Annotated in this window: 51 protein-coding genes and 3 pseudogenes (2 of these 54 only partly in view); 17 read left to right on the top strand and 37 right to left on the bottom strand. The window is 41.8% G+C overall.

Annotated features, from left to right (window positions below; genetic code table 11):
- On the top strand, positions 1 to 280 hold the 3' end of the coding sequence (locus BI198_RS08655) for a response regulator transcription factor (protein ID WP_070049191.1). Its footprint begins 395 nt before the window's first position; the window shows 280 of its 675 coding nt (coding positions 396-675); its start codon lies off the left edge, out of view; its stop codon occupies positions 278 to 280.
- Here the strand turns inward: BI198_RS08655 and BI198_RS08650 are convergent.
- The 6 genes and pseudogenes from BI198_RS08650 to BI198_RS08630 form a co-directional block, all read right to left on the bottom strand.
- Entirely contained in the window at positions 250 to 1,101 is an 852-nt protein-coding gene (locus BI198_RS08650) for a CsgG/HfaB family protein (RefSeq protein WP_201243460.1), read from the bottom strand. The genes BI198_RS08655 and BI198_RS08650 overlap by 31 nt on opposite strands.
- 1 nt (position 1,102) lies before the next feature.
- Positions 1,103 to 1,489 (bottom strand): curli assembly protein CsgF, encoded by a 387-nt coding sequence (locus tag BI198_RS08645; RefSeq protein WP_070049190.1) that lies wholly within the window; start codon positions 1,487 to 1,489, stop codon positions 1,103 to 1,105.
- Between the two features lie 16 nt (positions 1,490 to 1,505).
- Positions 1,506 to 1,883: a curli production assembly/transport protein CsgE gene (locus BI198_RS08640; RefSeq protein WP_070049189.1), complete on the bottom strand. Its 378-nt coding sequence runs from the start codon at positions 1,881 to 1,883 to the stop codon at positions 1,506 to 1,508.
- Between the two features lie 55 nt (positions 1,884 to 1,938).
- A pseudogene (locus BI198_RS16480) lies at positions 1,939 to 2,544 on the bottom strand (hypothetical protein); the annotation flags it as partial.
- Positions 2,545 to 2,898: 354 nt separating this feature from the next.
- Positions 2,899 to 3,372, bottom strand: a pseudogene (locus BI198_RS16475) (hypothetical protein); the annotation flags it as partial.
- Positions 3,373 to 3,440: 68 nt separating this feature from the next.
- Entirely contained in the window at positions 3,441 to 3,842 is a 402-nt protein-coding gene (locus tag BI198_RS08630) for a curlin subunit CsgB (RefSeq protein WP_235605291.1), read from the bottom strand.
- A 284-nt stretch (positions 3,843 to 4,126) separates the two neighbouring features.
- Between BI198_RS08630 and BI198_RS08625 the strand changes: the two genes are divergently transcribed.
- From BI198_RS08625 to BI198_RS08610, 4 genes are all read left to right on the top strand, one after another.
- Positions 4,127 to 6,607, top strand: coding sequence for a S8 family serine peptidase (locus BI198_RS08625; RefSeq protein WP_141728860.1), 2,481 nt, complete (start codon positions 4,127 to 4,129; stop codon positions 6,605 to 6,607).
- A gap of 124 nt (positions 6,608 to 6,731) precedes the next feature.
- Positions 6,732 to 7,637, top strand: a complete 906-nt coding sequence (locus BI198_RS08620) for an AAA family ATPase (RefSeq protein ID WP_070049186.1) — start codon at positions 6,732 to 6,734, stop codon at positions 7,635 to 7,637.
- An 18-nt stretch (positions 7,638 to 7,655) separates the two neighbouring features.
- Positions 7,656 to 8,621 carry a DUF58 domain-containing protein gene (locus BI198_RS08615; protein WP_083256588.1) on the top strand — a complete coding sequence of 322 codons (966 nt, stop codon included), beginning with the start codon at positions 7,656 to 7,658 and terminating at the stop codon, positions 8,619 to 8,621.
- Positions 8,612 to 10,654 carry a transglutaminase family protein gene (locus tag BI198_RS08610; RefSeq protein ID WP_070049185.1) on the top strand — a complete coding sequence of 681 codons (2,043 nt, stop codon included), beginning with the start codon at positions 8,612 to 8,614 and terminating at the stop codon, positions 10,652 to 10,654. Before BI198_RS08615 ends, BI198_RS08610 begins: the two co-directional genes overlap by 10 nt.
- Here the strand turns inward: BI198_RS08610 and BI198_RS08605 are convergent.
- The 3 genes from BI198_RS08605 to BI198_RS08595 all read right to left on the bottom strand — a co-directional run bounded on the left by BI198_RS08605 (position 10,619) and on the right by BI198_RS08595 (position 15,650).
- A complete protein-coding gene (locus tag BI198_RS08605) occupies positions 10,619 to 10,867 on the bottom strand; it encodes a TIGR02647 family protein (protein ID WP_070049184.1) in 249 nt (82 codons plus the stop codon). The two genes, BI198_RS08610 and BI198_RS08605, sit on opposite strands and share 36 nt — an antisense overlap.
- Before the next feature lie 231 nt (positions 10,868 to 11,098).
- A complete protein-coding gene (locus BI198_RS08600; RefSeq protein WP_070049183.1) occupies positions 11,099 to 14,374 on the bottom strand; it encodes a S41 family peptidase in 3,276 nt (1,091 codons plus the stop codon).
- Positions 14,375 to 14,561: 187 nt separating this feature from the next.
- Positions 14,562 to 15,650, bottom strand: a complete 1,089-nt coding sequence (locus BI198_RS08595) for a pyridoxal-phosphate-dependent aminotransferase family protein (RefSeq protein ID WP_201243616.1) — start codon at positions 15,648 to 15,650, stop codon at positions 14,562 to 14,564.
- 303 nt (positions 15,651 to 15,953) lie between these two features.
- On the opposite strand from BI198_RS08595, the gene BI198_RS08590 reads away from it, so the two are divergent.
- Positions 15,954 to 16,292 (top strand): zinc ribbon domain-containing protein YjdM, encoded by a 339-nt coding sequence (locus tag BI198_RS08590; protein ID WP_070049181.1) that lies wholly within the window; start codon positions 15,954 to 15,956, stop codon positions 16,290 to 16,292.
- 97 nt (positions 16,293 to 16,389) lie between these two features.
- On the opposite strand, the gene BI198_RS08585 is transcribed toward BI198_RS08590, so the two are convergent.
- The 6 genes from BI198_RS08585 to bioB form a co-directional block, all read right to left on the bottom strand.
- Positions 16,390 to 17,403 (bottom strand): LLM class flavin-dependent oxidoreductase, encoded by a 1,014-nt coding sequence (locus BI198_RS08585; protein WP_070049180.1) that lies wholly within the window; start codon positions 17,401 to 17,403, stop codon positions 16,390 to 16,392.
- The gene (gene htpX / locus BI198_RS08580; RefSeq protein ID WP_070049179.1) at positions 17,403 to 18,269 is read right to left on the bottom strand and encodes a protease HtpX; all 867 of its coding nucleotides are present in this window, start codon (positions 18,267 to 18,269) and stop codon (positions 17,403 to 17,405) included. Before htpX ends, BI198_RS08585 begins: the two co-directional genes overlap by 1 nt.
- Positions 18,270 to 18,563: 294 nt before the next feature.
- Entirely contained in the window at positions 18,564 to 19,343 is a 780-nt protein-coding gene (gene bioD, locus BI198_RS08575; protein WP_235605290.1) for a dethiobiotin synthase, read from the bottom strand.
- On the bottom strand, positions 19,297 to 20,163 hold the full coding sequence (gene bioC, locus BI198_RS08570; protein ID WP_083256587.1) for a malonyl-ACP O-methyltransferase BioC: 867 nt from the start codon (positions 20,161 to 20,163) through the stop codon (positions 19,297 to 19,299). Before bioC ends, bioD begins: the two co-directional genes overlap by 47 nt.
- Positions 20,147 to 21,313 carry an aminotransferase class I/II-fold pyridoxal phosphate-dependent enzyme gene (locus BI198_RS08565; RefSeq protein WP_070049177.1) on the bottom strand — a complete coding sequence of 389 codons (1,167 nt, stop codon included), beginning with the start codon at positions 21,311 to 21,313 and terminating at the stop codon, positions 20,147 to 20,149. Before BI198_RS08565 ends, bioC begins: the two co-directional genes overlap by 17 nt.
- A gap of 51 nt (positions 21,314 to 21,364) precedes the next feature.
- Positions 21,365 to 22,405 carry a biotin synthase BioB gene (gene bioB, locus BI198_RS08560; RefSeq protein ID WP_070049176.1) on the bottom strand — a complete coding sequence of 347 codons (1,041 nt, stop codon included), beginning with the start codon at positions 22,403 to 22,405 and terminating at the stop codon, positions 21,365 to 21,367.
- A gap of 106 nt (positions 22,406 to 22,511) precedes the next feature.
- Between bioB and bioA the strand changes: the two genes are divergently transcribed.
- Positions 22,512 to 23,813, top strand: coding sequence for an adenosylmethionine--8-amino-7-oxononanoate transaminase (gene bioA / locus BI198_RS08555; RefSeq protein ID WP_070049175.1), 1,302 nt, complete (start codon positions 22,512 to 22,514; stop codon positions 23,811 to 23,813).
- Between the two features lie 18 nt (positions 23,814 to 23,831).
- On the opposite strand, the gene BI198_RS08550 is transcribed toward bioA, so the two are convergent.
- A complete protein-coding gene (locus BI198_RS08550; RefSeq protein WP_070049174.1) occupies positions 23,832 to 24,203 on the bottom strand; it encodes a hypothetical protein in 372 nt (123 codons plus the stop codon).
- Positions 24,204 to 24,306: 103 nt separating this feature from the next.
- Here BI198_RS08550 and asnS point away from each other — a divergent pair, with 103 nt between their 5' ends.
- Entirely contained in the window at positions 24,307 to 25,707 is a 1,401-nt protein-coding gene (asnS, locus tag BI198_RS08545) for an asparagine--tRNA ligase (protein WP_070049173.1), read from the top strand.
- Between the two features lie 110 nt (positions 25,708 to 25,817).
- Here asnS and BI198_RS08540 read toward each other — a convergent pair whose 3' ends face one another.
- Together BI198_RS08540 and BI198_RS08535 are read right to left on the bottom strand one after the other, a co-directional pair.
- The gene (locus tag BI198_RS08540) at positions 25,818 to 26,375 is read right to left on the bottom strand and encodes an NAD(P)H nitroreductase (protein ID WP_070049172.1); all 558 of its coding nucleotides are present in this window, start codon (positions 26,373 to 26,375) and stop codon (positions 25,818 to 25,820) included.
- A 254-nt stretch (positions 26,376 to 26,629) separates the two neighbouring features.
- Positions 26,630 to 28,648: an NADPH-dependent 2,4-dienoyl-CoA reductase gene (locus BI198_RS08535; protein WP_070050782.1), complete on the bottom strand. Its 2,019-nt coding sequence runs from the start codon at positions 28,646 to 28,648 to the stop codon at positions 26,630 to 26,632.
- A gap of 193 nt (positions 28,649 to 28,841) precedes the next feature.
- Here BI198_RS08535 and sppA point away from each other — a divergent pair, with 193 nt between their 5' ends.
- Positions 28,842 to 30,719 (top strand): signal peptide peptidase SppA, encoded by a 1,878-nt coding sequence (gene sppA / locus BI198_RS08530; protein WP_070049171.1) that lies wholly within the window; start codon positions 28,842 to 28,844, stop codon positions 30,717 to 30,719.
- A 66-nt stretch (positions 30,720 to 30,785) separates the two neighbouring features.
- Positions 30,786 to 31,841 (top strand): asparaginase, encoded by a 1,056-nt coding sequence (ansA, locus tag BI198_RS08525; protein ID WP_070049170.1) that lies wholly within the window; start codon positions 30,786 to 30,788, stop codon positions 31,839 to 31,841.
- A gap of 27 nt (positions 31,842 to 31,868) precedes the next feature.
- Here the strand turns inward: ansA and BI198_RS08520 are convergent, their stop codons facing one another.
- The 3 genes from BI198_RS08520 to BI198_RS08510 all read right to left on the bottom strand — a co-directional run bounded on the left by BI198_RS08520 (position 31,869) and on the right by BI198_RS08510 (position 34,894).
- Complete coding sequence (locus tag BI198_RS08520; protein ID WP_070049169.1) at positions 31,869 to 32,972, bottom strand: serine hydrolase domain-containing protein; 1,104 nt, start codon at positions 32,970 to 32,972, stop codon at positions 31,869 to 31,871.
- A gap of 60 nt (positions 32,973 to 33,032) precedes the next feature.
- Positions 33,033 to 34,085: a cysteine synthase A gene (locus tag BI198_RS08515; RefSeq protein ID WP_070049168.1), complete on the bottom strand. Its 1,053-nt coding sequence runs from the start codon at positions 34,083 to 34,085 to the stop codon at positions 33,033 to 33,035.
- A gap of 113 nt (positions 34,086 to 34,198) precedes the next feature.
- The gene (locus BI198_RS08510) at positions 34,199 to 34,894 is read right to left on the bottom strand and encodes an SDR family oxidoreductase (RefSeq protein ID WP_070049167.1); all 696 of its coding nucleotides are present in this window, start codon (positions 34,892 to 34,894) and stop codon (positions 34,199 to 34,201) included.
- A gap of 299 nt (positions 34,895 to 35,193) precedes the next feature.
- Between BI198_RS08510 and BI198_RS08505 the strand changes: the two genes are divergently transcribed.
- A complete protein-coding gene (locus tag BI198_RS08505; RefSeq protein ID WP_070049166.1) occupies positions 35,194 to 35,739 on the top strand; it encodes a redoxin domain-containing protein in 546 nt (181 codons plus the stop codon).
- A gap of 138 nt (positions 35,740 to 35,877) precedes the next feature.
- Here the strand turns inward: BI198_RS08505 and BI198_RS08500 are convergent, their stop codons facing one another.
- Complete coding sequence (locus BI198_RS08500; protein ID WP_235605289.1) at positions 35,878 to 36,192, bottom strand: hypothetical protein; 315 nt, start codon at positions 36,190 to 36,192, stop codon at positions 35,878 to 35,880.
- Between the two features lie 556 nt (positions 36,193 to 36,748).
- On the opposite strand from BI198_RS08500, the pseudogene gltS reads away from it, so the two are divergent.
- Positions 36,749 to 37,962: pseudogene (gene gltS / locus BI198_RS08495) on the top strand (sodium/glutamate symporter).
- A gap of 142 nt (positions 37,963 to 38,104) precedes the next feature.
- Here gltS and BI198_RS08490 read toward each other — a convergent pair.
- Positions 38,105 to 38,602: an ester cyclase gene (locus BI198_RS08490; RefSeq protein ID WP_070049164.1), complete on the bottom strand. Its 498-nt coding sequence runs from the start codon at positions 38,600 to 38,602 to the stop codon at positions 38,105 to 38,107.
- A 246-nt stretch (positions 38,603 to 38,848) separates the two neighbouring features.
- On the opposite strand from BI198_RS08490, the gene BI198_RS08485 reads away from it, so the two are divergent.
- From BI198_RS08485 to BI198_RS08475, 3 genes are read left to right on the top strand one after another with little or no spacing between them, the layout of a single operon-like run.
- Complete coding sequence (locus BI198_RS08485; protein WP_070049163.1) at positions 38,849 to 39,100, top strand: superinfection immunity protein; 252 nt, start codon at positions 38,849 to 38,851, stop codon at positions 39,098 to 39,100.
- A gap of 40 nt (positions 39,101 to 39,140) precedes the next feature.
- The gene (locus tag BI198_RS08480) at positions 39,141 to 40,280 is read left to right on the top strand and encodes a sensor histidine kinase (RefSeq protein WP_070049162.1); all 1,140 of its coding nucleotides are present in this window, start codon (positions 39,141 to 39,143) and stop codon (positions 40,278 to 40,280) included.
- Positions 40,270 to 40,986 carry a LytR/AlgR family response regulator transcription factor gene (locus tag BI198_RS08475; RefSeq protein ID WP_070049161.1) on the top strand — a complete coding sequence of 239 codons (717 nt, stop codon included), beginning with the start codon at positions 40,270 to 40,272 and terminating at the stop codon, positions 40,984 to 40,986. Before BI198_RS08480 ends, BI198_RS08475 begins: the two co-directional genes overlap by 11 nt.
- 78 nt (positions 40,987 to 41,064) lie before the next feature.
- On the opposite strand, the gene BI198_RS08470 is transcribed toward BI198_RS08475, so the two are convergent.
- Together BI198_RS08470 and BI198_RS08465 are read right to left on the bottom strand one after the other, a co-directional pair.
- Positions 41,065 to 42,261, bottom strand: coding sequence for a phage tail sheath family protein (locus BI198_RS08470; RefSeq protein WP_070049160.1), 1,197 nt, complete (start codon positions 42,259 to 42,261; stop codon positions 41,065 to 41,067).
- Between the two features lie 64 nt (positions 42,262 to 42,325).
- A complete protein-coding gene (locus BI198_RS08465) occupies positions 42,326 to 42,793 on the bottom strand; it encodes a CreA family protein (protein ID WP_070049159.1) in 468 nt (155 codons plus the stop codon).
- Positions 42,794 to 43,211: 418 nt separating this feature from the next.
- Between BI198_RS08465 and BI198_RS08460 the strand changes: the two genes are divergently transcribed.
- Positions 43,212 to 43,781 carry a PEP-CTERM sorting domain-containing protein gene (locus BI198_RS08460; protein ID WP_070049158.1) on the top strand — a complete coding sequence of 190 codons (570 nt, stop codon included), beginning with the start codon at positions 43,212 to 43,214 and terminating at the stop codon, positions 43,779 to 43,781.
- Between the two features lie 148 nt (positions 43,782 to 43,929).
- Here BI198_RS08460 and BI198_RS16340 read toward each other — a convergent pair whose 3' ends face one another.
- The 3 genes from BI198_RS16340 to BI198_RS08450 form a co-directional block, all read right to left on the bottom strand.
- Positions 43,930 to 44,058 (bottom strand): hypothetical protein, encoded by a 129-nt coding sequence (locus BI198_RS16340; RefSeq protein WP_268793896.1) that lies wholly within the window; start codon positions 44,056 to 44,058, stop codon positions 43,930 to 43,932.
- 610 nt (positions 44,059 to 44,668) lie between these two features.
- Positions 44,669 to 45,160, bottom strand: a complete 492-nt coding sequence (locus BI198_RS08455) for a hypothetical protein (RefSeq protein ID WP_070049157.1) — start codon at positions 45,158 to 45,160, stop codon at positions 44,669 to 44,671.
- A 135-nt stretch (positions 45,161 to 45,295) separates the two neighbouring features.
- Positions 45,296 to 46,009: a hypothetical protein gene (locus BI198_RS08450; RefSeq protein ID WP_070049156.1), complete on the bottom strand. Its 714-nt coding sequence runs from the start codon at positions 46,007 to 46,009 to the stop codon at positions 45,296 to 45,298.
- A gap of 141 nt (positions 46,010 to 46,150) precedes the next feature.
- Here BI198_RS08450 and BI198_RS08445 point away from each other — a divergent pair, with 141 nt between their 5' ends.
- The gene (locus BI198_RS08445; protein WP_070049155.1) at positions 46,151 to 47,194 is read left to right on the top strand and encodes an IS110 family RNA-guided transposase; all 1,044 of its coding nucleotides are present in this window, start codon (positions 46,151 to 46,153) and stop codon (positions 47,192 to 47,194) included.
- Positions 47,195 to 47,667: 473 nt separating this feature from the next.
- Here the strand turns inward: BI198_RS08445 and BI198_RS08440 are convergent, their stop codons facing one another.
- The 9 genes from BI198_RS08440 to BI198_RS08400 form a co-directional block, all read right to left on the bottom strand.
- Entirely contained in the window at positions 47,668 to 49,683 is a 2,016-nt protein-coding gene (locus BI198_RS08440) for an ATP-binding protein (RefSeq protein WP_070049154.1), read from the bottom strand.
- A 148-nt stretch (positions 49,684 to 49,831) separates the two neighbouring features.
- Positions 49,832 to 50,569: a hypothetical protein gene (locus BI198_RS08435; protein ID WP_070050780.1), complete on the bottom strand. Its 738-nt coding sequence runs from the start codon at positions 50,567 to 50,569 to the stop codon at positions 49,832 to 49,834.
- 72 nt (positions 50,570 to 50,641) lie between these two features.
- Positions 50,642 to 51,202: a hypothetical protein gene (locus tag BI198_RS08430; RefSeq protein ID WP_070049153.1), complete on the bottom strand. Its 561-nt coding sequence runs from the start codon at positions 51,200 to 51,202 to the stop codon at positions 50,642 to 50,644.
- A gap of 116 nt (positions 51,203 to 51,318) precedes the next feature.
- On the bottom strand, positions 51,319 to 51,984 hold the full coding sequence (locus BI198_RS08425) for a hypothetical protein (protein WP_070049152.1): 666 nt from the start codon (positions 51,982 to 51,984) through the stop codon (positions 51,319 to 51,321).
- A 383-nt stretch (positions 51,985 to 52,367) separates the two neighbouring features.
- Positions 52,368 to 55,058, bottom strand: a complete 2,691-nt coding sequence (locus tag BI198_RS08420) for a DUF349 domain-containing protein (protein ID WP_070049151.1) — start codon at positions 55,056 to 55,058, stop codon at positions 52,368 to 52,370.
- Complete coding sequence (locus BI198_RS08415) at positions 55,048 to 55,329, bottom strand: YeaC family protein (protein WP_070049150.1); 282 nt, start codon at positions 55,327 to 55,329, stop codon at positions 55,048 to 55,050. The genes BI198_RS08420 and BI198_RS08415 overlap by 11 nt, the downstream gene beginning before the upstream one ends.
- A gap of 3 nt (positions 55,330 to 55,332) precedes the next feature.
- Positions 55,333 to 55,659, bottom strand: a complete 327-nt coding sequence (locus BI198_RS08410) for a zinc ribbon domain-containing protein (protein WP_070049149.1) — start codon at positions 55,657 to 55,659, stop codon at positions 55,333 to 55,335.
- A gap of 76 nt (positions 55,660 to 55,735) precedes the next feature.
- Positions 55,736 to 57,427 carry a penicillin binding protein PBP4B gene (pbp4b, locus tag BI198_RS08405; protein WP_070049148.1) on the bottom strand — a complete coding sequence of 564 codons (1,692 nt, stop codon included), beginning with the start codon at positions 57,425 to 57,427 and terminating at the stop codon, positions 55,736 to 55,738.
- A gap of 25 nt (positions 57,428 to 57,452) precedes the next feature.
- A protein-coding gene (locus tag BI198_RS08400; protein ID WP_070049147.1) for a M14 family metallopeptidase crosses the window boundary here: on the bottom strand, positions 57,453 to 57,671 show its final stretch. 909 nt of this gene lie beyond the right edge of the window; only the last 219 of its 1,128 coding nucleotides appear in the window; its start codon lies beyond the right edge, outside the window; its stop codon occupies positions 57,453 to 57,455.

Genomic DNA, 57,671 nt, shown 5'->3' with positions numbered 1-57,671 from the left:
GATAGACACTTTGGTACAACAGAAATTAGCACAAAATCAACAAACTTTAGTGGTGCCTAATACTAATCTGCTTACTAAACAAGAGAAGCGTATTATTCAACTGGTAGCAGAAGGTTCGCGTAATAAAGAAATTGCTGATAACTTAAATATTAGCGCCCATACGGTTAAAGCCCATTTATCGTCTATATTTCGTAAAACCAAAGCACGCAACAGAGTCGAATTACTGCGTTGCATGCAATGGCCAAAAACTCAAGAATCCGAGTTAATTAAATTAGCTTGATCATCGGCACGCCAAAACCCACGTTGTTGGCCTTGTAAAATTAATTCAACAACCGCAGCTTCCATCGCTTGTTTAACACAATATTGTACTGGTTCATTTGTCGAGTAGCCCGCTTCTGCTTCAGCTAAACGATTTAATGAAACATAGCGAAATAATCCCGCGCGTAATTCTTGCGAGAAGACTTTTTTATTGCTAGATACAGACAATAAAACTTGACCGGTATGCACATCAACCGCCCTTAAATATACACTGACTTGATCTTCTCGAAACAACTCAGAAAGGCCAATACCAAAATATTCAGCGCCAATACCACCAGTGGTTAAATTAGTTTCATAGCCAATAATACCGCCCTCAAACAAAATGCGTGATTGTTTTAAGGTTGGTAATTCGCCACTCGTTTTATTGGCGCCATGAATTTTTCGTTCGGTTAATAAGTTTTGCAAACCTTCACGCTCCAAAGGCGCAAACCAACCACTATCAAGCAATATTTGGGTTAACACTGAAGTGGCACCTTGGGTAACAGCTGTCGAAAAACTGGAGACATTAGCTTGCGGCTTATACTGCCCCGTTTGATCGCGAAAGGCATAAACAGAGACCGGTATTGCTGTTCTCGGTTTACCCTGTTGTTGCAGTTGCAACATCACTGGACTAATAGTGTCAATTTCAGCTGGGGTTAAATTAATTTCTGGTTTGGGTAGCAGTGAACAGCCATTTAATAACACAATGACACTTAGCATTAAGCCTAGTCGTTTACCTAATGTTTTAGCTAAATGTATCCGCAATGCCTTACCTGCAAGTGAACTAGAACATAGTTGTTTCATATTAGCCTCCACCAATTGATGGAATAGAAATAATGGTGACTTCGCCAGTCTTCACATTAGTAATATGCACCACAACAGCACCGTCAGTGCCGCCAGTCACTTCAACTATAAACTCACCGGTGTTATAAATTCCTTCAACTAATTCACCATCAGCAATGCGACGTGTTAACGAGTTAATAATATTGCGCTCTAAAGCGTCTTGAAATTTTTCAACAAACGATAAACCCCCTCGTTCCGCAGTATGCCTATTTTGACTTTGGGCTTTTTGCAGTAAAAAATTACCATTTAATGGGTTACCGCCAAAACTTGGGTTTATTGGCGTGTATACTAGTTCTGTTGCAGAAACTACGCCGCAACTTAATAATAATATTAGAGATATCAGCTTCATTATCTTGATTGTCCTTTTACAACTTGTCGGCTAAAGGTTGCTCGAGCATTTTGCTAGTTTGAATATTAGCCAGCTCGTTAATGCTGATTAAAATTGCTTGTTCTGCCATTTGTTTTACATCGTTATAACGGCGACCAAAATAGGTTTGATAAATCCGAGTTTGGTTCATCTCAACCCATAAAAAAGTACCCGCTTGCGGATAGACTTGTTCATAGATCACCACAGTGATGCCTTCAGTAGCAGGCATATCACGCCAATAACCAGAATAATAAAATGAGAAGTCTTTACCAAAACGAGAAATAGTACGGTCTAGCACTAAACCGCCTAATTCAATATCAGTTGCACGAACGGCAACTGAACAGCAGAGCATTAAAAGTATGCCAAGTAACTTCATAGGCTATTCCTAAAAATAGCAGCTCACTTTATTAGAAAGTGAGCTGCTAACCACTTTAGTTTTGCACTACAGTAGCGGTATTAAAGTCGCCTACTTGTGTGACAGTCATAACATTAGCAGTACCATATTGGCCGCCAAGGACTAAGTTATCATTACCTAATTGCGTAATCGACACTAAACCGCTGTCTCCAGCTACTGCAAAATAGCCGTCATCACCCGCAACCCAGTTGCCCATACCTTGTTGTAAAATATCTAAACTATTATTGCTGCCAGCTAGCAAAATATCGACTAAGTTAATATCGCCATGCTGTTCAATCGCAATGTTATTAGCATTAACCATAATGTCACTGCTGACTAATAACTCATTGCCATTGCCTGTTTGGTCAATAAACACATCGTTATCATCACCAATAATATCTATTACGGCGATATTATCATCACCAAGTTGACGCATATCTACATCGTTATTTTGGCCATCAATGGCAATACCGGTAATATTATTATCACCACGACTATTAACCTTACCGGTATTGTTAGCACCATACAGGACCACTTCACTTAAATTGTTATTACCGGTTTGACGAACTTGCACATTATGATCATCACCCACTGTGGCAAATAAAGAGCTATTTACATTGCCCCGCTGCCAAACATCAATCTGATTATTATTGCCAACCAGCCCAGTAGGTGCTGCAACTTCGTTGTTGTCGCCACGTTGTTCTATCAATACTAGGTTTTGATCACCTTGTAACGGATCGAGTAAAAACAGATTGGCATTACCCGTTTGCATAACATCCATTAGATTATTGTTGCCCAGCACATCATAAGCAATAAAAGCGTTGCTCTGGCCTTCTTGGCTAACAAAAAAACTATTGTTATTCCCCATTACACCCACAATGCCAGCAACGTTAGCATCACCATATTGTTCCGATTCAAAGTTATTTCGATCGCCAAACAGATTAAACATGCCCGATTGGTTGTCATCACCACTTTGCAGGCTATAAAAGCTATTATTGTTGCCGTTAAAACCTACCCGACTCCAGTTAGCAAAACCCTGTTGGTCAAGCGTCGCAGCATTACTATCACCGATTAGGCTAAAATAAGCTTCCTGGAAATCACCTTCTTGATAAACATCAATAGTATTACTATCACCTGTAATTAGTGCTTCGGTTATGTTGTAAAAACCATTTTGGCTAATAGCAACATTGTTATTATCGCCAGCGATGTCGGTATAAGCTACATGCCAAAAGTCAATTTGATAAGTATTAACCAGGTTGTTTTCACCTTCGATAAAATTATATGCTTCCAGCCAAACCCCATCTTGCTGTACAGCACTATCGTTTAACAAGCCGGTTTGATTAATGATGGTAAAGCCAATTTCACCACTTTGTACAACTTCTGCTGTATTACCTTCAAGGGTGCCGACTATTGATGTTTGGTTTATGATCACCTCATTGTCTTGGGCTAAAACTGGACCACTGATGATCATGGCAATGGCTAAGCCTAAAATATGTTTGCGTGGCATTACAACGTTCATAAAATTTTCCCTAATTTTTATTAGTATTGAATAATTGAAATTTCAGCACCTACACCAGATTGCTCTATAGAGAATTGCTGATTACCCCACTGTTCAAGCCGTATCAAATTGTCCTTACCACTTTGAATGATTTGAGCGGAGTTATTATTACCAAACTGGTTAATTTCAGCTTGATGACCAAAACCGCGCTGTTGCAATATTAGTTGATTTAATACCCCCTGCTGCAACAAAACGGCATAGTGACCGCTACCTGATTGAGTAACATCGGCAACATTAAAGTCACCAAGTTGAGTAACATTTACTCCGCTAGCTAATGCTTGGCGCTCAATTAATGACGTTAACTGTATTGATATATCTGCCAAAGCAGTACTTGAATACATCGCCATATTGATTAGCACTAGCCACTTAGTAACATTTAACACCGCAACTCCTTATCAAATTAGTCACAATATTAGGCTAAAGCACTAACAAAAAGCTGCAATAGCACTTATGGGCTATTTGTAAAACTTGTTATTAATATGGTTTTACAAATTAACCCTTTAAAACCAACAGCTAAGATTCGAGCTATATGAATTTAACGACTAAAGAGCTAAGCATAAAGTACTATTTGCTATAATTTATTTACTTAATATTAATATTTGTGCTATCCATAAAGACGCAACATTAAAGTATCAATATTAACAATAAATTAATTATGGGAAGCATTATGAAGCATAAAACACTGATTGCTATCGCAGTAACTGCAGCATTAGTTTCTGGCTCAACTTTAGCTAATAGCTCTGCAGAAGAATCTATTTTGGTCATGTTCAAACCTGGTGTGTCCAAACAGCAGCGTGAAAGCGTTGTGCTAAGACAAGGTGCTAGTTTGCGCCAACTGGATGCCCAAGGCCGCGATATGAAAATGCGTTATGTCGCCGATGGTCGCATTGTTAAAGTACAAGTTCCAAAAGGTGTCGACCGTGATGCATTAATTAAAAAGCTTACGGTTAACCCTTATGTTGAAATTGCAGAGCCAAACTATCCGCTTAAAGCACTAGTAACCCCTGATGATCCGCGTTTTAATGATTTATGGGCCTTACACAATACCGGTCAAAATGGCGGCACAGCTGGCGCTGATATCAAAGCCCTGGATGCATGGGACATTTCAACCGGTAGTCGTGATGTCATCATAGGTGTTATTGATACTGGTATGGATTATAACCACCCAGATCTAATAGATAATCGCTGGGTTAATTTAGGAGATTACCCTGGTAGTACTTATGGTTATTCAACTTTAAATGCTGAATTAGATCCGATGGATAGTGATACTCATGGTACTCACGTTGCGGGAACTATTGGTGCATCTGGTAATAATGGTATTGGTATTTCGGGCGTTAACTGGAGTGTGACTATTGTCCCTTGCCAATTTCTTGGTCCCGATGGTGGCAGCACCGCAGGCGCAATTGAATGTATTAACTTCTTTACCGATTTAAAGCTTAATTATGGTGTAGATGTTAAGGCAACAAATAACTCTTGGGGCGGAGGTGGCTTCTCTGAAACATTACGTGAAGCTATTCAATCAAGTAACGATGCTGGGATCTTATTTATTGCCGCAGCCGGTAATGCTGGAGTGAATGCGGATACCACGCCAATGTATCCTGCTGCATACGATTTAGACGGTATAGTCTCGGTTGCTTCAACTGATCGAAATGACCAATTATCTGTATTTTCTAGTGGTGCTTCAAACTATGGTGCGGTGTCTGTTGATTTAGGCGCACCAGGCTCGGCAATCTTATCAACAACACCAGGCAACAGTTATGCGAGTTATTCAGGTACTTCTATGGCCTCTCCGCATGTTGCTGGCGCGGCAGCATTACTGTGGTCTGTTAATCCCGATATAACGCCTTTAGAAATGAAAGCAATTTTAATGGATAGCGGTGATAGCTTAACAGCGTTAGACGGTAAAACGGTGTCAGGCAAGCGGTTAAATTTAGCCAATGCTATGGCTGATGCTGATCCTACGCCATCATTTAAGCTGAGTATTTCACCGCGTACACAACAAATAACCGCTGGCGAGAGTGCTGAATATGTCTTAAATATTGGTAATGTCGCTGACTGGATGGGACAAGTGGCATTAAGTGTTGCTGTTGACCCTGCATTCGACGGTGTTAGCTTATCTGCAACCACAGCCGAACCAGGTGATACCGTAATCTTAAATGCTGCAACAACCGCCGAGACAGCTTGGGGCAACTATAGCTTTACGGTGACAGGTACTGATATCGATACTAATGAACTAGTTAAGTCGGTCACAGCCAACCTTGAGTTACTTCCACAAGGTTTACAAGATTATGCTTATAACAATAATGAACTTGTTAATATTCCAGATGGTGATGCTTCAGGTATAACAAGTACCATTTCTGTTGACCAAAATGGCACTGTCTTTGCGACCGACGTTGGGGTTAATATTACCCATACATGGATTGGTGATTTAATTGTTAAGTTAACATCTCCACAAGGAACAGAGCATACCCTTCATAACCGCAGCGGTGGCAGTACTGACAATATTGTGCAAAACTGGCAATTAGAAACCTTTAACGGTGAACAGATGCAAGGTGATTGGACATTATTTGTTTCAGATAATGCCGGACGTGATACGGGTAGCTTAAATAGCTGGTCTTTAACATTAACGGCCTTAGCTGAAGACGTTACCCCGCCAGGTCCAGTTGCCCCTGTTGCAGACTTTAGCTTTATTGCTTCAGGTTTAAGTGTCAGCTTTAGCGATTTATCTACAGATGCCAATGACGACATTAACCTATTAAGCTGGGATTTTGGTGATGGCAATGTGTCTTTCGACACAAACCCAACCCATGTTTACAGTAATAGTGGTAGTTATACGGTAAGGTTAACCGCAAGCGATGAAAGCGGTTTATCCCATACTACGGAAAAAGTGGTTAGTGTTGCTCAAACTGCCATTGAGTTAAGCGTTAAACGATCTGTGCGTACCCGTACCGGTGCAACGATTGTTGATTTACGCTGGGTAGGTGCATCTGATAACGTCGATTTATATCGTGATGAGCAGCTTATTGATACGCTTAACAATACCGGTCGTTATCGTGATCGCTTTAATTCACAAGCATCATCTGTGACTTATAAATTATGTATTGAAGCCACTGATTTATGTTCAAATGAGCTTGTTGTTAATTTCTAAATTAGCAGTAACCTAGATAAAAGCGGCTTAGGCCGCTTTTTTTTATACTTGCACTTATATGGGTCAAGGTTACTATTAGTCTCCGAGTAAAATATCACCTTTATCAAAGCTGTAAGGAGTTCAGGTGTTAATTCAGTTGCACAAGGTCGAACAAAATTTAAATCAGGTTATTTTAGGTAAACCGCAACAGATCCGCTTGGCTTTATGCTGCTTATTAGCCCAAGGGCATTTATTATTAGAAGATTTACCCGGCATGGGCAAAACTACCCTCGCCCATGCGTTAGCTAATAGCCTAGGCCTAAGTTATCGCCGCGTGCAATTTACCAGTGATTTATTACCCGCCGACTTAACTGGTATTAATATTTATGATGCTCGGTCACATGAATTTAAGTTTCAACCTGGTCCGGTTTTTAGCCAAGTATTATTAGCGGATGAAATTAATCGCGCCAGTCCTAAAACGCAAAGTGCGTTACTAGAGGCGATGGAAGAAAAACAAGTGTCTATTGATGGTGTAACTCGGCCACTACCACAACCCTTTTTTGTTATCGCCACCCAAAATCCATTGTTTCATGCCGGGACGTCAGCGTTACCTGAATCGCAGTTAGATCGTTTTATGTTTAGGTTATCCTTAGGTTTTCCAGACCGCGCATCAGAGCACCAGTTACTCAAACAAGAAAGTACTGCGCCTTTAACTAAGCTGGTTGAACAATTAACGGTTGACCAAGTGCGTACATTGCAACAGCAAGTAACTCAGGTTACCGCGGCAGATGCGCTAATAGATTACTTATTATCCTTAGTTGCCGCTAGCCGACAACGTACCGATTTACATCCTTTATCACCGCGCGCTTCAAAAGCCATTTTACGCGCAGCCAAAGCTTATGCATTTATCAATAATCGCAGTTATGTCAGTGCAGATGATATCCAGCAAGTCTTCCCGTATATTGCCGAGCATAGATTAAACCCTAGCTCAGACGCGAGACAATTAGTGTTAAGCCAGCAACTATTACAACAAACACCATGCTTAATTTAATACTGTGCTGAGCGTAACGTGCTGAATTTAAAAAAGCGGCTATACCCGCACTATTGGACTTGGTTAAGTCGGTGGTTAGATAAACGCCAACCCGCCGCGACGAGTATTACGCTAAGCCAGCGTATTATTTTTATTTTACCCACACGCTATGGCATCTGGTTTAGCTTGCTCTGTGTATTGCTGTATTTATTGGGCACTAATTATCAAAATAACTTAATTTTATTAGTCTGCTATTTATTATTAAGTATTTGGTTAGTCAGTATTGTGCTGACATTTCGTAACCTCAATGGCTTAAGCCTAAGTTGCAGTAGCAATAATGAGGGTTATGCTGATCAAGATTTGGCCATTAATATCAGCACTGTCTCGCAAAGCCCGCGTTATATGCTGAAATTCCAGTTTATTAACCAACCTCATAACCTAGCGTATAGTGTCATCAAACCAACATTAGACACAGCGTTAAGCTTAAATATTGCCGGCAAAAGCCGTGGCCATTATCCCTTACCGCGATTAAAAGTCAGCAGTAGTTATCCTTTTGGCTTATGGCGCAGTTGGAGTTATATCGCTTTAAAACAACAGTATTGGGTCTATCCTAGTCCACTAAAAACCAGCAGTACTCATTTTGGTCAAAACAAAACGGTCCAACCGCATTTAGATACTGAAATTAGCCAGCAATTACGCCAATACCAAACCGGTGATAGTTTAAACTTGATTTTATGGAAGCGTTTAGCACGCGACAGCACTAGGCCCATAGTGCGATTACGTGAGCCTATTCAACAATATGATCCTAGCTGGGTAACCATTGCTGATTTAAGTGGTGCTGCGCTAGAGCAAGCATTAAGTTACGGCTGTGAAAAACTGCTAGCCTTAGAAGCGGATAAGCAGTTTTATGGTTTAAAAACGTCTAAAGTGACTTATCCACCCAGTCAGGGCGCATTACACTTACAGCGTTGCTTACAACATTTGGCGTTATATCCATGCAAGTAGCCACAATACAGTCCATTCAGTTCAAGCAAGCTATTGGCTTTAGTAGTCTGTTATTCACTCTGACCCTTTTATTACACAGTGCTTTACCTCTGTGGTTTATATTGGTCATTTGTAGCAGTTTAGGTTTATATTTACTGCAGGCTTACAAGGCTAAAGCTGTTGCCGCAAATACCAAGTATGTTGGTAATAAAGAGAGTGGCTCGCAAGTAAATGTTTGGCATGTAAGTGTACTGCAAGTCAATATTGTTGCGGCGTTAATATTAGTCGGCTTACTGGTAAATATTCGTCAAGCCGGCGTATTAAACTTAATGCTGCAAATACTATTATTAGCGGTTAATTGTCGTTTGTGGTTATTGCAAAAAGCAGCAGAGCGCCAGCAATTGGTTTGGGTGCAATACTTTTTATTAGCTAGCGGCTTTATTTTGCATCAGTCAATGCTAATGGCACTGCTTATTTTTGGCTTAATAGGGCTAAATTTATACTTGCATTACCATTTGTTTGCGCCAGCACATACCCGGATACCACAACGTGCCTTAATACAAAGCGTGGTCATTATTATTCCACTGTGGCTAGCCTGTTTTGTGCTGTTTCCAAGGCTAGCACCATTTTGGCAAATTCCTAATATAAATATGGCCACCACAGGGCTTGGTGACAGCATTGATCCGGGCAGTATTGAGCAATTAGTGCAAAACGACAGTGTGGCGTTTCGGGTTGAGTTTAGCCAAGCACCCCCGCCACAACAGCAACTGTATTGGCGGGCTAAGATATATGAACAATTTGATGGCCGCAGTTGGCATGTCGACGAAGTGAAAAACAGCTCTAATAAGGCTAAACAACCCGCTGCAAATATAGATACGTTAAGTAATCCAAATGAAGTTACCGATCTAATACGCTATAAGGTCATTGCCGAGCCTAGTCAGCAAAGAAGCTTATTCTCGTTAGCTAATCCGGTTCAAAGCCAAGGCCCAGTTCAAATCCAGCAAGCTGGCTTAGTGCAAGCTAACACTATTGTCAGCCAACGTTTACCTTATCAGCTAGCCAGTATTGAGCAGCCCATCGGTTTGATCTCAGCAGCAGAGCGAGATCGCAACTTAACTCTGGCTAATGGCAATGCAGCCAGTAAAGCCTTTGCTCAGCAGTTATTTGCTAATGCGCCTACTCCAGATGCTTTTGTTAAGGCAGTCGCTAATCATTTTAATCAACAAGCCTATTTTTATAGCCTAACGCCACCTCGATTAGGCAAAGATAGTATTGACCAATTTTTATTTGAGACCAAAACCGGATTTTGCAGTCATTATGCTTCAGCTGCCGCTTTTATGTTACGCAGCGTGGGTATTCCAGCACGCGTAGTCGGTGGTTATCAGGGCGGTAATTGGTATGCCGAACAAAACTACTTACAAGTCACCCAGCGTGAAGCTCATGCGTGGGTGGAATATTTAGTTGATCAACATTGGTATAAGTTTGATCCCACAGCAGCTGTCGCGCCCGAGCGTGTGTTACAAGATTTAAATGCCGCATTAAACGACGAGCAGCGGTTAATGTTACAATCTGGTTGGCAACAAATAAGCTGGCTAAGTGACCTGCGGCAGCAATTTCGCCATATCGATTATTACTGGTCAGTATGGGTGCTGGGTTTTGATACTAGCCAACAATTAGACATTTGGCGCACGTTAAAACGCTATGCTTGGCATTTACTGGTAGGGTTAGGCTTTATTCTGGCGATTTTGGTTTTAAGCTGGCTATATTTACAACAGAAAAAACGGCGACTTAACGTCCCTGCTGCCACGCTATTAATACAACAGTACGTACCCAGCTTGTGGCAGAATAAAACCCCATCAAGTTCGGTAAGTGGTTATTTACAGCAGCTTAGTCGAAATTACCCTAAGCATGCAGAATTGTTGAATAGCCTAATAGCACTGTACGATCAGGCTTTATATCAGCAAGATACTGCGGCGCTAGCTGCTTTACATCAGTTACTGCGCCGCGAGAAGACCCGGTTACGCCGTTTCTTTAGAATGGTCCAAAATGCGTAGTGCGGATTGAATATGTTCGGCACAACTCATACCTAACTCGGTTAAATAACCACCATCAGGTTGATTAACTAAGCCTTTTTCGAACAAGCGTTGTATGGCCTGTTTAGTTTGTGCATCAGCATTTTGATGCACTTTTAAACCTTCCATTGTGCTATCAAGATTATAGCGGGCTAAAATACGAACTTCTGCAGTTAAATCAGGTGTTATTGACATAATGACATCCCCGTTTAGTGTGACTACTCACCATAGACCGCATTAAACATAAAGAAAAGCTTTAGTATGACTTATTGCTAAATAAACTCATTAACACACTGTTAAACAAAGAAGTAACTCTATATAAATCATAAACAAAAGCCCAGTCATAAGACTGGGCTTTTTATCCAATTTAACGCTTAAACGAGCATAAATGGCTGTATAAATATAACTTTATAGTAAAAATAAATATTATAAAGCTTTAACATCCACAGCAATACCGCTTGTTGGCAGCGTTGCTTTAAGCGGGGTTATGGGTTGTTGAAATAGCTGCTTATTTAAATAGTCTAGCGCATGTTGCAACTGCGCATCTTCACCGTTAAAGGTAGCATAAGGTAAGTTGTCTACTTCTACGTCAGGGCTAACACCATAGCCTTCAATGATCCAACTACCATCCATTGCATACTGCGCGGTTTCAGCCACCCTCGCCATACCATTATCACTTAAACGATTGCGGCCAGATAACCAGACGCCCGCCCCTGCGGTTCGCTTACCCACTAATGGAGCTAAGCCTAAGCTTTTGACACCCGCTGCAAAGGTTTCGCCATCTGAGTAGGTTAGTTGATCTGTAAGCACCACTAAATGACCACGAAAAGTTTGTTGCATGTTGGTATAAGCCGCTCCCTGCGTAGGTTGCCAAAAAGCCCATGCTTTACGTAATAGTTTTTCAATAATCCAGCTATCAATGTTACCGCCGCGATTACGTCTAACGTCGATGATTAAGCCTTTTTTATCATAATTAGCATAAAATTCACGAGCAAAATTCGATACGTCGCCGCTGCCCATTGCATACAAATGTAAATAACCAAACTCATTATTACTTTGCTCTGTTACTTTTTGTTGGTTATGCCACACCCAATCTTGATAACGTAACCGGCTATCTTGACCTGCGGGAACAACCACCGTTTGCCATTGCTTTTTACCACGCTGCACATTCAGTAATACTTGTTTACCGGCTTGATTACGCAACTGTTGAATTAAGTCAGCTTCGGTATTAACTGGCGTGCCATTTACGGCGGTTATAATATCGCCTTCGCTAATATCAACCCCCGGTTTAGCTAATGGCGATAGCATGGCTAACACTTCCGGATCAGAACGATAAATTTGTTCTACTTTAAGCCCAGATTTTTGCGCCACAAAACGGGCGCCTAAACTAGCGACTTTAGGTTGGGTATCAGTTTGACGATACTCGCCACCACGCACTTGGGAATGTAGGGCATTTAACTCGCCCATCATTTGCGCAAACACATCATCTAATTCATAACGGTCTGTAACTCGCGCCAGCAACGGTTGATACTTTTCTTTACTGGCCTGCCAATCCAGTCCGCGCATGCCTTTATCAAATAAGAAATCACGATGCATCCGCCAAGCATCAGCAAACATTTGCTGCCACTCTTCAGTAGGTGACAGCGCTAATTGCCAATTATTAATATTTAACCGATTATGCTTTAATTCTTTTGGCAACTTGTCCGTCGCCGCTACTACTAACATCTCGGCTTTGCCGTCTTTAGTTGGCTGACGTACAAATAACGTTTTGCCATCGGCTGCCAGTTGGTAATCAGCTACATCACTAGCAAAGGTAGTTACTTTGGCTTCAGTACGACTTAACTCAACTTGTTTTAACTGTCGTTTACTATTAGCACCTGTAGCACGATCTAACATGTATAAACGTTTATCGTTAAGGGCTAACTTATAATAATTACTAGCCGCCACTGGCACTTGCCATAAACGTTGTTGCACACCTTGCCAGTCCACTAAGTTACCTTTTTTACCATTGCGACTGTCTAATGCGGCTTTATCATTACAGCTATCTAACTCCTGCTCGGGTCTAAAGCCAAAACAGGCTTGTTGCTTTAAGCTGACGGCAAATATTTCACTGCGTTGATCAAACATCGGCCCCATATTGCGATCGCCCCAAGGGCTACCGGGTGTGGCAGTAAATTTACGATTGGATACAAAGTACAGCCATAAGCCGTCTGGGCTTATGGTCGGTGAATAAGAATCATATTTTGCAGAAGTAATCAGCTGAGCCTGTTTATCGGCTAAGTTATATAAGCCAAGCCTTGCCCGTTCGCCATTAGCCGCATTTAGGGTAAACGCTAATAACTGACTATCTGCAGACCAAACTAAATCAGAGTAGCCACGTAAACCAATACCCTCTTGATAGACTTTGCTATTTTTACCACTATTAACATCGAGCAACCATAAATCGCCGGCTTTATCATCATGGGCAATATATCGACCATCAGGCGATAACGCTAATTGCCAACGATGGCTAGTGCCATCTTTGGTTAGTTGTTTATGATTTTTACTGCCATCGGCGGCAAAGCGCCATATTTCATTTTCACCACTACTATCGTTAATAGCATAAACCCAATTGCCATCTTTGCTTAGCACCGCTTCACGTGAGCGACTACCTTCTGGCGTATCAACTTGGACTAAACGTCGCTTACCGGTTGCCGAGATAACAATTTGACCCCGTGCCGTAATAACGGCTAATTGGCTATCGGCTTGCTGGCTTTGATAATGGGCACTGGTTAAGTAATTTAAGGGTTTGTCTAACCACCGCTCGCGTTGCTGTACTCGATCAGACGCCAGCGCAATGTTAACCGGCTGACTGCTATTATCATTTAGATTGAGCAAGTGTAAATCGGCGCCTAACTGATAAACAATTTGGCCATTAGACAAACTAGCACGGCCTATACGCCATTCTTTATGAAAGCTATGTTGCTTAAAGTCATTACCTTGGCTGTCAACTGACCAAATATTGCTATTACCATCAGCATCACTAACAAAATAAACTCTCTGTTGGTAATACATCGGCTGACTAATATTACCTTGATGCTGTTTACTTAATAATACGGCTTCTTTATCTGAGTCTAACTGCCAGCGCCATAATTCACCTAAGGCACCACCGCGATACACTTTAGTGTTGTCGGCAGATAATGAAATACCAAATCGGGTAAAGAATAACTGTTTACCACTGTCATCAATGCTACCGCCTGATGCATCTGCTAATGGAATGCTTTCACGTTGTAAAGTTGTAGGATCAACGGTTTTTAATACCCAATAGTTTGATGGCCCAACGGCACTGTCAGTGCTATATAAAATTCTGCCGTCACTTAGCCACTGCTGTATACGCACTCGGCTATTTTCAAAGCTTAAACGTTTAGCGCTACCGCCAGCCAAAGGCATGATATAAATTTCATCGGCACCTTCATAATTGGCTACAAATGCCACTTGTTTACCGTCGGCAGAAATAATAGCTTGGCTTTCTTCGGCCAAATGGCTGGTTACCCGACGCGCGTCGGCAGCATGAGTGCTGGCTTGCCATAAGTCGCCTTCAGCGGTAAAAATTATTTGTTGGTTATGTAAGGTCGGTGAGCGGTAATAACCATCCGCTGCGTAGGCCGAGCCCATAAGGCAAGCAACTAAAGCTGAGCTTAATACCGAGTAACGCAATTTCATAAATGCCTCTTTTTATTATTTCTTATATAGTTTTCTTATTTAGCCCGCTCTACGTTAGCAGAAGCAGCAAGGGGCACCAATTAAAAGCGATAAGTAGCTGAGGCAAGTTGGTAAACAGCAGGTTAAGCCCCCCTCTTAGCAATAGATTGCAAGGGTAAAGCCTGGGCTTAACCTGTGTTAGGTCATTTTAGGCAGATTTAACTAATACATTTTGTAGTGCTTGTAAGCATAAGGCGACATTTTCGCGCTTAGCGGCATAACCCATAAGACCTATGCGCCATGCTTTGCCGGCTAAGTCTCCTAAGCCTGCGCCAATTTCTAAATTATAGTCTTCAAGCAGTTGTTTACGCACGGCAGCGTCATCAACACCCTCTGGGATGAACACGGCATTTAATTGCGGTAAACGTGACTCTTGGGCAACCACAAAATTTAAACCTAATGGTTCAAGACCTGTTTTAAGTAACTGATGCATATCGTTATGGCGTTGCCATGCTTGCTCTAAGCCTTCTGCCGCTAATAAACGTAGCGACTCATGCAGTGCATATAAGGCATTGACTGGCGCCGTATGATGATAACTGCGCTTAGCACCGCCGCTCCAATAAGCCATGACTAAGCTTTGATCTAAAAACCAGCTTTGTACCGGAACAGTTCGCGCTTTAATAACTTCAACTGCGGCCGGTGAAAAAGACACGGGTGATAAGCCCGGCACGCAAGATAAACATTTTTGACTCCCCGCATAAATGGCATCAATACCCCAGTCATCAACACGTAGCTCAGAGCCGCCTAAAGAGGTCACCGCATCAACAATGGATAAACAATTATATTTTTTAGCTAAGGCGCATAATGTTTTCGCATCCGACAAAGCGCCAGTTGAGGTTTCAGCATGAACAAATGCCACAAACTTCACTTCAGGGTGATCTTTTAACGCTTGCTCTACAGCTGCGGGAGATACAGGTTCGCCCCAAGCGTTATCAACGGTAATAGCTGTTGCACCACAGCGCACCACGTTTTGGCGCATGCGCTCGCCAAACACACCATTACGACAGACAATAACGCTATCACCAGGCTGCAGTAAATTAACAAAACAAGTTTCCATGCCCGCACTGCCGGGTGCCGATACGGCTAACGTCATTTCATTACGGGTTTGAAACGCATACTGTAATAGCTGCTTTAACTCATCCATCATGGTAATAAACAACGGATCTAAATGGCCAATAGTTGGTTTTGCTTGCGCCGCTAACACTTGTGGATGCACATCCGATGGGCCCGGCCCCATTAAAATCCTTCGTGGCGGATTAAAAGCGGCAATATTTGGTGCTTTGATCATACAAACTCCTAAAAATAGCGTAATTAACTATAATGAATGCACATATGGCATTAATGTAGCAAAAAATGCCGGTACTAACAGCTAGACAAACGTATAACCACTATTCAATGCACTAATGGGCTAGTACTAATAGACAAAGTACTAATAGACTCAGCGCTAATAATCAGCATAAGCTAGCGCTATCGGGTATAATGGCAACTTTATTGGCTTAGATAGCTATTTATATTCACATTTTTAATCAGGAAAATAGTAATGAGTACTTTACCGGCCTGCCCTAAATGCGCATCTGTGTTTACTTATGAAGATGGTGTTTTATTAGTTTGCCCAGAATGTGGCCATGAATGGTCTGCAGATGCTGCTGACACCTCAAGTGATACCAAAGTTATTCGTGATTCTGCAGGTAATGAATTACAAGATGGTGATACCGTCACAGTGATTAAAGACTTAAAAGTTAAAGGTTCGTCAGCAGTGGTTAAAATTGGCACTAAAGTGAAAAACATTCGTTTAGTGGAAGCTGATCATGATATTGATTGTAAAATTGATGGTTTTGGCCAAATGAGCCTAAAATCGGAATTTGTGCGTAAAGTTTAAATCTAGAGTTTAATTCTCACATTTGAAAATAATACGGCCACCGTTTAATCTCTTAAACGGTGGCCATTTTTCTTATTTTCTTTGCATTTCTGCTTGTCTAGCTTTGCTTGGCTTGCATTGCCAGTTCAAAACTTTTCAACCTATCGCTAGCGTTATACAAATCACAGGTGAATATTAATTCATCGGCCTGTGTCTCATTAACAATTCGCTGTAAGCCTGCTTTAACTTTGTCTGGGCCACCCACTACAGCCATAGCAAAGAAGTTTTCAACCGCTTGCTGCTCATGCGGTAGCCATAATCCTTGCATGCTGTGTACCGGTGGTTTCATTTTTAACGAGTCGCCCCGCACCAGTGCTAAAATGCGTTGATAAGCGGTGGTCGCTAAATATTCAGCCTGCTCGTCAGTCTCAGCTGCCAGCAAAGGTACGCCTAACATGACATAAGGCTTGGCAAGTTCTGCTGAAGGCTTAAAGTTATCTCGGTATAAGGTGATGGCTTGCTGCATAAAACGCGGCGCAAAATGGGAGGCAAAGGCATAAGGTAAGCCTAACTCAGCCGCCAATTGGGCGCTAAATAAGCTAGAGCCCAGCAACCAAAGCGGTACATTGGTGCCATTGCCAGGGGTAGCTACTACGCGTTGTCCTGGTTTGGCCGGCCGCAAATAGTGCTGTAATTCAGCTACATCTTGCGGAAAGTCCTCTGCACTTCCAGAGCGAGCGCGTCTTAATGCATGTGCGGTATACTGATCTGAGCCTGGTGCCCGGCCCAACCCAAGCTCAATTCGGCCTGGGTACAAGGTTTCAAGGGTACCAAACTGCTCTGCTATCACTAACGGAGCATGATTGGGCAACATAATACCACCCGAGCCTAAACGAATACTTTTCGTGCCCGCTGCTAAATACCCCAACAGCACGGCAACAGCAGAGCTAGCAATACCGTCCATGTTGTGGTGCTCTGCTACCCAAAAACGTGAGTAGCCTAACGCCTCAACATGCTGAGCTAACGCCAAAGCATTATGCAAGGCCTCGGCTGTATCTCCGGTATCACGCACCGGAGCCAACTCAAGCACTGACAGTTTAACATTGGTTAAACTAGACTCTTCATTCGACATTAAAATGCACCTCCACGTAACGCAGCTATACGTTTTTCTAATGGTGGATGACTTAAAAACAGCTCTGACTTCTTAGTGCCACTAGCAATACCAAACGCCATCATACTGCCTTCTAAATGACTTTCAGAGTTACCTTTTAAACGCTCTAAGGCAGCTATCATCTTCTGCGGGCCTTCAATTCTGGCGGCACCGGCATCGGCACGGTATTCACGTTGACGAGAAAACCACATCACAATAATACTCGCTAACACGCCAAACACCATTTCTAACGCGAATACAGTGGCATAATAAGCAAAACCACCGCCTTGGTTATTATTATTACCGCTGTTGTTCAACATACCGGCAACTAAGCGGGCAAAGAAGATAACAAACGTATTCACCACACCTTGAATTAAGGTTAACGTCACCATATCGCCATTTGCAACGTGAGATATTTCATGGGCTAATACGGCTTCCACTTCTTCTTGACGCATACTACGCAACAAGCCGGTACTGACAGCAACAAGTGCATTATTGCGGTTCATACCAGTGGCAAACGCATTCATCTCAGGTGAGTCGTATACGGCCACTTCTGGCATACCAATATTAGCCGCTTTAGCTTGCCGAGCTACCGTTGCCATTAACCACTGTTCAGTGGCATTACGCGGCTGTTCTATTACGACTGCCCCGGTTGAGCGCTTGGCCATCCATTTTGAAATAGCTAACGAAATAAACGAACCACCAAAACCAAACACCGCAGCAAACACTAATAAACCGCTAATACTGCTGCGATCCACACCCAACATACTAAACACTACGTTAAGCACGATGCTTAACACTGCGATTACCGCCAAGTTAGTGGCTAAAAATAAAACAATTCTTTTCACGTTGATGACCTTTTTAAAATTGACTGTAGTTAATATGAGGGCGCGCGGCGTATTTTCAATTTGTTTTGGCGTTTAGTTAACAAATCAATTGTAATTAAGCGTATTTAGCCGCCGTTTTGAATAATCTTTGCGATGAAGATGAACAGTAATAGCTTAGCTAAAAGCATAATTCTAAGTATATGTATAAATATAAGTATGCTGAGCTAAACGCTTATATGACTGGGATGGATAAGACACTTGGCTGACAAGTGTCAGTTTATGCTTAGCTTCACTTTAGGATGTAAAGCAATTGGATTAAAGCAATGCCATAACAGCTGTAGCCAATTGTTTGGCTTGTTCAGCATAGGCGCTATTATGTGTTGGATGTGTGGGGTCAGAGTCCTTAGTACTTAGCTGAGTGCAAGGCTGAAAAGGCAATACCGCTAAACATGGCTGGCTAATCCTCTGTTGCAAGTCTTGAATGTTTTGTTCTAACAATAACATGTGCGGATCTACGCAATTGGCCACCCAACCAACAATCTTGCAGCCACTGCGCTCTATTTCACGCAGGGTTAACATAGCGTGATTTAAGCAGCCTAATTTTACGCCTATCACCACAATCACCGCTAGTTTATGTTCGGCCACCCAGTCAGCCAAATAGCGTTTATTATTTAGTGGCAGTAACCAACCACCAGCGCCTTCTATGACACAAACATCTGCAGGATGTTGTTGCCACTGTTGCAAGCTATGATTAAGCACTGCTTCATTAATAGGTTGCTGACTTAGCGCTGCCGCTAAATGCGGTGCTACCGGTTGCTGAAAAAACAGTGGGTTATGCCAAGAGTGTGGTAACGCGTTACTAGAATGTTGTTGCAATAATAAGGCGTCGCTATTCTCATTTGCCATATGACCGCTTACCTCAAGACCGCCGGCGGCTATAGGCTTAACCGCTATCACTTGCTGATTTAACTGCTTAAGTCCTTGCAGCAACATCACACTGACATAGGTTTTACCGGCATCGGTATCGGTTGCAGTAATAAATACCGTTTTACAGCTCATGTTCTGGCTCATTTGTTGGCCCAAGTTTTTTGCCATAGATAAATAACACCTGATAACTGGCTTTTAAACCGATGGCAGTACGATGTTGTTCATAAGCTTGCGCAAGTTGCTGCCAATACTGTTTGCCAGTTAAGCCTAAACGTTTTTTACCCACTACTTGGTTGGCCCCTAATGCTTTTAACTCTCGGGCTAAGCTTATTACGTCGGGGTAATATAATGGATAACTGCGCTGCACAAATTGCCAATTAATACCGGGTATTTGCTGACAAAGCTTCATTAGCTGTTCGGCCGGTAGAAATTCATTAACATGGTTTTCATTATCCAACGTCGCAAAAGCATGGCGTAGTTCATCTAGCGAACCTTGAACTAAAGTGCTAATCACAAACTGACCGTTGTTGGCTAAAACCCGTTCCATTTCGGATAACACCTGGCTTGGTTTAGGGCACCATTGCAGCATTAAGCTAGAAAACACCTTATCAACACTGTTATCCGCTAGCGGTAAATGTGCTGCATCTGCTTGTAGATACTCTTTAGCTAAAGCTAACTCTGCGGCTTTAGCTAACATATCTTGGCTAAGATCAATTGCGGTTAACTGTTGACAGTATTCTGTAAACTTAGGATGCAGCCAACCTGGACCACAGCCTAAATCTACTAAATGGCCTTGGCTTGTGCTGGGTAATAACGTTAATGCGTTTAACGCCACCTGTTGTTGTAAACGCGCCGCGCCAACATAGCTTTCACGGGCTTTACCAAAACGCTGAGCTATTTGCGCCGTAATCGGCGCTTGTTGATGCAATTGCGCGGCTAGTTGCTGGCTAAGTTGTTGCTGTATAGCGAGATCAGGCAATAAGGTCATAATTCTGCCTTAAATATGTAATAAGCTGATGAATATCAGCAGTTTGATGCTGGCTACTTAATGTAACGCGTAACCTTGCACTACCAACCGGCACTGTTGGAGGTCTAATGGCGCTGAGCCAAATCTGCGGTTGTTTTAAAGCGGCACTAAGTTGTAATGCCTGCTCTGAACTGCCGATGATTACCGCTTGAATGGCAGTGTTAGACGTTAATATAGGTAAATCGGCAGCGATGGCTAACTGCCTAAACAGCTGAATATTTTGCTGTAACTTATCTCGGCGCCATTGCTGTTCACGGCATAACCTTATACTGGTTAACACGGCTGCGCACAGTGCGGGTGATAAACCCGTGCTATACACATAATGCCGCGCAAATTGCTCTAAATAATCAATAACGGTGCTGCTGGCGCCAATAAATGCCCCAGCCACCCCCAAAGCTTTACCAAAATTAGCCATACTGCAAAATAACTCAGACGAAGCAACTTGTTGCGCGGCGGCACTGCCCCGACCTTGCTCGCCTAACATGCCAATGCCATGGGCATCATCCAGTAATAAATAGGCGTTATGTTGTTGGCACAGTTTGGCAGTAGCAGCAAGATCAGGGCTATCGCCGTCCATGCTAAACACCCCTTCCGTGACGACCATGGCATTAGCCTCTTGATGGCGCTGTAACTGCTGTGCTAATGCCGATAAATCATTATGAGCAAAGCGTTTAAAGCTAGCGGTGCTATGTTGCGCGGCATCAATTAACGAGGCGTGGCTTAATTTATCTAACAATAAAACATCATGCTTATCGCTTAACGTCATTAGCATGGCTTGATTAGCTGCAAAGCCCGATGAAAACAATAAGCTGCGCTCAAAACCTAACCACTCGCATAACGTATCGTTTAGCTGCTGATGAATAGCATGCTGGCCGGTAACCAGCGGCGAGCCAGTACTACCGGCACCATAACGAAGCGCCCCGTCGGCGTAAGCTTGTAAAACCTGTGGATCACAAGCTAAGCCTAAGTAATCGTTGCCAGAAAAATTAATATAATCTTTATTAGCAACTCGGATAACCCGGCCTTTATATTGCTGCAATACAACAGGCGAGCGCTTAAGCTGCTGCGCTTCACGTTGCATTAATGCTTGCTGTAATTGCTCAAGTTTCATTAGCGATTCTTTTTAATGCTTTTAATAACATGAGTTATTTCGCGGCATGAACTATCTCGCTTCATGAAAAAGCGGCGTAGTATTTTGCTGCGTAATCGCATCGGCTAATGCTAACGAATGCGCTTCGTCTGACACATCGTGCCGACGTTCAGGGTTAATACCCAATTTTTTAAATAACAACATATCAGCATCAGCCTCAGGATTATCTGTGGTCAGAAGCTTATCGCCATAAAATATCGAGTTAGCACCAGCAAAAAAGCATAGTGCTTGCATTTGCTCATTCATCCGCGAGCGACCGGCTGATAAACGGACATGGCTAAGCGGTAACATAATGCGGGCTACCGCTATGGTACGAATAAACTCAAACGCATCTAAATCGTCAACATTTTCTAGCGGAGTACCAGCCACTTTTACTAGCATATTAATAGGCACACTTTGCGGGTGCTCAGGCAAATTAGCCAATTGCATTAATAAAGCTGAGCGATCATTCGCGGTTTCGCCCATGCCTAAAATACCGCCGCAGCATACTTTCATGCCGGCATTACGCACATGCGATAAGGTATCTAAACGATCTTGATAAGTACGCGTAGTAATAATCTCACCGTAAAACTCTGGCGAGGTATCTAAGTTATGGTTATAAAAATCTAAACCAGCATCCGCCAACGTATCTGCTTGATCATTGGTTAGCATGCCTAAGGTCATACAGGTTTCTAAACCTAACTCTTTAACACCGCGTACCATTTCAATAATGTATGGCATATCGCGCTGTTTAGGATTAGTCCACGCTGCGCCCATACAAAACCGAGTCGCCCCTTGCGCTTTAGCCGCATGGGCTTGCTGCAATACTTTTTCTACTTCGATTAAGCGCTCACGCTCTAAACCGGTATTATAATGACCACTTTGCGGACAATATTTGCAATCCTCTGCGCAAGCACCGGTTTTAATCGATAACAAGGTGCTTATTTGCACTTCATTCGGTGTGAAATGTTGACGGTGGACAGTTTGAGCTTGAAAAAGTAAATCGTTAAATGGCAAAGCATAAAGCGCATTTACTTGCTCAAGTGTCCAATTATGGCGCACGGCAGCTGACATAAAAATCCCTATTAAGATTGAGGTTATGATTGTTTTTCGCTAGTCTAGCGCCCGACACAAAGTTGTCAATCTGCTGCAGCCATAAAACTTTACTACAGGTTATTTAATGAGCATAAATTTACAATTTGATCGTGACCACATCTGGCATCCTTATACTTCAATGCTAGATCCCCTGCCTGTTTATCCTGTTGTCGCGGCACATGGCTGTGAGTTAGAGCTAGAGAATGGTCAAAAATTAATTGATGGCACAGCATCATGGTGGTCAGCAGTGCATGGCTATAATCACCCGTTGCTTAATGCAGCGGTGACCGAGCAACTGAGTAAAATGGCTCATGTCATGTTTGGTGGCATAACCCATCCCAGTGCTATTAATTTATGCCAACGGTTATTGGCGATGGTGCCAAATAATTTAACCAAAGTGTTTTTAGCCGATAGTGGTTCAATTGCCGTTGAAGTGGCAATAAAAATGGCGCTGCAGTACTGGCAAGGTATTGCCACAAAGTCTAGCAAGCAAAAGTTAATCAGCCTGCGTAAGGGCTATCATGGTGATACTTTTGCCGCGATGGCGGTATGTGACCCAGTGGATGGCATGCACGGCATGTTTAATGATGTGTTAGCCCAGCATTACTTTTTACCCGCGCCAGAACTTAAAACAGAATCGGACATTGCCTCCGAATGTTTTAACCGCTTTGACCCGAGTGCTATGTTGCCGTTACAGCAGTTACTGCAAGAGCAGCACACGCAAATAGCGGCATTAATTGTAGAGCCCATTGTGCAAGGTTATGGCGGCATGCGTTTTTATCATCCAGAGTACTTAAAAGCCGCCCGAGCCTTATGTGACAAATATGACGTGCTATTAATTTGTGATGAAATTGCCACTGGCTTTGGCCGAACTGGAAAATTATTTGCCTGTGAGCATGCGCAAATACAACCGGATATAATGTGTGTGGGCAAAGCATTAAGCGGTGGCTATATCACGTTGGCAGCCACTTTATGCAGTGATGAAGTCGCTAACGGTATTAGTTTAAGTGATGCCAAAGGCTTAATGCACGGCCCGACTTTTATGGCCAACCCTTTAGCCTGTGCTGTCGCGACGGCCAGTTTAGACATTATTGCTACGGGTAAATGGCAACAACAAGTAGCTGCGATAGAGCAGCAATTAAAACGTGAGTTAGCGCCATGTCAAGGCGTTGCTGGCGTAAAAGATGTTAGAGTATTAGGCGCTATTGGCGTACTAGAAATGGCAGAAAAAGTAGACGTGGCCAAATTACAGCAACGCTTTGTTGAATTAGGGGTTTGGATCCGGCCTTTTAATAACTTAATTTATGTGATGCCGCCGTTTATTATTAGCGCCGCGCAGTTAAGTCAACTTACCGCCGCTATGTATACGGTTATTACTGAGCACTAAATACTGAGCAACGAGCAGCTATTGCCGAGCGATATACAGTAAAAAGCCAACACTGGTGACAAACAGTAATACAATATTTAAATGTAGATGATCGCTGCGCCGTTTTAAACGAAACCAATGCAGCACAAAACTAATACCGCTTAATAGCACACAGCCCCACAGTAGCCATTCTAACCAAGCGGTTAATGTGGGCCGCCAGTAAGTACGAATATCAATATGCCAATAACGCACTAAGCCAGAATCCATTTCTGGGCTAGCATAATGGGTAATCACTAAACACACCACAAACAATAACCAACCGGCTATAGCCAATAAAGTAAATAACCGACAAACTAAATCTGGTCCAGACCGCCTATCTGATTGCTTTTTGGCTAATGTGTGTAGTTCCAATTTTGCTATCCTTTTTCAAGTTTTACTTGTGTTCAGCGCATGGCTTAGTATCATTACCGCTTTCCTTTTATTAGCTAAGTTTACACCTTTTGGAGTTTGTTGCATGACCCACGCCGTGATTAAAGATGTTTTAGCAGGCCGCTATGCCGCAGGTGAGCAAGTCACCGTTAAAGGCTGGATCCGCACACGCCGCGATTCTAAAGCTGGCATTTCTTTTTTAGCCATTCATGATGGTAGCTGTTTTGATGCTATTCAAGCGGTTATACCCGCCGAACTACCTAATTATGCTGCAGAGATTAAACACCTAACGACTGGCTGTTCTGTAATAGCAACTGGCATCATTGTCGAGTCAGAAGGCCAAGGTCAAGCATTTGAAGTGCAAGCCAGTGCGGTGGAAGTTGTCGGTTGGGTTGAAAATCCAGATACTTATCCAATGGCCGCTAAGCGCCATAGCATGGAATATTTACGTGAGTATGCCCACTTACGGCCACGCACTAATATTATGGGTGCAGTAACTCGCGTTCGTCATTGTTTGGCTCAAGCGGTGCATCGCTTTTTTCATGAGCAAGGTTATTACTGGATCAGCACGCCCATCATTACTGGCTCTGATGCCGAAGGTGCCGGTGAAATGTTCCGTGTTAGCACCTTAGACATGGAAAACCTACCGCGTACAGATAAAGGCGTCGTTGATTACAACCAGGACTTCTTTGGTAAAGAAACGTTTTTAACCGTTTCAGGCCAGCTTAATGGCGAAACCTATGCCTGTGCTATGTCAAAAATTTATACTTTTGGCCCAACGTTCCGTGCCGAGAACTCCAATACTAGCCGCCATTTAGCTGAGTTTTGGATGATTGAACCTGAACTGGCTTTTGCTGAGTTAAAAGACATTGCGCAATTAGCAGAAGACATGTTGAAATATGTCTGTAAAGCGGTATTAACCGAACGCGCTGATGATATGGCATTCTTTGCCGAGCGCATTGATAAAACCGCTATTACGCGTTTACAGCAATTAGTTGATTCTAGCTTTGTACGAATGGATTACACCGACGCTATTGAAATCTTAAAAAATTGCGGCAAGAAATTTACCTACCCTGTGGAATGGGGTGTAGATTTACAATCTGAGCACGAACGTTATTTAGCTGAAGAGCACGTTGGCGCGCCTATCATTATGCAAAACTACCCTAAAGACATTAAAGCCTTTTATATGCGTTTAAATGAAGATGGTAAAACCGTTGCTGCTATGGACGTGCTTGCGCCTGGTATTGGCGAAATTATCGGTGGTAGTCAACGTGAAGAGCGTTTAGAAGAGTTTGATAAGCGTTTAGCTGATATGGGCTTAGATAAAGAAGATTATGGCTGGTATCGTGATTTACGTCGCTATGGTACCGTGCCACATGCGGGCTTTGGCTTAGGTTTCGAGCGTTTAGTCTCTTACGTTACGGGTGTCAGTAATATTCGTGACGTGATTGCGTTCCCACGCTCACCAGGTCATGCCGATTTTTAATTATGGGCTGTTTTTTACAGCCTAACTAAAATCTCAATATATAAAAAAGCGCTGTCAGCAATTGCTCACAGCGCTTTTTTTATGACGGCAGATTTATTACCAACAAGTTCTTATAAATAACTAAAGTGATCATCAATCTCAACGGGGTGACGTTTTGCCGGCTCAGCACTAGGTGTGCCTAAATATAAAAAGCCGACTATCTCATCATCTTCACCCAGCGCTAAAGCTTGTTTAACCATATCGAGCTGAGAATAAGTACCGGTGCGCCAAATACCACCAAATCCTTGAGCAAAAGCGGCCTGTTGCATCGCCATTACCGCACAAGCTGCCGAATAGTGCTGTTCTAACACCGGAATTTTCGGATGTTCAGTCACTTTAGCAATACACACAATTACCATAGGTGCTCTTAAAGGCAGCTGACGTGCTCGCTCTAATAACTCTGTGGCCATAGTAGGATTATCATCTACAGCCGCTTCCACAAATATATCGCCTAGTTTAAGCAATGCCTCACGGCCTTCAGCAATAATAAAACGCCATGGTCGCAAATTGCCATGATCAGGAGCTTGTAAAGCAGCACGTTTAATATTATCTAAAGCTTCGCCCATTGGCGCGGGCTCAGTTAAGCGTGGTAAAGAATAGCGGGTGGTCAGTAACGTCAAAGCATCCATAAAAAACCTCGAAGAAGTAAGCTAGTGAAGCCTAACAAATTTATCTACGACTGGCATCTGATTCTATAAACTTTCACTGCAGTTGCTTTGCAATCAAGCAATTTGCTGGTTTTAACACCAGCAAATTGAGGTACGCTGAAGAATAGTAGTATTACAGGTATACAACTTTATGTACTTTTATAAAAATAAAGCTTGGTATACCATACTTAGTATTCAGTTAGGCTTAGTATTCAGTTAGGCTTAGTATTTAGCCTTTAAATTATAGCGGCCAGTTCGGCACCTTGTCGAATAGCCCGCTTAGCGTCTAACTCTGCAGCCACATCGGCACCACCAATTAAATGATGCTTTATACCTTTAGCGGTTAAGCCTGCCACTAAGGCACGTTGTGGCTCTTGTCCGGCACAAATAATCACGTTGTCGACATTTAAACAGCGTTCTTTGCCTTCAATTTCTACCCAAAGTCCATGATCGTCAACTTTTATATAGCTAACACCCGCGATCATTTCAACACCTTTTTTCTTTAACGATGAGCGGTGGATCCAGCCAGTAGTCTTGCCTAATCCTCCACCCACTTTGCTGGTTTTACGCTGTAACAAATAGATTTTTCGCTCAGCTAAAGTAGCTGGTGCATCCGGCAGTAGCGCGCCCCGCGATTGAAACGACTTATCAATACCCCACTCTTTTAACCACGCATCAGGCTGTAAGGTTAATGAATGTTCTTCACTTAAAAATTCTGCAACATCAAACCCAATGCCACCAGCACCTATAATCGCTACATGCTGGCCGACCTTTTTATGGTCTCGCAATACATCTAAGTAGCTAAGAACTTTTACATGATCACTACCCACTAAACCAATATCTCTTGGCACTATACCTGTGGCCAGTATCACTTCATTAAAACCGGCTTCGGCTAAGCTTTCTGCTGTTTGCTCAGTATTTAAATGCACTTTCACCGCATGTAAGCTGAGCATACGATCATAATAACGTAGCGTTTCGTAAAACTCTTCTTTACCCGGAATTTGTTTAGCGTAATTAAATTGACCACCAATTTTATCAGCTTTCTCAAAAATATGGACTTCATGGCCGCGCTCTGCGGCATACACACTAAACGCCAAACCCGCAGGCCCCGAGCCCACTACAGCCAACTTTTTACGTTGTGCTGCAGCAGTAAAGTTTAATTCTGTTTCATAGCAAGCGCGCGGATTAACTAAACAACTGGCGCGCTTATTTTTAAACACATGATCCAAACACGCCTGATTACAGGCAATACAGGTATTAATGGTATCAGCTTGATTAGCAGCCGCTTTATTCACAAAATCAGCGTCGGCTAAAAATGGTCTAGCCATACACACCATATCGGCTTGGCCACTGGCTAAAATATCTTCAGCCACTTGCGGATCATTAATGCGGTTAGTGGCAATCACAGGAATAGTGACTTCTTTGCGTAAGCGCTCTGTGATCCAACTAAAAGCAGCCCGCGGCACACCAGTACTAATAGTGGGCACGCGCGCTTCATGCCAACCAATGCCGGTGTTAATTAAGGTGGCACCGGCTTGTTCAATAGCCCTAGCTAAACTAACCACTTCTTCATAACTACTACCATTCTCCACTAAATCCAGCATGGATAAGCGATATATAATAATAAAATTAGCACCACACTTTTCTCGCACCGCTTTAACGGTTTCGATAGCAAAGCGGCTACGGTTGTCAAAACTTCCACCCCACTCATCTTGGCGTTGATTAGTGCGAGAACAAATAAATTGATTAATTAAATAGCCTTCAGAACCCATGACTTCAACACCATCATAACCGGCTTTTTGTGCCAGATTTGCAGCGTGAGCAAAGTCTTTAATGGTGGTACTCACTTGCCGACTAGACATGGCTGAAGGAGTAAAAGGGGTAATAGGCGATTTAACTTTGCTTGGTGCCACACTAAACGGGTGATAACCATAACGACCAGCATGTAATAATTGTAAGCAAATTTTTGCATCGTGCTCATGCACCGCTGCTGTAACATGCTTATGTTTATTTACCTGCCACCAAAAACTTAACTGACTACCAAACGGCACTAAATTACCGCGAAAATTAGGGCTAATACCGCCAGTAATAATCAAGCCTACACCGCCTTTAGCGCGCTCGGCATAAAAGGCAGCAAGCTTAGCAAAGCCGTGTTTTTCTTCTTCAAGCCCCGTATGCATAGAGCCCATAATCACTCTGTTACGTAAGGTGGTGAATCCCAGTTCTAGTGGTTGTAATAGTTTTTCGTATGCCACATAAGCCTCTCTGGTCGTACCTGTCTGATATAACACAAACTTTATCTGCTTTATTCTGTTTTGGCAAGCAAGCTGCCGTTGTTGGTTAAGAACCAAAGTAAGCATAATACATTTACTTACAAATTCAGCTTAGCCTTTAACTAAAAATTGGTTAGCATAGTAACAACTATTAATGTTTTTATGGATGTGCACCATGGCAGAAAACAAACCTGGATTCCTTCGTCGTATTTTTCGAACTATAGCCTCTATTTACCGTGGCTTTCGCAGTGTGGTTTTAAATATCTTATTTATTGCTATCGTTGTTGTTATTGGTATCGCTATATTTAGTGATAAAGACTCAGTAGAAGTGCCTGCAACTTCCGCTTTAGTTCTCAATTTAACCGGTGACTTAGTAGAAGAGAAGCGCTGGACCGATCCTATCGCTGCCGCTATCAATGAAGGCTTAGGTGGCCAAGAAGACGCCCCTGAAATATTAGTGCGTGATGTGGTTAAAGTAATTAAGCATGCCAGCACCGATAACCGCATTCAAACTATGGTGTTAGATTTATCCGCATTAGGTAATGCGTCGGTAGATAAATTACAAACTGTTGGCGATGCGATAGTGGAATTTAAAGCCGCGGGTAAAAAAGTGTTTGCTTACGGTGCTTTTTTTGGTCAACGCCAATATTTTTTAGCCAGTTACGCCGATGAAGTTAGCTTAAGCCCAATGGGTGCAGTTATTCTTGAAGGTTTTGGTAGCTACCCTATGTACTACAAAAATGCTTTAGAAAAACTTAAGATCAACAGCCATGTATTCCGTGTTGGTACCTATAAATCAGCGGTAGAACCGTTTATTCGTAATGACATGTCTGATGCGGCAAAAGAAGCCAATAGCGAGTGGTTAAATGCGTTATGGCATGATTATAAGCAACAAGTTGCTGAGCGTCGTAATATTTCAGTTGATACCTTTGATGAAACGTATGACGCCATCTTAGCTAAATTGCAGGCTACAGAAGGTGATTTAAGCTTATATTCATTAAATAATGGCTTTGTCGATAATATCCAAACTCGCGAAGAGTTCCGCAATAAAGTCATCGACATTGTTGGTGAAAACGATAAGCATACTTATAACCATGTTACCTTTGCAGATTACGCCCATGTCGTGATCCCAAAGCACACTATGGATAACCCTATCTCAGATAAAATTGCCGTAGTCGTAGCGCGCGGTATGATTGTCGATGGTCAAGCTAAAGCCGGTACAGTAGGTGGTGATTCAACAGCCGCATTATTAAGACGTGCCCGCAATGACGATAAAATTAAAGCCGTAGTACTGCGTATTGATAGCCCAGGCGGAAGTGCTTTTGCTTCTGAAGTTATCGGCCAAGAAATTACCTTATTACGCCAAGCTGGCAAGCCGGTCATTGCCTCTATGGGTGCGGTTGCCGCCTCAGGTGGTTATTGGATAGCTGCGCCAAGTAATGAAATTTGGGCCTCACCTACAACCATTACGGGCTCTATCGGTATATTTGGTTTACTACACACCGCAGAAGACGCCATGAAAACCCTAGGCTTAAATGTTGATGGTGTCGGTACCACAGAATTAGCTGGTTTATCAGCAGGCTTACCGTTATTTCAAGGCTTAGATCCAAAAGCGAAAGATGTGTTTCAATTATTAATTGAACGTGGCTATACCGAGTTTTTAACTATGGTTGGCCAACATCGCAACATGACGAACGCTGAAGTAGATGCCGTTGCTCAAGGTCGAGTATGGACTGGTAGCAAAGCATTAGAGTTAGGTTTAGTCGATAAATTAGGTGACTTTAACGATGCCATTGTGGCCGCCGCGGATAAAGCTGGCTTAAGTAATTACGACGTTACAGTATTACAACAAGAGTTAACGCCAGCTGAAAAAATGATTAATGATATTTTCGGCTCCGCTAAAGCAGCAGGCTGGTTACCACAAAGCCAAAGCAACGAGCGCTTGTTACTGAATAAAATCACCAAGCAGTTAAAGCAAGATTTTGTATTGTTAAACCAGTTTAACGATCCAAATGGTGTGTATTCTTACTGTGTAAGTTGCACAGTTAACTGACACGTAGCTTGAACTGTTTTACAATGCCCAGTATGTCTGGGCATTTTTTTGGTTTTTTAAGCAATAATGAACAATAGAAAACGTATTTACGTCGCATACACCGGTGGTACCATTGGTATGCAACACTCAGCACAAGGCTTTATTCCGGTTCCGGGGTTTTTAACCGACACCGTAAAATGTATGCCAGAGTTTTATCGCGAAGAAATGCCTCTGTTTCATATTCACGAATATGATCCAGTAATCGACTCATCTGATATGACCCCGACGCACTGGCAAGCCATCGCCGATGATATTCGCCAACATTATGATGACTATGATGGCTTTGTTGTGCTGCACGGCACCGATACCATGGCGTACACAGCCTCGGCTTTATCGTTTATGTTAGAGAACCTAGATAAGCCCGTTATTGTTACTGGCTCACAAATTCCGTTAGCCCAAATGCGTTCTGATGGCCAAGTTAATTTATTAAATGCATTATTTCTAGCCGCCTATTATCCCATTGCTGAAGTTAGTTTGTTTTTTAATAATCAGTTATTTCGCGGTAACCGTGCCACTAAAGCCGATGCTAATGGCTTTAATGCATTCGCTTCACCTAACTTCCCTGCCCTTATTGAAGCTGGGATAAAAATTAATTTAGTTGCCGGTAAGCTACAACACACACCAGCGAGCGAAAGCTTGCCAGTTGCCGACAGTTTGCAAATTGCCAATAGTTTACAAGTTGCGGAAATAGTACCGCAGCCTATAAGTGTGGTGACACTATATCCGGGTATAAGTAATGATGTAATTCAGAATATGACCGCTAGGCCTATTCGAGCCTTAATCATAAAGTCATTCGGTGTCGGCAATGCACCACAACGACCAGAATTAATGAAAATATTAACCGAAGCCAGCGAGCGCGGTTTAATTATCGTTAACTGTACTCAGTGCTTTAAAGGCATGGTTAATATGCAAGGTTACGCCACCGGCAGCGCGCTGGAACAATGTGGGGTAATAAGTGGTTTTGATATGACCTTAGAAGCCGCATTAACCAAGCTACACTACTTGTTGAGTAAGCCATTAACGCCTGCACAAATACGCCAACAAATGCAGCAAAATTTACGCGGTGAATTAACCTCAGTTTAATTACCTAAACAGTAACCACTTCGTACTTTACTCCCAGCATCGGTAGCCATTGCCACTGATGCTGGGTTCTGTAGCATGGGCTGCAGCCCAAGCAAGTGCTAATGGCGACATCGCGTCGGGGGTATCTTCGCGATTTGTTAGCACTATAACTGCAAGCTCGTGATCTACTGCTCGAATATAGCCCGTACCGGCGTAACCACCATGATTGAGAATGCGCTGGCCATCTACAACCTGGACTTGCCAGCCCCGCGCATAACCCCAAGTATCACAAGACTTACCGGTATCAAAAACTCGCTGAATTTGCCAAGTCGCTTGTAGTGCCTCACGATTAATAACTTTGGGCTCAGCCAACTCCGCTTCCCAGCGTATCATGTCCTGAAGTGAAGACATTACGCCAAAATGTGATGTTAGAGCAAACTGCCATACTCGCCTATTGCGCTTTAGCTTACCTTCTTGCCATGCGTAGCCTTGTGCTAGGAATGGGACTATTTTGCTCTGATCTAATAGATGAGTTTGGTTCATATTCAATGGACTGAAAAAAGTTGCCTGCATATAGTCTGCAAAGCTTTTCTTGGTTACGGCTTCAATAATAATGCCCAGTAAAAAGTAGCCTTGATCAGAGTAATGCCAATCGGTTCCTGGCGCAGCAACCATCGGCGTTTTTTTAGCCGAGGTCAGCATGTCTTGTTGGCTGTATTCCAGCAATAATACGCCAGCAACCGTTTGTTCGAAGCGATGCGCCAGACCGGCTTTGTGAGAAAGAAGTTGGTCAACGGTGATATTGCGCCAAGTTTTTGGTGCATCGTCAATATAATCGACTAGCTTGGCGCCAAGGCTCAAACGACCTTCTTGCACAAGTGTCATTACCGCAAGGGCTGTCATCTGCTTAGTCAAAGAAGCTAGTTCAAACACAGTTTGGCTGGTAACGGGTACGCTGTTACTGATATCTGCCATACCATAAGTGCCAATATGCACCGGTTTACCCTTGCGTAAAACGGCTAAGGCGACCCCAGGAAAATGGCCCTGTTCCATTAGCACTTGAATCTTGGCATCGAGGTCTTTAGCGTGGCCAAAACTGCTTACCAAGACCAAGACCACAATTACCCAGCGCAAAGCGGCTTTAAGTAGCATGGTCGTTCCTTTTGCTTTCATAGCTTAATTAGTAGATAAGTTGGCGTTTAGATTAGCAGATTAGCCACTGCTTTTAACCGTTACTACCTTATCGGCCATTTGGCTGTATCGTGTTATCAATTCAGGCACCGTTTCATGATTTAAGCTTATACCTTTGTCGGTTAAAAACTGCGGATTATACAATTTTGAAAAAGAGCGCTCGCCTAAATCACACGCAAAGGTCACGATATTACGGCCTTTTTTACCCTGCATGGCAGCCATCACCGCACCGGCTAGGTTCAATGCCGAGCTGCTTCCTAACACCAAGCCATCATGATCTCGTACGTAACGAGATAAGGTCACTAAATCTTGATCGGGTAATGTAATAGCGTGATCAATTTTAGCTTTCTTGAAATTCTCAACTAAGCGCATTATGCCGATACCCTCGGTAAAAGAACCGCCTTGGGCTTTATATTCACCATGTTGCAGATAATGCGTAATACCTGAACCTTCAGGGTCAACTAACCAAACATCGATATCATTATTTTGTTGTTTTAAATAATCTGAGTTACCGGCAATAGTGCCGCCAGTACCACAGACCGACACCAGCACGTCTACCTTACCCGATGTCTGCTGCCAAATTTCTGGACCAGTTTGTTCAAAGTGCGCTTTATAGTTGCTTAAGTTTTCAAACTGATTAGCCCACCAGAAATCACTATTTTCTGCCGCAATGCGTTTAGCCGTATGATAAAAATGATTTTCATTAGCAAAAGGACAGGCATCAACCAGCTTTAGCTCGGCGCCATGTAAAGTAATCATGCGTTCTTTTTCTGGGGCTTGTCCTTTGGGCATGACAGTTAACATGTTAAAACCAAGTGCTTTTGCCACTAAAGCTAAACCAATACCGGTGTTACCCGCTGTGCCCTCGACGATGGTCATGCCTGGTTTTAAATCGCCACGCTTTATAGCGTCTAATACAATCTGCAAAGCAGCACGATCTTTAACTGAGCCTCCCGGGTTTTGAAACTCGCATTTCATATAAATATTACTACCCGTTAATGCCGATACAGACTCAAGCTTTACTAAATCGGTATTACCTATCATTTCAGTGACATTATTCTTAATCTTAGTCATAAATAAAATATACTTCCTAGTCTGTAGTTAACACCATTCTAGCGTAAATACCCTTATTAAACAGCTTGCTCTGTACACGTGTACACGCAATCGTTAGTAACAGTTACTATGAGTTACTTGGTAGGCATAAGGGTAATTTCGCGTACATCACATCGTGGATTGGCAGATATAGCAAATAAAACCGCATCCGCTATATCGCTAGGATCTAACTTGTCGGGTTTGGCTTGATCAAAAAAGGGGGTATTAACCATGCCTGGGCATATAGTTGTGCAGCGGCCATTCCACTCAGCCATTTCAGCGGCCAAATTTTGGCCGAAACCATATGCAAACCATTTAGTCGCACCATACACAGACCCTTTCAGTGTTATCTTGCCGGCAATAGAACTGGTAATAATAAAGTGCCCCTGAGTTTGTTTTAATGCTGGCAAGCTGGCTTTTGCCGTGAATAATAATGCATTAATATTAACATCAAGCATGGTTTTCCATTCTTCTGGGTCACCGTTTTCGATGCCAGCTGTGTTAACCCCTGTTCCTGCGTTAGCGAAAACAACATCTATTTTGCCAAACTTTTGTTTCGCCTTTTCAACTACGTTTTCAATCTGGTCTAATTTTGATACGTCTGCCGTTACCGCCAATACCTTATCTTCACCCCAGCGCTTAACTATTGCATGCAGTTTGTCGGTACTTCTCGCCGTGATGACAGCTTTGTGCCCAGCTGCTAGAACTTTATCGGCAGTCGCAGCCCCTATGCCGCTTGAAGCACCGGTAATTAATACTACTTTTTGATTTTTTATATTTTCATTTTTCATAATAGTTATCCTTAATTAAAGCGCTGTTTGTACATTAACTGTAGTGCACTACAGTGCAATAGTGCTGGCTGAACCGTAAGGAATATTTACATGATTTACTGCAAACTTTGCACAAACTAATAGGTTTTGAATCTATAAAACGTACTAATTAATTCTTTTTAATTGCATAACCAACAACCTGGGATGTTTGCGCAGTAATCTGCATACTTTTTGCATAGTACTTTGCATAGTAAGAGCAAAGTTAATAATACCAATGGCTAGCAACCTTGCTATGCCAAACAGTTAAATGAGGCTAAACAATGCAAAATACTAAACTTTCAGCAGGTGAAAAGTTTCCACTGATTCAGCTTACCAACTCAACGGGCACTAAGGTTAACCTAGTCAATGCACAGCAAAGCGAAAACGCCACTGGTAGATGGTCGCTTATCATTATTTATCGCGGCTATCACTGCCCAATTTGCTTAAAATATCTAAACAACTTAGAAACATACAGTAAACGGCTGCAAGCACTGCAAATAGATTTGAGCGTAGCGTCTGCCGATACTCCTGAACAGCTAAACAAAATGAAAGAAAAAGGCTTACAGATTACATGTCCTATATTGACAGGTTTAACCTTAGCTCAGATGAAATTATTAGGTTTATATATTTCTGATCCAATGAACGAATCTGAGACAGATCACCCCTTTCCAGAGCCGGGTTTGTTTTTAATCAACCCTGATGGTGAAACGATTATGATAGACATTGCTAACGCGCCATTCATTCGTCCTGATCTAGAGCAATTGGTTAGTGGCCTTGAATTTTCTTTTAGCAAAAACTACCCAGTTCGCGGCACCCATCCTTATTAATCGTCAATATACTGATGTGGTGTGCATTTCGATTACACCACATTTTAAGTTAAGCTAATTTAAAAGTTTAAAATTGTCCCCCTCCCCCTTAATGTAATAATGTAACAATGTAAGCCGATTATTGTTTTTGGAACTGTCTTATGATTTATCCGCCATAATAGCGCTGCGCTCTTCTTCACTAAGAATACCAATCAAAATAGTTCGCCGTCTTAATTTGCGCATCCGCTCACCCTCATCCAGTAACGTCTGCTTAAACAGGTCTGGTTGGTCAATGCAATCTAGGATGCTAAACCAATGAATATAGCCACTGTGCCGTATTAAGCCGGCCTGATAACGTTTTTCTAGCTTGTCGCGCACTGCCTCTACCCGCCATGGCTCGGCTAACAGCTTTTCTGCCATCGCAATATGCAGCTGTAAAATTTGGTTATCGGTTGCTACGCTGCTTTTACTCATCGTTCGTCTGCTTAGTCGTGATTTATACATAGTTAACCTCTCACAACGCATATGTTCTAAAGATAGCCTCAAAAGATAGACCCTAAAGATAGCCCTAAAAATCGTCATCATATTAGGATAGCGTAATGCTTTTTCACCACGTTTTTAATGCGACTTACATCATAAAAGATGCTCTCAATAACACAGGAAGCTAAAACGGGGATACTTAACTGAATAGAAATGCTTTACAATCTTGAAAAACGTCAGCTACAAATAAGCGTATAAAGGCACATACAGCCGCATACAGGCGGTAACTCACCTGATAAGCAAAGACATTTAATCTGTTCGCTTTTAAAGTAACAAGTACATATTTATTGAGTATCCATAGATAACGTTTCTTTGACGATAGATCTCATCAGTTAATACGATGAATGAGCTAATTAAGTTTCTCTGTTGATATTCAGTAAACTTCGGCATGGCTAAGCTTATGCCCTTAAATTAATTGTGAATTTGCGCATTTAAAAAAGATCATGCAAAAAAAACTAAAAATATAATAGCTATAAGGTTAAAAGTTTTTATGAATATTGAGATTTCTGTCGTTGAAACATTAATAGTTTCTTTATTAATCCTTTTTGCAGGCTATTACCTTAATAGCAAAATTGCATTTCTTAAAAATAACAGCATTCCTGAACCTGTTGTTGGTGGTATAGCCTTCTCTATTATTGCGGCCATTATTCATGTCTATTTTGATATTAACCTTGAATTTGATATGACATTCAAAAATCCGTTAATGACAATGTTTTTTATAACTGTCGGCCTGGGTGCCAGCTTTAGCCTGTTAATTAAAGGCGGCCCAAAAGTAGCCATTTTTTAGGTATCACAACAGTTTATTTATTGTTTCAAAATGCTGTAGGAGTCTCTATCGCAGTTGCAACAGGCATGGAACCTTTAATGGGCTTGATTGGGGGTTCTGTTACGCTTTCAGGTGGCCATGGTAATGGAGCTACCTACGCTGATTTATTTATTAATGAATATGGTATGCAAAGTAGCGTATTCGAACTTGCTATGGCTGCGGCAACCTTCGGCCTTATTCTGGGTGGTTTAGTCGGCGGTCCTGTTAGTAAACGTTTAATTAAAAAGTATAATTTAAAAGCAGATACCTCATACCACGAGAAACTGGATGACACGATCACCTTTGACCCTGAAGATCACGACTTAGTTACGCCTAGAAAAATGATGGAAACACTATTTGTAATTTTATTTTGTATGTACTTAGGCGGTTTAGGTCACAGTGCTTTAAGAGAGATTGATGTAATTTTACCGGCGTTTTTAATCCCGTTATTATTTGGTGTGTTTATTACTAACATCACTGAATTCACTAAAACTTATAAAGTAAGCCGAGCCTGTATTGATTTATGGGGCACCATGGCACTATCAATATTCTTAGCCATGGCACTCATGTCATTAAAAATTTGGGAGTTAATCAGTTTAGCTGGCCCAATGATATTTATGATTTTAGTGCAAGCGATTATGCTAATGCTGTTCGCTTACTTCGTTACCTTTAGAGTGATGGGCAAAAACTATAACGCCGCTATTATGGCAGGTGGCCACTGCGGTTTTGGCCTAGGCGCAACACCAACTGCAGTAGCTAATATGGAGTCATTAGTGTCTCGCTACGGCCCTTCGCCACAAGCGTTTTTAGTCGTGCCTTTAGTCGGTGCCTTTTTTATCGATATTACCAACGCATTGGTTATACAGCTATTTTTAAGCTTTCCATTTATGACCAGTTAAGTATTAGACCTATTTACGCAGCCCTGCTTTTCCGTTATTAAAAAGAGTAGCAGGGCTTTAAGCATTTTAATTCAGACCAACCTTAAATATTAGTATTGTCAGTAAGTCCTGTACTAAGTTAGTAGGTGCCGGACGGCCACACTTAGGTTGCTCCTCTGGTAATTTTTAGCACCTCCATTAAGACATCCAATATTTTTTGCACCCACTTAGGCAGCTTATCAAAGACAAAAGTTAAACTCCCTTTTACGATATCTATTTGTTTTACATCATCTGAATTAAGGCTGTGTACTTGCTCACCCTCATAGTTATCTGCGATTGAAGGCATTATCATCTCTTCGTCTATCATTCTGCCGTACTGCTCGTAGCGTTTTGATATATACGCGAGTTCTTCATAAATTACAGCCAGAGAAATATTCGACTTTTCGTCAAAATCAATAATAGTCTGATCAATTTCTTCGGATGTTAATTGCTCTGAAAAAGTTTGGGCTAAGGTCTTTGCAATAAGTGCAAACCGGTCGGGACCATATTCATTTGCTCTACAGTAGGCTACGCCTGCAGATACGGTAAAGAAAGAGATAAATGCTTGATGTAGTTCAAAACCATTTGGCAGTAAAAGTGCTTCCTCTATTGTCGTATTCATAGTTAATCCAAGTTATATAATGAGGTTTAACAACGCTAATAAGGACAAGTAAAGCAAGTTAATGTGCTTCAATACTGGCGTATGTTTGACCTAGTTAAAATTACTTGATTAATATTAGACCAACTTAATAAACCGCACCGGCAATTCGCCGCCTATCACTGTTTTTAACCGCTTATCACTTTTTAGCCCCAGCATAATATAAGCTTGTGTAACCTTATTGTTGTCAACCAACACAAGGACATTATCATGTTTGAACAATTCGATTTTTTACAGCCGTTAACCCAGTTAGGCCCGCTATTTTGGGTGGTGTTTATACCCTTCTTACTTGCCATATATTTTTTACCCAGCATTGTTGCTAGCTTTCGTAACCGCAAGCATCTGGGTAAAATTTTTCTGGCTAATATCCCCGCAGGACTTTCTTGGATAGCGTGGTGTGCGCTAATCATATGGGCATTTAGCGGAAAACAACAAAAACCAACTGAACAAGTGATTCAATAGATAGTACACTGTGTTAACTCAAGTTTTTGCGACAACAATTATGTCATTTGTACAGCGCTATCAACAACATATCGCCGTTATAAACGCCAGCCGTGCTTACTTATGGGCCCAGCTGGCCACTATGCTGGTATACGTGCTGTATTTTACAGCTTATACCCTGCCGTTGATTAACATTTCCCAGCCATTCATATTATTAGCCTTCACACTGAAATACAGCATTGAAGCCGCCTGCTTTGTCAGTTTGAGTCATCTTGCGCTAAGACCATGGCTTAAACTCATGCAGCACAGTGGCGCTTCTATTAAACGCTTATTAGGCTTCAGCTCTATCGTTTTATTGGCCTCATTACTGCAATCAGGGCTTAGCTACTTTTTAGTTAAATTAAACTTTTTAAAAAGCACCGATATGAGTTTGATTACCATAAACGATCCAAGCCAAGCTTCAACTTTGCAAATGAATTTTTCAGCGGCATTTGTTCTAATCACGTACACGGTTATGTTTGCAGTAATGTACTTAGTATGGACCTTTGCTTATGTGCTTTGGCACAACTGGCAAGCGCGTAAATTATTGCAAAAGCAAATGCAACAGGCACAGCTACAACAGCTTACAAATCAACTAAACCCGCATTTTTTATTTAATGCCTTAAACAGTATTCGCGCACTTATTTTTGAAGATCAACATAAAGCCGCAGATACTGTTACTCGCTTATCTGAGTTATTTCGCTTTCACCTGCAAGCGCATTTACAGCCAGAATCTACACTAGAGCAAGAATGGCAACTAACTGAACAGTATTTGGCAATAGAACAGGTAAGGCTTGAACAGCGATTACAATTTCGTTGCCAAATTGACGCAGCGTTGCTGCAACATAAACTGCCTACGTTAAGTCTGCTTACATTAACTGAGAACGCAATTAAACATGGTATCGCGCCAACAGCATCAACCGGCGAGCTAACTATTACTGCCAAAATAGCTGCCCAAACTATTACCAAATCAAGCCACACCGGTTGGCAGTTAATCGTCAGCAATAGTGTGCAATCTGCTACCCAGCAACCAAGTACGGGTACGGGGTTAGCTAATTTACGCCAGCGCCTGCAACTCATGTACGGCCAAAATGCCCGTTTGCAACACAGCCGCGATGGCAACGTTTTTTGCGTACAACTGGAGCTTACCGATGAAGTATAAGTGTTTGCTAGTAGATGACGAGCGACTGGCAAGAGCCGAGCTAAAGCGCTTACTTGCGGCGTATCCGCAATGTTCTGTTATTGCTGAGGCGGCTAGCGGAGCAGAAGCGTTATCATTGCTAAACCAGCACAGTATCGATGTTGTTTTTTTAGATATTCAAATGCCAGAACTTACCGGCTTAGAATTAGCACTACAAATTCCGGCGCACACCCAATTTATCTTCTGCACCGCGTTTAATAGTTTTGCCCTAGATGCCTTTGAGCTTAATGCCGTGGATTACTTGCTAAAACCAATAGTGCCAGAGCGTTTAAGTAAGGCGATTCAAAAACTAAAGCCGGTTAACAGTATTGCATCACCGCATTATTTGGCTGAGCAACATGGTATTTTACTAAAGTTTGGTGATAGCCAACGTGTGGTGCGCTTAAATGAAATTAGCCGTTTTGAAAGCATTGGTAATCATGCTGCGGTGTATACACCTTATGGCAAAAGCTTTATTCACAGCTCACTGGCTAAAATAGAACAAAAACTAGACCCTGCCCTATTTTTTAAAGCCAGTCGCGCTGACATTGTACGCATTAGTGCTATTAACAAAATTGAACCGGCGATCAACGAAGGTGGCCTGCTAGCCATACTAGATGACGGCCAGCAGGTTGATGTTAGCCGACGCCAAGCCCAGCAACTAAAACTACAGTTTAATGCGTTTTAATTGTCTATCTAATCCGACTCCTGTTGCAAAAAGCGTTTTAAGTGCTCAGTTCTAAGATATATTTAAGTTTAGGGGTTATTATTTTCTGCTATTTTGCAGGATGTTAATAACAATAAATTCAGCGGGTTTTAGCGCGGCTAGCCCGATATTGATGCGCACCCTACCATTCTCAATATCAGCTATCGAGTTTGTAGAGCGATCACACCGCACAAAGAAGGCTTCATCTGCTTTTGCGCCTTGTAGCATGCCCTCCTTCCACAGTTGCATAAGAAAATTATCAATCAGCAACTTTATGGCTGCCCATAATGTTTCATTATTGGGCTCGAATACTGCCCATAGGGTGCCTTTATAAATTGATTCTTCAATAAAACTACACAGCCGCCTGACATTAAGGTACTTCCACTGTGGATCACGACTTAATGTTCTAGCACCCCAAATTACTATGTTACTACTACCGCCACTACGTCCCCTGTTTGGAAAAGATCGTAAGCAATTTATATGTAACGGGTTTAGGATATCTTGTAGGCTATTATCAATATTTACCAGCAAATCGATTGCACCGTTAATCCCTATATTGGCAGGTGCTTTGTGCACGCCACGTGTGGCATCCATCTGGGCGTAGACACCGGCAATAAAGCCACTGGGTGGCATTACGACAACCTCGCCAGAATCAGTTGTTAGCTTTAACCAAGGGTAATACAAAGCAGCATAGCTTGTATCGAGCTGACTACGGCGTGCTTTAAACCAGTTAACATCAGCAGTTTGTACTGAGTCGAGGATACAGAAGCGGTATTTGAATTTCTCACAATGCTTAATCATTGCTTGCTGTACGGCGATATCCGTCACACCTGGTATGCAGATAATGTTGATATCAACACTTTCCAGCGCGGCCAATCCTTGCTTTATGTTCATATTATTAGCATGGGTATTGATAACACTACCGATAAAATCGGCTGTGGTTGCTTGTTCGGGCACTCTGACGATGTAGCAGGCACTACCGCCATTATCAAAGAACCCTTTTACCGATAAAGCTAAATACGGCGAGTACTTTTTGTCATAATCCCCGTACATATCTACGTACTCTGCCCAGCTAGTAATTTTTGTCGGTATATTAAGCAAAGCATCGTTATTGAAGGTAACCGTATCAAAAACCACCTTATGCACATGCTCTGTTTTGCCAACAAAACCCACTACGCTCGTCTCCACCCTAGCAATTGCAGTAGGATAAGCACGCACTTGTTTTACATAAACACCACGGCGTAAATAAGACTTCATGGCTGCCCCTTATGCTATAAACTGACATGTACAGTATAGCTATACTAACAATAGTTAGAGCATGTTAAGGCTGTGCGGGCATTTGATACGCTTCGGTGCCCCACAATGGCACGGTTGACATAGAGTGCTTATAGCTGCCACTGGTTTCTTTGGTGCTGTAGGCTAAATACAGTAATGACTGGCTTGTTTCATCATAGATACGACGAATTTTTAAACTTTTAAAGAAGATACTTTTTGATTTTTTAAAAACTATATCACCGCTTTTTGACTTATCAATTGCTGCAACCATGGCAGCCGTAATTTGCCCAGTTTGGCGGCAACTGATGGACATGTCAGATGGATCGGCAAAGTTTAAATCGGCCACTACGTTCGACATATGGCAAGTAACACCCGGTACTAATGGATCGGCTAATACCTCAATTTTAATATCTTTGGTAGTAAATAAACCCAGAGAGACATCGCCTACTTCATTTTTATCACAACCACTCAGCATCAAAACGGCTATACCGCCTAGCATTAATTTTTTCCACATAGCGTCTCCTCGTTGGCTTGGGATATCACCCGCCTTTGCGTTAAAACAACTTATAAAATCGCTGCAAGTATAGCAAACATTTATGGCTAGACCGTTAAGGTTAGACTCCTTAAATTAGGCTGCTATTCTAAAACAACAGCCTACTCAACGTAGCACTCACCCCATTATGAATTTACATTTAATTAAACTACTAATATCTATCACTTAATCAACTATTTGAATTTATTTTATTCAGTAGTGAGTAGAATTGTTTCAAATAAATAAGACTTGCCTCTAATAGAAGTGGTGTCAGGTTATATTACAACTTTAGCGCCACCCTAAGGCAAAAGATAGTTAAGTCATTGAAATCACTGGGCGGCATTAAATTTGCAGTCTTATACTTCAAACGCGGGATACGCTCGCAAAGGAGCTTAACAAAATGCAAACTCGAACTATGATTTTCTTAGCATTGTCCGTCATGAGTGGTAACGCAATGGCCGGTTTAATAGTAAGCAACTGGATAGCCACACCTACTACTTTGAATTTTGATATAACAGGTACTATCGATGCGGGTGTCACCTTCGGCCCCTCACAGATGAACTCATTATTCATCGGGCCTGCCAATCTTGGCAACCAGCCAGGTGCTAGTACTGTTTCTGGGACTTGGCTTTCTCTTGGAGGTGTGGTTACCGCGCTCTCAAGTGCAACTCTGTATAGTGACTCTGACAGCGATAAGCTCCAAGTGCGTAAATCTTCTAATTGGTTAGTCGGTGATATTTTAAACTACAGTTTTAGTTTTTCAGATCCAGACTTAGTTGACCTTTCTGGATTCGATATCACCGGAGCGATAGTATCTGTAGGTAGAAGTGATTACATGGCTGCGCCCGAATCAGCTTATCAAGTAGGTACATTCGCTGCTGTAACATCCTCTGTACCAGCACCAGCCACTTTGCTTTTGTTCGGTTTAGGCCTTGCTGGACTAGGATTCTCTAAGAGAACAAAAGTATAAACTATTCAGAATATACCTTAATCAGCCGCGGCTTTGCGGGGACTTTCATGTCCGATTGGCCGTTATCGATTAATATTAAAAATTAGAGACTTAAACTAAAAAGCCGGGGCTATAAGCACCGGCTTTTTATTACTTAAACATTATTATATTAAGCAAACACCGCTTTAACTCGCGCTAATAATGCTTGTTCGTTGTCATTTACCACTCCAAATTGGAGCCAGCGATGTAATAAGTCATCTAATTCTATTGAATGACCTTGGTTGTGTTTTTCTGACATTAACACCCAGTACTAATGGATCGGCTAATACCTTTATTTTAATGTCTTTGGTGGAAATAAACCCAGTGAGACATCACCTACTTCATTTTTATCACAGCCACTCAGCATCAAAATGGCCATACCGCCTAGCATCAACTTTTTCCACATAATGTGCTCCTCGTTGGCTAGGTTATTAACCCGTATTTGGGTTTAATTAATTTATAAAATCGCTGCAAGTATAGCAAATATTTATGAGTCGACCGTTAAGGTGGCCCTTTAATATTAGGGTTCCAAGCTGAAAAGCAGCCTTCACACAACTGATAAATGTCTGGTACCCCAGCTGTCAGCACGGAAACTGAAATCAGCATGCTATCGCCTGGTAACCATGATGACAGATGAAGCAGAGTATCTTGCTGATGGACAATAGCATTTATATGCTATGTATTAAGGCTAAAGTATCTCATCAGGTTTTATATGGATTTGCAAGCGAACCATTGTAGATTTAGCATTAAATTATAACTGTATAACTTTCACCATTCATTAGGTCTATATTGAAATTTCTAGCTTTCCTACACCAGTAACAAAATTTTTGATTAGACAGGGTATATCTTTGTTGTATCAACATACATTGCTATTTTTGAATATTTAATATTTCGCGCACTGAAAGTGTATTAGCACTGTTTTTATTAATTTTTTTACCAACTTTGTTAATTATTCCTTTATCTGCATATTCCATAATAATCGCATCCTCAATATGTTTACTTATATTGATTTTCCCTATATAAGGGTTAACTGAAATCCAGACAGTGACATTATATCCAGATTTAACTAGCGCATTCACTTCATTATCCAGTTTGTCTCCGTGCCAAAAGTAACCCTTTTTTTTCCACCAACGCTCTTTAAAGCTATTTGAAAAATAGCCAACATATAAAATAGTATTATCCTTTAAAACAAGGTATGCAGATTGCTCTGCATTTAAAATATTCTCATTGACAACAAGCTTTAATTTTAACTTCCAGTTTTCTAGAGATTTGCCCGCATGAGTAGCTTTTAGTTCTTTATTAGAAAAATATGCTTCACCGATTTTGACAAAATCAAAACCACTAATTTTTTTAAATTCCATGGTAACTTACATTATCCCTTTACGTCTAACACCGCATAAAGCAGCTATTTGCTATTGATATACTTGAGCAAAGTGAACTACCAACTATAAATTATTCAACATTAATGCATTGTTATCACGAAATTGTATTTAAACCTAAGGGAACTCTTTCCATACAAATTCCAGTGCATTATCAGGTTGTATTCCAGAGGAAATATAATTTATAAAATGACGGCACCTAGATAAATCAGTCATTTTTTTATCTTGTAACTCACTCCAATTTTTTTCACCTTTACCCAATAATTGTTCAAGGTAACTATCTAAGTTTTTTTCTTCAAATGTTGCCAATAAAGAATTGAATATATCTGGTAGCTTTTTTTCGTATTGAGAGAGAATTTTAGATACGGGCTCACCAATTTTAGAAACCTTCTTTTTACTTGTAACATTCCATTTCGGCTGAACTTCTTCGATGATAATTTGCTCTATTTCCTTATTTATATTTATCTTTCGACCATCACTTAACTCAACGTAGGGATCTAATGAAAGCCAAATAGAAATTCTTCGTTTTGCTATTAATGCAAATTTTATACTGTCGTCATTATTTCCGTGCCAAATATATTTACCTTTTTTTAACCCCCAACGATCTTTAAATACTCCCGTATACTGACCAACATATACAGGATTAACTTCATCATCCAAATAAATCAAATAGCAAGATGATTCAGCATCAGCAACTTCAGGGTACAATAAATCCAAAGCAGTCTCCCATTCTATCTTTCTCCCCTCATAAATCGATTTCAGGGGGACTTGCGACAAAAATGCATTTGCCACATGTAAAAATGTGAATCCCTCAACTTTTTTGTATAGCATGAACTTTCCTTTGGTTTAACGCCTCAATCAGCCGCCGCGCAAGCGGTCGGCTGTATTGACTTGATAATCATTGAGCCTTTTCCCCCAGCTTTGCCAGATTGGCTAAGCTAAAAGGCGGCGAAACCAAAAGGAGAAGACCCAATGAAATTTTATATTACACAACATCCGTACTATTGTGGAATAGATTTGCATGCGCGCTCTTTATACGTTTGTATTCTGGATGCTGCCGGTGACACAATCTTACACCGTGAAATCAAGGCATTACCAGAACCATTACTAGATATATTAGCACCTTATATCGGTAATGTTGTCGTTGGCGTTGAATGTATGCACTGCTGGTACTGGGTAAGCGACTTATGTGCTGAACATGGTATCGATTTTATTCTTGGTCATGCTTTATATATGAAGGCCATTCATGGCGGCAAAGCAAAAAATGATCGCATAGATTCCTATAAAATTGCTCACCTTATTCGCGGTGGCAATTTCCCGCAGGCCTATGTGTATCCGCCAGAAATGCGCTCTGCCCGTGATTTATTGCGCCGCCGCACTCGTATTGTTCGCCATGGCGCCGACTTAAAAGCACATGTAAAAAACACCACTAGCCAGTACAATTTACCCCCTAACAACCTAAATTTACGCTACCCTAACGCCCGCGAAGCTATGCGAGATCGCTTTGATGATCAGTTCGTACAGCGCAATGTTGATCTGGACTTAAACATCATTGCTTTTTACAACCAAGAACTTAGTTCTATTGAATGCTTTATTGAAAAACATGCTAAGCATCATAACGGCAACGATTACCATATCCTGACCAGTTTTCCCGGTATTGGCCGCATTCTGGCACTGACTATCCTGTACGAAGTTGGCCATATTGAACGCTTTAATACCGTTCAAGACTTTGCTTCATATAGTCGGTTGATTAAGTGTAAAGCAGAATCTGCGGGTAAAAGCTATGGCACTCAGGGTAATAAAATTGGCAATGCGCATTTGAAGTGGGCCTTCGGTGAGATTGCTGTGCTTTATCTGCGCGGTAACGACAAAGCCAAATCTTACTTACTCAAGCTACAAAAGCGCATGAGCAAAGCCAAAGCACTCTCCGCGCTCGCGCATAAAATTGGCCGTTGTGTTTACTACATGCTAAAAAATCAGAAGGTGTTCAATGAAGAACGTTTCTTAACGTGTTAAGTCGCGGGACAAGGTGAGCTGAACGTCTAACTGGAACACCATGGCTGATGCTCAAATGAAGGCTGGTAGCCAATAGCAACATGCTGAACCACCGGCCTTCTGGCACACTGCCGTAGCCAGCGCGCTTGATTAGACACATTGTCGCTGCGCATTACCATCAGCAAGATGGTTTGCACCTGTACTGAGCCTGAAACTAACTGGCTTTAAGCCCGTCGCCTTGAATAGTGCCAGCAACAGGTTAACCGATGAATGTCTGGTGCCCCTGCTGTCAGCAAGGATGCTGAAATCAGCAGGCTCTCACTGAGAGTGAGATAAGAGAGCCCCTATATGTGTTTGTTGCAGGCTATCGCCTGGCAACCATGATGACAGATGAAGCAGAGTATCTTGCTGATGGACAACAAACTGGCCGCTAGCGCGGCCAGAAGAGCGGCTTTACCTATTGACTCCGAGAAGGCTCATATGTGTTAAATGCATTACTCCGTTTGTTCCTGAAGTTCATCTACTAGTTGCTTTGAAGGTTTATCTTCAAGAGAGCCCCTTTTCGTTTGAAGTTTCTTAAGCAGGTAATGATTTGCTAAATCAAACTCGGCAAATATTGTTCCCCAAGTTTTCACATACCCTTTTATCCGATCATTTTTGGTGCTGAACACTAATCCAGGTTCGTTATTAGCATCTGCTGTTTCTAAAGCGGAGTTGATATCGAAATCTTTATCAGAGATTTTTCTACCGACCAGTATTATTTCAAATTTCATCTTCTCCATTGAGAAGCCCGAGTGCTCGGATATTATTCGCGCATATTCTCTGATTTGCTTAAGATGCTTTTCGTTGAGTGCAACTGCTGGCCTCTTTATTTCGATGATCGTACACTGGTAGTAAGATTCCCCTCTAGAATTGAATCCAATATTCTTTCTAGCTAAGAATAAGTCCACCTGTCGTCTGACACCCTCAATATCTAAACCACCTTCTAAATCCATTGACTCTAAGTCAACTTCATCAATTGAATCTATTCCTTTTACATGACTCCTAAGATTCAAAGATATTTTTTGGAAGTCATCCTCTTCAGCACCGAGCAATGTGTATTTGTTACCGAAAAGCCAAGTGTTACTTTCAATAATCCCTTGCAAATCAGGTGTTTCGAGAACTTCCTTATAATACTTAACCATTATTTCTCGAAGCTTGTTGACAGCAAATTCCCTTTTTTGAAGGACTTCAATAGTGCTAACAATGTTTTCTAACGATGAATTTTTAACCTGATCAGAGAATTTATTTATCTGATTTTCATCTAGATTAAGAATTTCGCCAATAACCTCAAAAATCGTATCATTTTCATTGGACACCAATATTTTATCAATCAGCGCCAATAATATTTTTACGGGTTTCTCTTTTATATTATTGAAAACTGTGGGGTCAGTAATATAAAGAGACTTCACAAAAGACTTAGTATTCTCCCTTCTCCAAGCCGCCTCTTCAGCGTTTAGCCTTTTATGCTCTGGAAAATAACCGCGCGCCTCATACTCCTCGATTTTTTCTTCAACAAATTCTCGCAGAAATTTTTCGTAAATTTCACTACTGAACTCATGTATTGCTTTTTTTAACTTCTTAAAAGCATCAGATTCTGGGCTAACCTGAGGGGTATCCGTAAAATTTAGTGGTGAGCTATTTTTATCGAAATTATCGAACCAGTTTGACCTAGAATAAGAACTAAGATGAAACTTAGGTTTCTTATTAAAACTACTTAGCTCCCGATGCAATACTCGCCCGTCATGGTTCACCACATAATTATATGACTTTTCGTCTCCTGGCTTATCTATCCAGCGAATAAAATCAATTTTGAATTCGGTTCCGTCAATACAAATATTTTTCTCTATCAACTCACTTTCAGGAATCTCAACATCTACTCCATTAACCGTTAGCTTTCGATCAGGATTTAGAATTAATCTCCAGCCAAAATAGCTTTCAAGATTACTTTTAATCATATCTAGTTCTGGAAGGTTGGCGTGAAAATTGGTTAGGACTACACATGTACCTGATTCATATGTGCTTAATGATGCATGCTGTTCCTCGGGACCAATCACTTTTGCCGAAAAATTACGCAGTTTAGTGCTATCTATTAATATCTTAGATTCAGAGTCATGGCATCTGGTGTACCAAGTAGCATTTGAGCAGAGCAAATGAAACGCAAGCCTTCCTTTTCCGTGAGCTCCCTGGAGGTCATCATCACCTTGCTTAGAAGATTCATTAAACCTAGAAAAATGTTGGTCGCATTCTTTTATGTCAATACCTGACCCGTTATCCAACACGGTTATAGCAACTAGACCATGCATTCCATTATGCTCAATCGTAACATCAACGGATGTTGCTCCAGAGTCAAATCCGTTAGCGATCAATTCAATAACGGATTGAAAAGGATATTTCTTCCATTTCGTAAAATGCTTTTTAATCCCTTCGTGAGTGATATCTGCTGTACCACTTATCGTCATATTGCCCATTTAACAATCCATATTATTTGTGTGATAGTTTAGAATATTGAAACACGGTTTCTCGCCAAGCATTTAACGCCCCCAAGCAGGGGCATATTTTTGCGTTTTGAGCGCAGCGAAGCAAAAATATGTCCCGCTGTCTTGGTTTGTTAGTTGATTATATGAAGTGTAGCAATAACCTTCCAAGTGAGTTCACCAAGTCTCGGCTGTAACCGGCTAGCCACCTATTCGCGTCGTTGTCAAAATGGGAATCACTAAAGCTATTTCTTGAATTTGCTATTGCACTCGTCAATGTAGATATACTTGTGACCATTTGCTGTGGGAACGGCCCTCTTTTATCGAGTTTTACAACTATGTCATCACGCACTATCTTTGACAGCGGGATCAACTCTGTTTGAGATTCATTCTCAGGGCTGTGTTTGCGTATGTATGATTTGTAAAGGCCTTCGAGACAGGTGTACGCTAAAGTCATAGCGTTGTTGAAGTTACCCGAATCTATGGCATTGTCGATTTTCGCCAATGTAACGTTCAATCTTTCAGAGTTCCACGCATCTACAGGTATTTTAACCTTGGGAACCGGATTCCCTCCGCCAAAAAGGTACGCGCTTAGCTCTTGAGACTCTTCAGGATAATGGGGACTGACGTTATCAAGGAAGGCTCGGAAGGCTTCGTATCTCGTAGCTTCATCTAAGCCATTCAAAATATCCCAATAGAAGTCCCGCCGGCTTGTGCTTTTACCAGCTTTTTGCCTCTGAACAATGTAGAGGCTATAGCTAGGAAGTCCCGGATCAAACTGCTGAACAACCCTTATAAATTGCGACCCGCTATGATAAGCAGGCGTATCCTTTCTATCTAGGATATTAAAAAGCCTTGTGTAGGCTGAAATCCATTGCACGAAACTCTCCGGTTGATTAACTAACGCTAAGCTAAGCGGCACGCGTTAGCGTGTCCTTGCTTGAGCGCCTTGTTATACTTCAAATCGTTTAGCTCGAAACTCACCAAGGCCTTTCGCCCAGTTCTTCGATATAAAATACAAACAGATGGCCAAACCTCGACAGCAATCTGGTGTAAAAAAAACATTATCTTCACCAAGTTCAGTATTAATATACTCAAGAATATTTCCATGACAAAGATTATGGCGAATACGTACTATTTCTATATTTTTTTGATTTGGTTTTATAGATGCTAATTTTTCATCAAAGTCATGCTCTTTAGGAAATGCTAAGAGCTTTACTGGAAGTCCATTTTCTTGGGCCTTATTAATCAGTCTGTTGCTCAGTGTTTTCGCTGGATCTAACTCTTCTACCCTTGCTGGAATATTTATTTGGTGCATCGTTACTCTTAGTGATGCTTCAATACCAATAATAAAACTTGCGCATGCTGGTAGAAATAAACCACTTGTTAAAGCATCAAACCCTTGACTAAAAAACCAATGAACCTCCGCGCCAAGCCCTTGCTGCAAGAAGAAAACACGCTCTTCATGTTCTAACTTAATACGTTCTAAATATTGTTCAACATCTTCATCCATTCTCAAATCTCAATAATGATGTATAACGCTGAGCTTAGCGGCGCCCTTGTTAATGGAGGCGAAGCCGCAATGAAAAGGGCGTCCGGCGGCCATCGGCCGCGTACTACAGCGACTTGTTACGTGCTCTTCCACTCACGAGCTTTTGTCACCTCCCATTCAGCCTTCAAAACCACTTGAAGACTTACTATCACATTGTTTATCTGATCATCCTTCAATTCCGTCGTATCAAAATCGTAAATACTATCTTTTATTAAATCTAGGAGCTTGAAAAGATCTACCGTTGACGGGTCGTCTTTCTTGAAGAGCAATTTTAACTTTGAGTAAAGCCTATAGAACTTTGTACGATGATCGTGTAAGTGTTCTGCATAGCTACTCATGTTTTCAGAAAATTTCTCTACGTTGTCGACGTCTCCTTGTTGACCAGCTTGTCTGTAGTTTTCCCGCGCGATGTTTCTTTTGACAATGTACATCTGAAGTTCATATATAACCTCAGATAATTCAGCAGCAGTTTCACGAACGCCTTGAAGCCATTGATGCCTAAACTCTGAAATTTTGTTGTCATGCTCATCTTGGCGACGTTGTTGAGCCAGTCTATTTTGTGATTCCACCGATTTTCGGTTACTTCTGTAAGTAACCACAGCTGCCGCAACAACAATAATAACTGTCAATAAAAATGGCAGATTTTGAAGCAGAGAATCAACCCAATTAAAATCTGGTTGAACCAATTCAATAGGAATTGATTCGTTTGACATGACTATAAGCCCATAACCTGAACTGCCCATCTACTATTCCTACTCTCTAGCACGTAACAGCTTAATATGAAGCAAAACGCACGCTTTCTTACCGCGTAGCTTGCCTTCTATCATTATTTTACATGATGTTAAACTAACCAATATTTGTCACTAAATCAACTACATAATATGATTTTATATAAAACACTAAGCGGGAAAGCGTGGTTAAAGCCGTTTATTGATTTTAAAACAAATTATTTACACAGCGCTGCATAAAAATACAGTGAAAAATTTAAGGTACAGTTGTGAAAGTTGTAGTTAGCAACTGACTTATTATTAAGTGATATAAAATACTCATAAAAAAACCGGTGCATATGGCACCGGTTTTAATTCTGAATTATTAAATTAAATCATTACAACATTGGCAGTTTTAATTAAGCAAACACCGCTTTAACTCGCGCTAATAATGCTTGTTCGTTGTCATTTACCACTCCAAATTGGAGCCAGCGATGTAATAAGTCATCTAATTCTATTGAATGACCTTGGTTGTGTTTTTCTGACATTAACACTAGCTGTACTTGTTGGCGTTGGCTTTTTAAGTCTTCTGGTGAAGGCTTATCGGCAAGTATTTCTAGCGCTAACGTTAACTGCTCGCGTGTAAACTGTTGCTCTTGTTGTTTATTAAAGCTGTCACGATAAGCTGCAGGTAAGTCGGCAGCTGCTAGCTCTGATGAGCTTAGCAAGTCAAACATACCTGTAAATTCGGCGTGTTGCTGTTGCTGGCGTAGTTGCTGCTGTTTAAACTGCGCTTGTTGTAATAAGCCTTTAACCGTATGCGCATGTTCAACTTGGTTTAAGGTGGTAATAACCTGTTCAATATCCGCTATGGTGTTGGCAGCGTCTAGTTGAGTGGTAAATTGCTCTAATTGCTGCTGCATGGCTTGTTTATCAGCTTGCTCTGCTAATTGCTGCTGCTGATATTGCTCGGCTCTGCTATTAAAGAAGCCATCACATAACTCTCTGAATTGCAGCCATAATGCTTGATCTTGCTTACGTGCGGCTGAGCCTAGCGTTTTCCATTTTTGCTGGCAGTCTTTTAAAACACTGGCTGTCACTTGCGGCTGCTCTAGCGTTAAGGCTTGCTGCACTTGATCAATTATTTGCTGTTTTTGCTCGGCCACTTGCTGCTGCAAATTAGTGATATGCTGACGCAGCGGTTTAATTGCTGCTTGATACTGCTCGTATAGTGCTTGGTATTGCACTTTATCTACCGCTCCGGCTTGTTGCCAAGCTTGGCGCAGGTTATTTAACTGTTGCTCTAATTGCTTTAATTCAATAGCGTTAATATCTATTTGCTCTGCTTGCTGAATAATTGCCTGCCGCTGAGTCATATGCTCGGCACGTTGCAAGTCTAAATTAGCAAAGTAACTGCGACATGGCGCAAAGGCACGCTCGCAAGCTAAGTCAAAAGCGGCATTTAGTTCTGGCTCTAACTCGGCGGCGGCTTTGCCTAAACTATTCCAAGTCGTGCGCGCTTGTTTAACTTGCTCGGCGCGCTGATGAATTTCTTTGTCGGCAACTTGCTCTGGCAATTGTTGAATTTCAGTTAGTAAAGCTTGTTTACGTGGCGTGGCGATATATTCTTGCCAATCGCCAAGCTCGGCAATTTTCTCGCGTGCATAGTCAATATCTTTGGTTAACAAGGCTTGTTGCTGTGGCGATAACTGCAGATAATCTTGCTCTATGCCCTTACTTAAACCAAACAACACATTAAATTTACCCGCTTGATATAAGCGTTTAAATTGGGCCAGTTTACTGCGACATTGCCGTAACGCTTTGTCGGTTTCAGAGCTAGCGGTTTTACTTAATTGACGCCACTGCTGTTGTAGTTCTGCTTTTGCTTCGGCTAGGCTTTCTGGCACGGCAATAGACATTTGTTTGCTAATAGTGCGCCACTGTTGCTGCCACTGTTGAATTTTGGGCTCTACTGCCATAAAAGCAGCGGCATCTTCAGCTAAAGGTAAAGCTGCCCAATCAGTAACGATTCGCGTTATCTGGGTTAGTTGTTCGGCTAACGCTGGCAAATTGGCTAATTGTTGCTGTAACTTAGCGATTTTGCTGGTTAAGGCTACGGGTGCATTAGCGGCGGTCATTTCTGTAGCTAATTCGCTTAATTGCTGCTCTAGCTGCTGCGCGGCACTTAAATCGGTTGTTAGCAGGGCTTGTTGCAGCTGTTGCTCTAAGGCTGTTAAGCGTTGAGTTAAACTGGCCACAATAGCTGTTCTAGCATCGGCTTCTGCTGCGGCAGCTTGTTGCTGGGCTAATTCGGCTAAGCGCGGGGCCAACCACTGCTGAATTTGCTGCTTAATGCTGGTGTATTTTTCCGTAAACACGGCGGCTTCAGCGCCTAAGCATTCGATATCAACAACATATGTTTGCCATTCTTGTTCGAATTGCTCTAATTGGCTAGGTAGTTCCGCTACGCTATATCGGTCGCGTAATGCATTAAACTTGGCTAAAAATAACGTCAGTTGTTTACGCAGTTTTATCGGCAAGTGTTTTTGCTGGTCTAATTTAACTAACTTTTGCTCAACAGCTTGCAGCAAATCACCATCAAGGCGTTTAACTAAACGCTCAAGGGTTTTTTCATCGTTAATTAAACTTAATAACTGTTGTTTTTGCTCAAAGGTTAACACTTTATCTTGTAGCGCTTGCGTATAAAGCTCTAACTTATTTAAACGTTGTAATAAGTTAAATTTAATTTTCGGATCGGTTTCTGCTATCGCTAGCTGCTCTAAGATGCTGCTACGATTACATTGTAAAATAAAGGCTTGCTTGAGCTTAGAGTCCACTTGGTTGTGTAACAACATGTCGATTAAGCGCTGCTCTGACAACAGCTGTAAACGTTCGCTGTTATCGTGCTTACTGGCTTGCCACCAAAGTGAAAAGTCATTTAGTTTTGATAAAGCAACGCGGCGTACGGCTTCTGCTCCATCATTAAAAGCTAACTCATGAAGTATGGTTTTATGGGCAGGTGTTGCAGCATTAAGCTCTTCAATAGCAGCTTGACGGACATTGGCGTCTTTGTGCTGCCATTTTGGCTTAAAGAAACGTTTAAAGATCATCGTGTGAAAACCTTGCAATAGAGGATTGTGGTTCGTATTGTTTTTGTATTTCGGCTTTGGTTTTTTGAATCATTTGACCATCAGCGCCTATGGTAAACAGCTCTTCAGACTTTAACACTTGGGCTTGATAAGCCATTACTAGTTGTAAGCTATGTCCTAATTGTGCTTCAGATAAATAATTACCGTCTTCCCAGCGTCTAGTTTCGACAGCTTGTGCTAGTTTCTCATAGGTTTCAGGAGTCATAGCCTGAACTAACGCATTAATATTCATCTGTTATTTTCGCTTTTTCAACATTAAAATACGGCCGCGGGTAATAATGTACCAACAAAACCCTATCGCAATACAGCCATAAGCTGTCAGTTGCTGATTGCTTCCGGGTTGCGGATCCCACCAGTACAGTAAACCAAAGCCGAATAAAAATAGCACTAACGCTAACATGGATTGAGTAATTAAACTTTGTACCTTATCAAACCGTTTATCACGGGCTAAGGAATGCATTTTCTCTGTGGTCATTGCCGTTAAATCTTTTTTACAATGATTACATTGAGTGCTTTTGTCTGATATTTTTTGCCCGCAAAATGGGCATGCAATAATAGCCATAGTGTTTTAACCTGCAATTTTTAATTAGTATCTACTATTTCTGAGAATATTAATTATGAACAATAATATCAGTCTGTTATCGCATAGCCTGATAGATTTTGGTCATTATGCTGCCATACATACCGGTTTCGAATCGATCACCGGTAAAGTAATAACTGTTATTTGCCTCAGATATTATTGGGCTGTGTTTTTTATTGGTGAGTAATACAATTATTAAATCATAATACGGGTCAATAACAGTCACCGTACCGGTCCACCCGGTATGACCAAACGCATAATCACTAGCATAAGCACCAAAATGCCAACTTAACTCCCCCGCTGTGGCAGTGCGCCAGCCTAGCCCCACGGTATAATCTGCTATGGAAGGCCGAGTAAATTGTTGAATAATGGCTTTATCAAAAACTTTGCTTAAACCATAGCCGCCTTGTAGTGCTAGGTTAGCCAGCTGGGCGGTTTCTTTGGCGGTAGAAAACAATCCGGCATGCCCTGCTACACCACCTAAGGAATATCGGGCTTTTTCGTCATGAACATGGCCACGAATAACGCCAACTTGATTAGCTGGGAAACTGACTCTACCACCGCGGCTATTGCCCGCTAACTCTGTTGCTGCGATATTATTTAAGCTTATACCTTTTTGTAACGGGTTAAAAACGGTGTTATTTAAACCCATTGGCCGATATAAAAACTGCTCTAAATATTGATCCTGCACCATGCCGGTTATACGCTCAATAATCAAGCCTAGCAGCATATAATCGATGTCGCTATAGACCGCTTTACCGCCCCGAGGCCGAGCAAAAGGTACTTTGCTGGTGAGTAGGTCAATAGTGGTATCGCGTTGGATAGAATAAAACTCTGCGCCGTGTTTATTGTCGGGATTAAAAAAGTGCACTTCAGGATCATAACCGGCATTGTGCTGCAATAAATCACTAACCAAACGCGTGTCGCGACCATCGCCTTGATACTCGGGTAAATAAGAAGCAACCGGCAAATTAATGTCTAATTGACCCAAGCTAACTAAATGCATAATGGCGTAATTAGTGGCATACATTTTAGTATTTGAAGCAAGGTCAAACACGGTAGTAGTTTGCATTGGCTCAGGCTTGGCTAACGCCGAGCCGTCTGTGTGATAACGATTAGCATAGCCGTAGGCTGTTTCTTTAATGATTTTGCCATTTTTGGCAACCACTAACACAGCACCGGGAAAACCTTGAGCGATTTCATCGTTGATCATTTTATCAACTTGCGCCAGCTTGGCGCTAGAAAACCCCACTTGTTCTGGCGTGCCTTGTTGCAAGCTCGCATAAGGGATAACTAAGCGTACTTTAGCGCCTAAAGGTTGTACTGATGTGACGGCTAATTGATTTAAGCCATCGCGAGTAAACTTGCTGATATCCAGTTTAATATATTGGCCTAGCTGAGTGCCTAAATGCGCGCTTGGCTGCAGTTTTATGGCTTGGCCGTTTATGGTTAACCTTATTTCAGTTGCAGAGTTCATCTGCAGCAATATTTCGCCTTGGTCACGATAAGCGGTAAAATTTCGCCGATTATTAACTAAGGCTCTTTTACTGGCTAATTCGGGCAGCGTAAAATCGAGTTGGCCTAAGTTTTTATTTTGATTAAATTGTTGTTGCTCTTGCTCAGTTAATGGATGAATGGGCACTGGGCTAAACACCAACCAATTGCTGACGGTGCTGCAACTGGTTAGAGTTAATAAGCTAAAACTAAATAAAAAAAGCGCGAATAATCCCTTTCGAGTACTGCTAAACATGTTCGCGCTTCCTTAATAACTGGCTTTAACGTAAATCATCAACAACCGCTAATACCGCAGTTAACATGTCTTGACCTAACTTCATGGAGCGAATGTCTGACCAACCATAAGCTTCATCTGGTAAGTTAGCGTTATCTTTAAACGGCATTTCTACCGTGTACGATAAGCAGTTAAAGTGATCGCCTACCCATGCAGCAGCAACAGTCATATTAGCCTGACCTGGAGCATCTAGGTCATAACCATG

Source organism: Rheinheimera salexigens (assembly GCF_001752395.1).
GTDB classification, from domain to species: domain Bacteria; phylum Pseudomonadota; class Gammaproteobacteria; order Enterobacterales; family Alteromonadaceae; genus Alishewanella; species Alishewanella salexigens.
This window is presented reverse-complemented; position numbering and strand designations above follow the sequence as displayed.

What these genes read in the sequence shown, in the direction of transcription:
- BI198_RS08650 (WP_201243460.1), bottom strand. Translation starts at nt 1,101, where the DNA reads ATGAAACAACTATGTTCTAGTTCACTTGCAGGTAAGGCATTGCGGATA.
- BI198_RS08645 (WP_070049190.1), bottom strand. Translation starts at nt 1,489, where the DNA reads ATGAAGCTGATATCTCTAATATTATTATTAAGTTGCGGCGTAGTTTCT.
- BI198_RS08640 (WP_070049189.1), bottom strand. Translation starts at nt 1,883, where the DNA reads ATGAAGTTACTTGGCATACTTTTAATGCTCTGCTGTTCAGTTGCCGTT.
- BI198_RS08625 (WP_141728860.1), top strand. Translation starts at nt 4,127, where the DNA reads ATGAAGCATAAAACACTGATTGCTATCGCAGTAACTGCAGCATTAGTT.
- BI198_RS08610 (WP_070049185.1), top strand. Translation starts at nt 8,612, where the DNA reads ATGCAAGTAGCCACAATACAGTCCATTCAGTTCAAGCAAGCTATTGGC.
- BI198_RS08605 (WP_070049184.1), bottom strand. Translation starts at nt 10,867, where the DNA reads ATGTCAATAACACCTGATTTAACTGCAGAAGTTCGTATTTTAGCCCGC.
- BI198_RS08600 (WP_070049183.1), bottom strand. Translation starts at nt 14,374, where the DNA reads ATGAAATTGCGTTACTCGGTATTAAGCTCAGCTTTAGTTGCTTGCCTT.
- BI198_RS08595 (WP_201243616.1), bottom strand. Translation starts at nt 15,650, where the DNA reads ATGGGGCCGGGCCCATCGGATGTGCATCCACAAGTGTTAGCGGCGCAA.
- BI198_RS08590 (WP_070049181.1), top strand. Translation starts at nt 15,954, where the DNA reads ATGAGTACTTTACCGGCCTGCCCTAAATGCGCATCTGTGTTTACTTAT.
- BI198_RS08585 (WP_070049180.1), bottom strand. Translation starts at nt 17,403, where the DNA reads ATGTCGAATGAAGAGTCTAGTTTAACCAATGTTAAACTGTCAGTGCTT.
- bioD (WP_235605290.1), bottom strand. Translation starts at nt 19,343, where the DNA reads ATGGCAAAAAACTTGGGCCAACAAATGAGCCAGAACATGAGCTGTAAA.
- bioC (WP_083256587.1), bottom strand. Translation starts at nt 20,163, where the DNA reads ATGACCTTATTGCCTGATCTCGCTATACAGCAACAACTTAGCCAGCAA.
- BI198_RS08565 (WP_070049177.1), bottom strand. Translation starts at nt 21,313, where the DNA reads ATGAAACTTGAGCAATTACAGCAAGCATTAATGCAACGTGAAGCGCAG.
- bioB (WP_070049176.1), bottom strand. Translation starts at nt 22,405, where the DNA reads ATGTCAGCTGCCGTGCGCCATAATTGGACACTTGAGCAAGTAAATGCG.
- bioA (WP_070049175.1), top strand. Translation starts at nt 22,512, where the DNA reads ATGAGCATAAATTTACAATTTGATCGTGACCACATCTGGCATCCTTAT.
- asnS (WP_070049173.1), top strand. Translation starts at nt 24,307, where the DNA reads ATGACCCACGCCGTGATTAAAGATGTTTTAGCAGGCCGCTATGCCGCA.
- BI198_RS08540 (WP_070049172.1), bottom strand. Translation starts at nt 26,375, where the DNA reads ATGGATGCTTTGACGTTACTGACCACCCGCTATTCTTTACCACGCTTA.
- sppA (WP_070049171.1), top strand. Translation starts at nt 28,842, where the DNA reads ATGGCAGAAAACAAACCTGGATTCCTTCGTCGTATTTTTCGAACTATA.
- ansA (WP_070049170.1), top strand. Translation starts at nt 30,786, where the DNA reads ATGAACAATAGAAAACGTATTTACGTCGCATACACCGGTGGTACCATT.
- BI198_RS08520 (WP_070049169.1), bottom strand. Translation starts at nt 32,972, where the DNA reads ATGCTACTTAAAGCCGCTTTGCGCTGGGTAATTGTGGTCTTGGTCTTG.
- BI198_RS08515 (WP_070049168.1), bottom strand. Translation starts at nt 34,085, where the DNA reads ATGACTAAGATTAAGAATAATGTCACTGAAATGATAGGTAATACCGAT.
- BI198_RS08510 (WP_070049167.1), bottom strand. Translation starts at nt 34,894, where the DNA reads ATGAAAAATGAAAATATAAAAAATCAAAAAGTAGTATTAATTACCGGT.
- BI198_RS08505 (WP_070049166.1), top strand. Translation starts at nt 35,194, where the DNA reads ATGCAAAATACTAAACTTTCAGCAGGTGAAAAGTTTCCACTGATTCAG.
- BI198_RS08500 (WP_235605289.1), bottom strand. Translation starts at nt 36,192, where the DNA reads ATGAGTAAAAGCAGCGTAGCAACCGATAACCAAATTTTACAGCTGCAT.
- BI198_RS08490 (WP_070049164.1), bottom strand. Translation starts at nt 38,602, where the DNA reads ATGAATACGACAATAGAGGAAGCACTTTTACTGCCAAATGGTTTTGAA.
- BI198_RS08485 (WP_070049163.1), top strand. Translation starts at nt 38,849, where the DNA reads ATGTTTGAACAATTCGATTTTTTACAGCCGTTAACCCAGTTAGGCCCG.
- BI198_RS08480 (WP_070049162.1), top strand. Translation starts at nt 39,141, where the DNA reads ATGTCATTTGTACAGCGCTATCAACAACATATCGCCGTTATAAACGCC.
- BI198_RS08475 (WP_070049161.1), top strand. Translation starts at nt 40,270, where the DNA reads ATGAAGTATAAGTGTTTGCTAGTAGATGACGAGCGACTGGCAAGAGCC.
- BI198_RS08470 (WP_070049160.1), bottom strand. Translation starts at nt 42,261, where the DNA reads ATGAAGTCTTATTTACGCCGTGGTGTTTATGTAAAACAAGTGCGTGCT.
- BI198_RS08465 (WP_070049159.1), bottom strand. Translation starts at nt 42,793, where the DNA reads ATGTGGAAAAAATTAATGCTAGGCGGTATAGCCGTTTTGATGCTGAGT.
- BI198_RS08460 (WP_070049158.1), top strand. Translation starts at nt 43,212, where the DNA reads ATGCAAACTCGAACTATGATTTTCTTAGCATTGTCCGTCATGAGTGGT.
- BI198_RS16340 (WP_268793896.1), bottom strand. Translation starts at nt 44,058, where the DNA reads ATGTCAGAAAAACACAACCAAGGTCATTCAATAGAATTAGATGACTTA.
- BI198_RS08455 (WP_070049157.1), bottom strand. Translation starts at nt 45,160, where the DNA reads ATGGAATTTAAAAAAATTAGTGGTTTTGATTTTGTCAAAATCGGTGAA.
- BI198_RS08450 (WP_070049156.1), bottom strand. Translation starts at nt 46,009, where the DNA reads ATGCTATACAAAAAAGTTGAGGGATTCACATTTTTACATGTGGCAAAT.
- BI198_RS08445 (WP_070049155.1), top strand. Translation starts at nt 46,151, where the DNA reads ATGAAATTTTATATTACACAACATCCGTACTATTGTGGAATAGATTTG.
- BI198_RS08440 (WP_070049154.1), bottom strand. Translation starts at nt 49,683, where the DNA reads ATGGGCAATATGACGATAAGTGGTACAGCAGATATCACTCACGAAGGG.
- BI198_RS08430 (WP_070049153.1), bottom strand. Translation starts at nt 51,202, where the DNA reads ATGGATGAAGATGTTGAACAATATTTAGAACGTATTAAGTTAGAACAT.
- BI198_RS08425 (WP_070049152.1), bottom strand. Translation starts at nt 51,984, where the DNA reads ATGGGCAGTTCAGGTTATGGGCTTATAGTCATGTCAAACGAATCAATT.
- BI198_RS08420 (WP_070049151.1), bottom strand. Translation starts at nt 55,058, where the DNA reads ATGATCTTTAAACGTTTCTTTAAGCCAAAATGGCAGCACAAAGACGCC.
- BI198_RS08415 (WP_070049150.1), bottom strand. Translation starts at nt 55,329, where the DNA reads ATGAATATTAATGCGTTAGTTCAGGCTATGACTCCTGAAACCTATGAG.
- BI198_RS08410 (WP_070049149.1), bottom strand. Translation starts at nt 55,659, where the DNA reads ATGGCTATTATTGCATGCCCATTTTGCGGGCAAAAAATATCAGACAAA.
- pbp4b (WP_070049148.1), bottom strand. Translation starts at nt 57,427, where the DNA reads ATGTTTAGCAGTACTCGAAAGGGATTATTCGCGCTTTTTTTATTTAGT.